We start from the raw sequence: 50,423 nt of genomic DNA on the forward strand, positions 1-50,423 counted from the left end.
TGATCGCGAACGGCCGACCGATCGCCTGGCTGACCTTGTCGCCGATGAACGGCTTCATGCGGTTCCAGTCGAACGTGGCGGCCACGATCAGCAGCACCACGACCAACGCCAGTACGATGCCCGCGATCCAGCTCAATACTTTCCGGCTGCGTTGCATCCGTCACTCCTGCGGCGCGATGGGGCGGCACGTCGTTCCGACGTGCCGGGAGGCACCGTGCAGAGTCATAGCCGGCGACGCGCAAAGACTGTGTGGTGGTGGCCGGATGCTTTCAGATCCCGTTCACTCGCTGCCGGCAGGCGGACTCTGGCCCGACGCAGTTCAACAGTCGGCGCGTGAATCTGGAGTGTGTTGCCGGCAACTGCCGATCGTGGATCAGGCCGCGACCTGCGCGTCCGCCTGCCGGCTGATGCAGTACACCGCGGCCGGTGGCAGGTTGAACAGCGCGCTGCCGATCCGGCGGGCCTGCAGGTTCAGCCGCGCGAGCAGGGCCGGCGGCAGCGGGCAGCGCGGGCCGTAAGTGAACTGGTAGAACATGCCGCCGGTGCGCAGCTGGCGTTCGAACACGCCCTGCACGATCGCGGCGACCTGGGCAGGCGGCATCGACAACAGCGGCAGGCCGCTGACCACGGCACAGGCGCGTTCGTCGCCGAACAGTGGCGCAGTATCGCCGAGCCGGGCGGCATCCATGCGCAGGATGGTTGCCTCCGGATAGCGCCGGCTCAGCGCGTCAGCAAGGTGCGGGTCGGCTTCGACCAGGGCGAGCCGATGCAACGGTACGCCGCGCGCCAGCAGGGCGCGGGTCAGTGCGCCGGTGCCGGGTCCCAGCTCGATCACCGGCCCGCTCGACGCGCTGACGTGGCTGGTCATCAGCCGCGCCAGCGCCGCGCCGGACGGCGTCACCGCGCCGATCCCACGCGGGTCGCGCAGCCAGGCGCGCAGGAGGGCCAGAGTGTCGTTCAACGGCATGTCACGGTTTCCAGCATCGGCAAGAAAGGCAAGGTAACCGACGCGGGTGAACAAAATGTTCGCGGTGGCATGGCGGCGTCAATGCGCCGGCTTCGCCTCGCGCACCGGCACGTCGATGCTGCACAGGTCGACCTTGCCGGCCGGCTTAGCGTAGAACGCGTTGCGGCCGTTGCGTTTCGCCTCGACCAGCGCGGCGAAGCTGGCGCTGTCGGTGCGCAGCACCTCGATCGCCGGGCGATCCTTGGCCGGGATATCGGCGGCCAGGCGTACCGATTCGATGGCGACGCGTTGCTCGGGTTTCGCGTAGAAGCCCATCGGCTCCGGGCCGCGCGGCAGGCCGGACAGCAGCGGCATGCCTTCCAGCACGCGGCCGGCGACGGCGAGGTTGCGATCCAGCCGCCGTGGCGCCTGGCCGATCACCGCGTACAGCGAGCTGCCGCTGCCGGTTTCCGGGGCCACGTCGCGCGCCACACCGACCATGCCGTAGCAATGGGCCAGCCACTGCTGTCCGCTGGCCGGGTCGCGCGCCACTGGGAAGCCTTCGCTGAAACCGACCTCAGGTGCGTACACATCGCCATCCGGCAGCGCCGTCCACGGCAGCTTCGGGTCGATCGCGCGGGTGAACTCCGGCGGCAGTGTCTTGCTGGCCTTGCCCAGCGAATGGAGCTTGCTCTTGTCGCCGTTCTCGTCGTCGTTGGGGTCGCCCCACTGGGTGACGAAATTGTCCTGCACGCGGATGATCGCCAGCCCGTCGAAGTAGTGCTCGCGCACCAGGGTGCGGATATTCGCCGTGTGCAGCGGAGTGAAGTCAGGCGCCAACTCGATCACCACGCGCCCGGTCGGCAACTGCATGAACAGCAGGTTCTGCGGGTCCGGCGTGCGCCACTCGGCCGGCGTGGACTGGGCGAGGATTTCCTTCGCTGTGGGCGTGGCCTTGGCCTGTTCGGCGGCCAGGGCGGGAAACGCCAGCAGGGTGCTGGCCAGCGTGAGCACGGCAACGAGAGGGCGACGAAGCATGGTGTTTCCCCTGGGCAAGACATGGCGAGACAGGCAACTTAGCAGGAGCGGCCCGGGCATGGCACTCCACTGCAGGCATGCGTGGATATGGCAATGGCGCGTCCGTGCACGTGGGGCTGGACACCCGGTGCGGCGCAGGTGCAGGTTTCCGGTAGCCAACGTGGGCTGGCTGCAGTTGTCCAACCACGTACAGTCGATCATGGTGTGCGGGTCGGTCGCGACCGCGGCGCCATCGCGGCCATCAGGAGAATCGGGTATGGAAATGGACCGCAGAACGAAAGGTGACGTGCCGTGACCCCCAACGATCGAAAAATCGAAAAGCTGCGCCAGCGCATTCCTTCCTTCACCTGCGTCGTCGGCTGCCATGACTGCTGCGGCCCGGTGACCGCGTCCGCGGAGGAGGTGGCAAGGCTGCCCGTCAAAATCGAAAGCGAACACGCCGCCGCGCTGGACCATCTGAACTGCGTTTACCTCGGTCCGCATGGTTGCGAGGTCTACCGCCAACGCCCGCTTATCTGCCGATTGTTCGGAACCACCCCGCGCCTGGCATGCCCCAACGGCAAGCGGCCGGTGTACATGATCGATCCGGGAACCGAGCGGGAAATTCACCATTTCCTGGCCAACACGCGGCAGGTATTGCTGTGAGCGCGCGTGGTTGAGACTTCTTCGGCAGGATCGCGTGCGACCGCATTCACCATCGCTACGCGGCTCTGGCCGAGGCACGTCAGGCGTCTTTGACTACGTCGAACGTTCTCCCATTCCCCGCCTGCGTGCGAAGCATGACTTCAGGCCCATGCACTAGTGTCAAGTTCACACTATGGTTCACTCAACTACAGGCGGTAGTGCAGGTGAGCAACGTGGACGACAGCGTCAGCCAGTTGAAGAAGTTCCAGAAGGAGCTTTCCAGTGGCACCGTGTCGCTGGTGCTGCTGGCGGTGTTGGGGCAGTCGCGTCAGCCGATGTACGGCTACCAGATCGCCAAGCGGCTGGAAGAGGTGGGCGAGGGCGTGCTGACCGGCAAGCAGAGCGCGCTGTACCCGGTGCTGCGCAACCTGGAGGGCGCCGGTCTGCTCACCAGTGAGGTCGAGCCTTCCGTCAGCGGGCCGCCGCGCCGCTATTACCGCATTACCAAACCGGGGCGCGAGGTATTGCGCGAATGGGTCGCCGCATGGAACGCCACCCGCGATTCCGTCGATAACGTCTTGCAAGGAGGGGTGTAATGAACGCGCCACGCACCATCGTCGAATACCTTGAGCAACTGCGTGCCGCGCTGCGCGGTGCCGACCCGGCCCTGATCCAGGACGCGCTGTACGACGCCGAGGAACACCTGCGCGCCGAACTGGCCGAGCAACCCGACCGCGGCGAGGCGCAGATGCTGGAACACGTCGTCGGCAGCTACGGCGCGCCGGACGAAGTGGCCGAGATCTACCGCGACCAGGAGATCAAGATCCAGCGCGCGCTGCGTCCGCCGCCGCCGCCGAAACGTCGTTCGCTGGCCGGGCGTTTCTTCGGCGTTGCCGCCGATCCGCGCACTTACGGCGCGCTGTTCTACATGCTGCTGTCGCTGGCCACCGGCATCTTCTACTTCACTTGGGCGGTGACCGGGTTGTCGCTGTCGGTGGGGCTGTCGGTGCTGATCATCGGCCTGCCGTTCATCGTGCTGTTCTTCGGCAGCGTGCGCGTGCTGTCGCTGGTGGAGGGGCGCATCGTGGAGGCGATGCTCGGCATGCGCATGCCACGCCGGCCGGTGTACCCGACCCAGGGCATGAGCCTGATGAAGCGCATCGGCAGCATGTTCACCGACGTGCACACCTGGACGACTCTTTGCTACATGTGGCTGATGCTGCCGCTGGGCATCGTGTACTTCACGCTGGCCGTGACCCTGCTCAGCGTGTCGGTGGCCCTCATCGGCGCGCCGCTGGCGATGCTATTCCAGAGCGACTGGCTGCCCGGACTGTACGTGAACCATCAGGTCGTCGTGGACTGGGGTTTCGGTGCGCATGCGCCGGGCTGGGGCGAGGTGCTCCTGATGTGCGTGGTCGGCATCGCGCTGCTGTTCGCCACCCTGCACCTGGCGCGTGGGCTGGGCCGGCTGCACGGGCATATCGCCAAGCACATGCTGGTGCCGCGCGCGGCGGAGTGAGAGTGGCCCGGTTACCATGCAGCCTTTGCCGGACCGACTGCCGATGCCCAAGACCTACGACCGCGCCTATTTCGACAAGTGGTATCGCAACCCGCGGCATGCGGTGGGCTCGCCGGCGGAGCTCAAGCGCAAGGTGGCGATGGTAGTGGCGCAGGCCGAGTACTACCTCGGCCGTCCGGTGCGCAACGTGCTCGACGTAGGTTGCGGCGAGGCGACCTGGCGAGCACCGCTGCGCGCGTTGCGGCCGGGCATCGTGTATCGCGGGCTGGATGCCAGCGAGTACGTGGTGGCGCGCTACGGGCGCAGCCGCAACATCGGTCTGGCCCGTTTCGGCCAGCTGGAGCAGTTGCGCTTCGACACCCGTTTCGACCTGATCGTGTGCACCGACGTGCTGCATTACCTGAAGCCGGCGGAGATCCGCGCCGGGCTGCAGGGCATCGGCGAGATGCTCGAAGGGGTGGCGTTCCTGGAAGTGTTCACCAGCCGTGACGACGTGGCCGGCGACCACCACGGTTTCGTCTCACGCGCGCCGGCCTGGTACCTGCGCGAGTTCGGCACGGTGGGCTTGCTGCCGTGCGGCTCGCATTGCTACCTGGGGCCGCGGCTGGAACGCCACATCGCGGCGCTGGAGCGCGCGCAGCTGCCGGCCTGAGGCAGCAGGACCAATCAGCGCAATCTCTCGCCGCCGCAGTCACCCGAAACCGTTCGGGTTGAGCCCTTCGACGAGCTCCGGATAGGCGCGGCGCCGAAGGCACGCAGTCGAAGCCCCGCGCCAGGCCCCCTTCGACTCCGCCGCTGCGCGGCTACGTTCAGGGCGAACGGTGAGTGGGGAGAGTTGGGGCAGCCACCGTCGGGTTTCCCTCCGACCCGTTCAGTCGGCGAGTGTCTTGTGCTTGTAGCGGCACAAGTCGCGGATCACGCAGTGCGGACAGTCCGGCTTGCGCGCCTTACACACGTAGCGGCCGTGCAGGATCAGCCAGTGGTGGGCGTCGTGCTTGAACTCGGCCGGAATCGTCTTCTCCAGCTTGTCCTCGACCGCGCGCACGTCCTTGCCCGGCGCGAGTCCAGTGCGGTTGGCGACGCGGAAGATGTGCGTGTCGACCGCGATGGTCGGCTCGCCGAACGCGGTGTTGAGCATCACGTTGGCGGTCTTGCGGCCCACGCCGGGCAGCGCTTCCAGCGCCTCGCGCGTGCGCGGCACTTCGCCGTCGTGTTTCTCGATCAGCAGCCGGCACAGCGCGATGACGTTCTTCGCCTTCGCGTTGAACAGGCCGATCGTGCTGATGTAGCGCTTCAGGCCGTCCTCGCCGAGGTCGAGGATCGCCTGCGGCGTGTTCGCCACCGGATAGAGTTTCTTAGTGGCCTTGTTGACGCCCACGTCGGTGGCCTGCGCCGACAGCACCACCGCGACCAGCAGCTCGAACGGCGTGCTGTAGACGAGTTCGGTAGTGGGATGCGGGTCGAGTTCGCGCAGGCGCGAGAACAGTTCGATCACGTCGGCACGCTTCACGGTTTCGGTTCCTGCTGTTTCGCCTTCGCGCGGGCCAGCGCGGCCAGTACGGGATTGACCGGGCCGGCGGCGGTATCCACCGCGGCCTTGCGCGCAGCCAGCTCGGCCTCGCGTTCGTCGCGTTGATGTTGCAGTCGTGTTTCGCGACGCTGGAAATGCGCGCGTGCCGCGTCGGCGTGCGCCGCGTCGATCTGCGCGGGCGGCATCGGCTCCAGCACGATGCAGTCGACCGGACAGGCCGCCACGCACAACTCGCAGCCGGTGCAGTCGTCGGCGAGCACGGTGTGCATCAGCTTGGAGGCGCCCACGATCGCGTCGACCGGACAGGCCTGGATGCATTTGGTGCAGCCGATGCAGTCGGCCTCGACGATGCGCGCCAGCATGCGTGGCTTTTCCACACCGTGCGCGGGATCCAGCGGAAGCACCGGTCGCTGCAGCAGCGCGGCGAGCTTTTCGATGCCGGCCGCGCCGCCGGGCGGACACTGGTTGATTTCCGCCTCGCCGCGCGCGATCGCTTCCGCATACGGCCGGCAACCGTGGTAGCCGCACTGCTCGCATTGCGTCTGCGGCAGCACGGCGTCGATGCGGTCGGCCAGAACGGTGATGGGATCACTCATGCGTGGATGCCGGGCGGGCGATAATCAGCGCTCATTGTCCTGCAATTGATCATCGCCTGTTGGAGTGTTGCCATGAAATCGTCGTTTCTCGCCTCGCTGTTGCTGGCTGCCGTGCTCGGTGCCGGCGGTTCGATCCTGGTTGCTCACGCGGGCCCGGCGCAGGTCGTGACGGCCAGCGTCTCCGGCGATACGGTAACGGTATTCGTCGACGCTACGCTCGGCTTCCGCAAGAAACACATGGCGAACCAGCTCACGAAGTCGCACGCCGAGTACGCGGCACGCGGCTACCGTTACGTGGACATGGCGCCGTACAACGAGAACGGCGACCTGGTCGGTTTCTTCGTGACGTATACAAAACAGTAGCGACGTAGGGCGGGGAGTGCCCGCCCTACCCGAAGCGCATCAGCGCACGGTGGCGCCGGGCTCGGCGCCCTGATCGGCGTCGAGCAGGAACAGGTTGCTGCCGCCGTCGCCGGCCGAGAGGATCATGCCTTCGGACAGGCCGAAGCGCATCTTGCGCGGGGCCAGGTTGGCGATGAACACCACGTTGCGGCCCACCAGCTTTTCCGGCTCGGCATAGGCGGCGCGGATGCCGGAGAAAATCTGCCGCGTGCCCAGCGCGCCGGCGTCCAGTTCGAAGCGCAGCAGCTTGTCGGAACCATCCACGAATTCGCAGGCAGTGACCTTGCCGATGCGCAGGTCGAGCCGGGCGAAGTCGTCGATGCCGATGGTGGCGGGCGTGGCCGGAGCCGGGGTCGGATCGGCGATTGCGGCGGCGGGTTTGGCGCTGTCGTTCATGGCTTTCTTCTTTTTCGGGGCAGCGGGGGCTTCGGTCGGGCCGCCCAGCGAATCCTTCGAGGCCTCGACCATGGCCTCGATGCGCTTGGGGTCGATGCGGCCGAGCAGCGGTTCGAACGCGTTGATGGCGTGGTTGCGCAGGCCGGCGCGGGCATCGTCGAAGTCGGCGATCGGCGCGGCCAGGAACTGCTCGGCAGCAGCTACGGTAATCGGCAGGATCGGCTTGAGCATGCCGGCCAGCAGGCGGAACGCGGTCAGCGCGAACGAGCACACCTGGTGCAGTTCATCGCGCCGGCTTTCGTCCTTGGCCATGCTCCATGGCGCCTTGGCGGCGATGTGGCCGTTGACCAGGTCGGCCATCAGCACGAAGCGGCGGGTAACCTCGGCGAAGTCGCCGCTGTCGTACAGCGCGGCAATCCCGTCGTAGTGTTCCAGCAGGGTGTTCCACAGCGCGGTCTCCCCCGCGCAGAACTGCGGCGCCAGGCGGTCGCCGAAATATTTGTGCACGAAGCCGGCGGTGCGGCTGGCGATGTTCACCCACTTGCCGACCAGGTGCGAGTTGACGCGCTCCTCGAACGCCTTGAGGTCGAGATCCACGTCGACCGGCGCGTCGCTGAGCATGCTGGCGAAGTAGTAGCGCAGGAATCCCGGGTGCAGGCCGGCGTCCAGGTAGGTGCGCGCCTGGATGAAGGTGCCGCGCGACTTGGACATCTTCGCGCCGTTCACCGTGAGATAGCCGTTGACGTGCAGTGCGGTCGGCGTGCGGAAGCCGGCACCGTGCAGCATCGCCGGCCAGAACAGGCCGTGGAAGTTGATGATGTCCTTGCCGATGAAGTGGTGCATCTCGGCGTTGCTGTCGGGAGCGAGGAACTCGTCGAACTTCAGGCGGGTGCGGTCGCACAATGCCTTGAAGCTGGCCAGGTAGCCGACCGGCGCGTCAAGCCACACGTAGAAGAACTTGCCCGGCGCGTCGGGGATCGGGAAGCCGAAGTAGGGTGCGTCGCGCGAGATGTCCCAGTCCTTCAGGCCGCCATCCAGCCACTCGCGCAGCTTCGCCGCCACGCCGCTGTTCGCCACCGGCTTGCCGTGGGTGAGCTTGCCGGCGAACCAGTCGCGCAACAGTCCCTCGAACTTGCCCAGCTCGAAGAAGTAATGCTCCGAGTCGCGCAGCACCGGGGTGGCGCCGGACATCACCGAGACCGGATTGATCAGGTCGGTGGGCGCGTAGGTGGCGCCGCAGTGCTCGCAGTTGTCGCCGTACTGGTCCGGCGTGCCGCACTTCGGGCAGGTGCCCTTGATGTAGCGGTCCGGCAGGAACATCTGCTTTTCCGGATCGAACAGCTGCTGGATGCTGCGCTTGGCGATGTAGCCGCCGTCGCGCAGGCGCGTGTAGATCAGCGTCGACAGCTCGCGGTTCTCTTCCGAATGGGTGGTGTGGTACTGGTCGAACGCCACGCCGAACGCGGCGAAATCCGCCTCGTGGCTCTCGCGGATGCCGGCGATGAACGCCTCGGGCGTCATGCCGGCCTTTTCCGCAGCCAGCATGATCGGTGTGCCGTGCGCGTCGTCGGCGCAGACGTAGATCACCTTGTTGCCGCTCATCCGTTGCGCACGCACCCAGATGTCGGCCTGGATGTAGCCCAGCAGGTGGCCCATGTGCAGCGGGCCATTGGCATAGGGCAGGGCGTTGGTGACGAGCAGGCGACGACTCATGGGGCGTATTCCGGTAATGACTGCGTATTATGCCATGCCCGTTTGCCGGCCCCGCCCGTGGACGGTGCTGCGGGCCTGCTTCGTGACGCGCAACGGCGCTTTCGTCGACCGCATATTCATGCCGGTCGATATACGTTTCATGCACTTCATTCTGTGGAATCGACGTGCAGACGGGCAGCTCCGCTCTGATGGCCAGTGAGCGGAACGGACTTTCAGTGGCCGTCCGCGCCACCCGCCTGATCTTTCTGGCTTCAGGCATCGGCATGGCCGCCTGGGCACCGATGGTGCCGTACGCAAAGGCGCGGCTTGGCCTCGACGAGGCTTCGCTTGGCTTGCTGCTGCTGGCCTTTGGCGGCGGCTCGATGGTGTCGATGCCGCTGGTCGGCTTTCTCACCCACCGCTTCGGCAGTCGTCGGGTGATCGGCGTCGGCGGGCTGATGCTGTGCCTGGCACTGCCGCTGCTGGCGATCGCGCCCAGCGTGACGACACTGGCACTCGGCCTGGTGTACTTCGGCGTGGCGCTGGGTGCGGTGGACGTGGCGATGAACGCGCATGCGGTAGAGGTGGAGCGCCGGGACGGCCGCTCGTTGATGTCCGGGTTCCACGGCCTGTTCAGCGTCGGCGGATTGGGCGGGGCGGCGGGCATGAGCTTGCTGCTGGCGCTGGGCATGTCGCTGACCACCGCGGCCGTCGCCATCTCCGTGCTGCTGGCCGTCGTGGTAGTGACGCAGTGGCCCCGTCTGATCGACGAGGTCGACGATGCCGGCGAGCGCGCGGCGGCATTCGGCATGCCGCGCGGGATCGTGCTGGTGCTGGGCTTGCTGTGTTTCATCAGCTTCCTGGCCGAAGGTGCGATGCTGGACTGGAGTGCGGTGTTCCTGCGCGATTTCCGCGGCTTTTCGGCGGCCTCCGCCGGTATCGGCTATGCCGGTTTTTCGGTGGCGATGGCCCTGGGCCGACTTACCGGCGACCGCACCATTGCACGCTTCGGCCCGGTGCTGACCGTGCGCATCGGCGCCTGCACCGCGGTGGCGGGTTTCCTGCTCGCGTCGCTGCTGGCATGGCCGCCCGCGGCCTTGATCGGTTTCTTGCTGGTGGGGCTGGGCGCGGCCAATATCGTGCCGGTGATGTTTGGTGCGGCCGGTCGCCTGCCCGGCACGTCACCCGGCGTTTCGATCGCCACGGTGACCACGCTGGGTTATGCCGGCTTGCTCAGCGGCCCCGCGCTGATCGGTTTCCTGGCCCAGGCCAGCAGCTTGCCGGTGGCGCTGGCCGCGGTGGCCGGTCTGTTGCTGCTGACGGCCGCTTCGGCCGAACTGGCAAAGGCATGAGCGCGCCGATGTGTCGCGCGTCGTTTTTTCGCGGCAGGCGGGCGGGGTGCCGCGCCAGGCATGAAAACGCCCCGGACCGGCGGGCGGTGCGGGGCGTTCGGTCAGACGCGGTGAGGGTGGGTCAGTTCTGCCGTTCCCAGATCTGCGAGCGGCCGAGCAGGGCAAAGCCGATGTAGCCGTGCACGTCGAGCTTCTGCCCGCCGTCCTTGAGGGAGAGTTTCACCTTGTAGACCTTGCCGTTCTTCGGGTCGAGGATCTTGCCGCCGCCCCACACGTCATCGTCCTTGCTGACGCCCCACATGATGGTCATGCCCACGATCGGCTGGTTCTTGCGTTCGCCGTCGCACTTGCTGCAGACCGGATGCTCGCCGTCGCGGGCCACGTCTTCCGGCGTGCGGTTCAGCAACTCCACGATCTTGGCCTGGTACTCGCCGTTGTGCTCGGTGATCTCGACGATCGACTTCGGCTTGTGAGTCGCGTCGTCGATGGTCTTCCAGGTGCCGGCCGGGGTGTCGTTGGCGGCCAGCGCGGTACCGGCGGCGAGCAGCAGGCCGGCGGCGAAGGTGAGGCGGAAAGCATGCTTCATGGGTGGTCCTCCCGTACGATTGCGTATGGATGTGAGACTGGCGAGGTTCCGCGGAAGCGTCAAGCTGCATTGCGCCATCGTGTCGGCAGCGCGATCGGGCCCCTGATCCAGGTCAGCGGGCGGGCCGCGGCGGGCTGGCATAATAGGCACTCCCGCACATACCCGAGCCGACATGACACAGGCGAACGAAGCCCTGGTCCGCCAGATCCTTGGCGACCTCATCGACACCCATACCGGCGCGCCGCTGGGCGAGGCCGTGCGTGCGATCGGCGTGGACGGCGCGAAGGTGTCGGTGGATCTGCAATTGGGCTATCCGGCCGCCGGTGCGATCAACGATCTCACGGCACGCGTGCGCCAGGCGCTGGAAGCCGATCCGGCGATCGAGTCGGCCGCCGTGTCGATCACCAGCCGCATCCACGTGCACAAGGTGCAGGGCACGCTGGGGCCGCTGCCGAACGTGAAGAACATCATCGTGGTGGCGTCAGGCAAGGGCGGCGTGGGCAAGTCCACGGTGTCGGCGAACCTGGCGCTGGCGTTGCAGGCCGAAGGCGCGAAGGTCGGCGTGATGGACGCGGACATCTACGGTCCCAGCCAGCCGACCATGCTCGGCGTGCACGGCAAGCCGGCTTCGCCGGACGGCAAGAGCATCATCCCGATGCAGGCGCACGGCATGCCGGTGATGTCGATCGGCTTCCTGGTGGAAGAAGACACGCCGATGATCTGGCGCGGCCCGATGGTGACGCAGGCGATGATGCAACTGCTCACCGACACGCGCTGGGAACAGCTCGACTACCTGATCGTCGACCTGCCGCCGGGCACCGGCGACATCCAGCTCACGCTGTCGCAGAAGGTGCCGGTGGCCGGCGCGGTGATCGTCACCACGCCGCAGGACATCGCCCTGCTGGACGCGCGCAAGGCGCTGAAGATGTTCGAGAAGGTCGAGGTGCCGGTGCTCGGCGTAGTGGAGAACATGGCCACCCACGTCTGCTCCAACTGTGGCCACGAGGAAAACATCTTCGGCGAAGGCGGCGGCCAGCGCATGGCCACGCAATACGGTGCGGCCTACCTCGGCTCGTTGCCGCTGGACATCCGCATCCGCGAACAGGCCGACAGCGGCAATCCCACGGTGGCGGCGATGCCCGATTCCGAACTCGCCGCGCGCTACCGCGAGATCGCCCGCAACGCCGCTGGCCGCTTGTCGCGGCAGCCGCGCAACAAGTCGCTGGGGCTGGGCAAGATCGTGGTGCAGGGCGTGCCGGCCGCGTGAGCCTGCCGCGGCTGGCGCGGTAGCGTCCTGACCATGTACTTTTGCCGCTTTGCGCTCGGCCTGGCCGGGCGACATCGCTACTGACCGGAGCCCACGTGAGCATCAAACCCGACAAATGGATTCGCCGCATGGCCGAAAGCCACGGCATGATCGAGCCGTTCGAACCCGGCCAGGTCAAGCTGCGCGACGACACCAAGCTGATTTCCTACGGCACCTCCAGCTACGGCTACGACGTGCGTTGCGCGCGCGAGTTCAAGATCTTCACCAACATCAACTCCACCATCGTCGACCCGAAGGCGTTCGACCCGAGCAGCTTCGTTGACGTGGAGGCGGACGTGTGCATCATCCCGCCGAACTCGTTCGCGCTGGCGCGCACGGTCGAGTACTTCCGCATCCCGCGCAAGGTGCTCACCATCTGCCTCGGCAAGAGCACCTACGCGCGTTGCGGCATCATCGTCAACGTGACGCCGCTGGAGCCGGAGTGGGAAGGGCACGTGACGCTGGAGTTCTCCAACACGACGCCGCTGCCCGCAAAAATCTACGCCAACGAGGGCGTGGCGCAGATGCTGTTCCTCGAATCCGACGAGGAATGCGAGACCAGCTACAAGGACCGCGGCGGCAAGTACCAGGGCCAGCAGGGCGTGACTTTGCCGCGCACTTGATCGGCCCCTGAACGGGTGGCATCCCGGGCTGCTCACGATCGCGGCCGGGCGTTACACTCTGCCGAGTGCATCGACATGTTTTCCAGGAGACTCAGATGATCCGTTTATCGACCCTGCTGACCCGCACAGCCGCGGCCGCCATGCTGGGCAGCCTTCTGGTGCTGGCCGGCTGCCATCGTGGCAGCACCAAGGACGAAGTCAGCGCCGCCCAGGCGCAAGGCCAGTTCGACACCGTGGTCAAGGCCTACAAGAGTGGCCAGTTCCTGGTGGATGGTGCCGTGCTGTCCGCGCTGGATACCGGCAGCCATTTCGCCTATCTGAAGGATCAGGGCAAGTTGCCGAAGACCGTGTTGCTGGAGCGCAGCGATGACTCGAAGGTGCGCAAGCAGCATCTGCAGTACATGGCGCGCATGCAGCTCGACTATGGCTTCACCGTGTACTACGACGACGACGGCACGCTGAAGAAGATCAACCCGGTAGCCACCAAGGCCCGCACGCTTGAGGATTACCACGCACCGGCGAAGATGAACGACGAGCTGAAAGGCAAGTCCGCATCCGACAGCGGCTACGGCGACCCGATGCAACAGCAGCAGCACTAACAGCAAGGTGGCATGCACCGAAAGGGCTCGCGAAGGAATTCGCGGGCCCTTTCGGTGTCAGGCCCGCTCCGGGTTGGCCAGTTGCCGTTGCAGTGCTGCGATCAGGACCCTTGTTTCGTTGTCGCCACGGGCCGCGGCATGGCCGTGGCCCCACACTGGCCCCGGCCACGCTGCATCGCCTTCGACCCGCGCGACTACGTGCACATGCAGCTGGCGCACGATATTGCCCAGCGCGCCGAGGTTGAGTTTGTCGAAGGGGGCGGCGGCGCGCAGCGCGGCGGCGGCGCGATTCACCTCCTGCCACAGTACGGCCTGCTCGTCGGCGTGCAGGTCGGTGATCTCGACCAGGCCGGCTCGACGCGGCACCAGGATCAGCCATGGGTAGCGCGCGTCGTTCATCAACCGCACGTCGCACAGCGGCAGCGACGCGACCGGGCGGGTATCCGCCGCGAGTCGGGGATCGAGCGCGAAGCCGGCCTCGCTCATGCGCCGGCCAGGTGGCGGTCGAAGAAGGCCAGCGTGCGTTGCAGCGCCAGTTTCGCGCTGGCTTCGTGGTAGCTGGGGCTGCCGTCGCGGTTGAAGGCGTGGTCGGCCGGGTAGGTGAAGACCTCCATCTGTGGCAGCGCCTCGCTATGCTTCGCCACCATCTCCGGCGTGATGCTGTGGTCCTTTTCGCCGAAGTGGAACATCACCGGCGCTTGCGGCGTCTCGTGCAGGAACGGCAGGTTGCGCGCGCCGTAGTAACTCACCGAGGGCAGGCCCAGGCGCAGCGCGGCAAGCAGGGCCACGGTGCCGCCCCAGCAGTAGCCGACGGTGCCGATCTTCCCGGCCGAGGCGATCGAGTCGGCGGCGCTGGCGACGTCCTCCAGCGCGCGCTCCAGCCCCAGTTCCGCGACCAGCTGCTTGCCCTTGTTGGCACCGACCTGGTCGTAACCCAGTTCCACGCCGCTTTCCAGGTGATCGAAGAATGCCGGTGCGATCGCGGTATAGCCGTGTTCGGCGAAGCGGTCGGCCACGCGGCGGATGTGCGCGGTGACGCCGAAGATCTCCTGGATCACCACGATGCCGCCCTTCGGCTTGCCCTGCGCTTGGGCAAGGTAGCCACCGATGCACTGGGTGCGGGTGGTGGGAATGTTGATGTGCTGGCCCATGGTCGGCTCCGGCGAGGGGATCGCGTGAAGTCTAGCCGCGCCGGTGGCTGGGCTGCACTGCCGTATAATCGGCGGTTACTCCGCATGTTTCCGGTAGCGCCCCGCATGTCCCAGACCGCCCACAAGATCGGCTTCGTCAGCCTCGGCTGCCCCAAGGCGCTGGTCGACTCCGAGCGCATCCTCACCCAGCTCAAGGTCGAGGGCTACGAGATCGTGCCCAGCTACGGCGCGGCCGATGCTGTGGTGGTGAACACCTGTGGCTTCATCGACGCGGCGGTGCAGGAGTCGCTGGACGCGATCGGCACCGCCCTGCACGAGAACGGCAGGGTGATCGTCACCGGCTGCCTGGGCAAGCGCGAGGCGCTGATCCGCGAGGCGTACCCGGACGTGCTGTCGATCAGCGGCCCGCAGGACTACGCCAGCGTGATGAGTGCGGTGCACGCCGCGCTGCCGCCGCAGCGCAACCGCTTCCTGGACATCGTGCCGGACACGGGCGTCAAGCTGACCCCGAAGCACTACGCCTACCTGAAGATTTCCGAAGGCTGCAATCACCGCTGCAGTTTCTGTATCATCCCGTCGATGCGCGGCAACCTGGTGTCGCGCCCGGTCGACGAGGTGCTGCTGGAAGCCGAGCGGCTGGTCAAGGGCGGCGTGAAGGAGCTGCTGGTGATCTCGCAGGACACCAGCGCCTACGGCGTGGACCTGAAATATGCCGAACGCGAGTGGCGCGGCAAGTCGTACCGCACGCGCATGACCGAGCTGTGCGAGGGCCTGTCCGAACTCGGCGTGTGGACGCGGCTGCACTACGTCTACCCGTACCCGCACGTGGACGAGGTGATGCCGCTGATGGCGGAAGGGAAAATCCTGCCGTACCTCGACATTCCGTTCCAGCACGCCAGCCCGCGCATCCTCAAGCTGATGAAGCGCCCGGGCAACATCGACAAGACACTGGAGCGCATCCGGAACTGGCGCGCTCAGGTGCCGGACCTGACCATCCGCAGCACCTTCATCGTCGGCTTCCCCGGCGAGACCGAGGCGGAGTTCGAGGAACTGCTCGACTTCCTGCGCGAGGCCGAACTCGATCGCGTGGGCGCATTCGCCTATTCGGCGGTGGACGGCGCGAAAGCGAACGAGCTGCCCGACCCGGTCTCCGAGGAATTGAAGGAAGACCGCCTGGAGCAGTTCATGGCGGTGCAGGCAGAAATCTCCGCCGCGAAACTGCAGCGCAAGATCGGTCGCACGCTCAAGGTGCTGGTCGACGAGGCCGGTGCCGACGGCGCGGTGGCGCGTTCGGCCGCCGATGCGCCGGAGATCGACGGCAGCGTGCTGATCGTCGATGGCCAGTCGCTGAAGCCGGGTCAGTTCGTCGAGGTGGTGGTCGAATCCGCCAGCGAGCATGACCTCATCGCGCGCCTGGCACATCCCGGACTGAAGATCATTTGAGAGTGCGGCCATGGATGGCCGCTTCTGCCGTCGATGCGAAGCGCGGAGTGCATGCCATGATGATCTGCGGGTCGCCGCGCTCATGGACGAGCGCATGAAATACATTGCGCCGGCCCGCGGTACGGTCGACCCGACGGTGTTCGGTCGGCCGCCGCTGGCGGCATGGCGCGAGTACGCCGACCTGCTCGAAGGCACGGCATGGCCGTCGATCGACGAGCTCAATCGGCGCCTGCCCGCAGGCATGACTCAGCGCTTCGTGGCGCAGACGCCGGCCATGCTGGCCGATGGCCGGCACTATGAGCAACGCATCGCCGACTGCGGCCAGATCGCCACTCGCGCAGGCAACTGGCACGACCTGCTGAATGCGCTGGCGTGGCTGCGCCATCCGGCGTTGAAGCAGGCACTGAACCGGCGCCAGATGGCCGAGATCGCCCACATGGGGCCGAAGCTGCGCTCCCGCGCGCAATACGCACTGACCCACTTCGACGAGGCCGGCGTGATCGTTGGCATACACGACCCCGCGCTGCTGGCGTTGTGGGATGCGCACGACTGGTATGAGTTGTTCTGGCGCCGGCGGCAGGCGTGGCTGGACGGTTCGATCCAACTGGAACTGTTTGGCCATGCCCTGCTGGAGCTGGCGCTGAATCCGGACAAGCTGCTGGTGGGCAAGGCGCTGGTGTTCCATGCGGGTGGCGATGCCGGCCTGTCGGCGCGCTGTGCCGCCGCGATCGGTGCGGGCCGCGTGCTGCTCGACCCGCTGGAACTGCGGCCGCTGCCGTTGTCAGGCATCCCGGGCTGGCACCCCGACAATGCCGACGAGGCTTTTCATCGCCGTGCCGTCTGCTACCAGCCGCGCCGTGCGGGGCGAGAGTACCCGCCGCCATTTCCCGCTTCCTGAGCGGACAGGCCGAACCTTGCTCCGACCGGCGATCGCGACTATATACGTGACATGGGCGCGAGTCAGGGAGTACGGACATTGGACATCGCAGGGTCTCGGTGGCGCCATGGACATCGCAATCGTTGCCTGGCGATGATCGCCGCGGGGCTGTCGGCTGCGCTGCTGTGCGCCGGCAGCGCGATGGCGGGAAGCAGGGGGTTTGACCAGGCAGCGCCGGTCCGCTTCGGCATCCTGCCGATCGGCAGTGCGGCCGAATCGCTGGAGCAGTGGCGCCCGCTGCTGGACGACCTGCAGAAGCGACTGGGGCATCCGGTGACCACGGTATCGGTGGGCAGCTACGCCAGCCTTTCCAATGCGATCGGCGCGCAGCGGGTGGATATCGCCTTCCTCTCCGGCAAGCTGGCGGTCGAGGCGGTGACGCATCAGCACATGCAGGTATTCGCCCAGTTCGTGCGCAACGACGGCGCCAGAGGCAACGTCGCCATGCTGCTGGTGCGCAGCGACAGCCCGATCCGCAATCTCGACGACCTGCTGGCCACGCCGGGCAGCGGTTGGCGTTACGCCCGCAGCGAGTATCTGTCGGTCACCGGTTACACCGCGCCGGAGGCCTATGTGTTTGCTCCGCACGGCCTCAACTCCGACACGTTCTTCAACAGCGTGCGGGTGGGCGACCATCAGAGCAACTTGCTGGCGGTGGTCAACCACGAGGCGGACGTGGCCAGCAGCAACAATCCGGACATGGACCTGTTCCGTCGCAATTTCCCCAGTGAGGCGGAGCAGCTGCGGGTGATCTGGCGCTCGCCGCTGATTCCATCCGGGGTGCTGGTGATCCGCGACGGCATGCCCCGGTCGCTGCGCCGGAAGTTGACCGCATTCCTGCTCGGCTACGGCAAGACTCACGGCGAAAACGGTGCGCGCGAGCGGGCGAAGCTGGCCCGCGTCCCCGATCTCGGCGGATTCGTGCCGGAGGACAATCGCGTGTTGGAGCCCTTCGTGGACATGCAGTACACGCTGCTGCGGCAGCAGGCCGAGCACGGTCAGTGGGTCACGCCGCAGGCACGACAGGCCCGGCTGGCGCAAATCGAGCAGGACCGTCGGCATGCCCTGCAACTGCTGTCACCGCATTAGTCCGTCTGGTAATCCACCGCCAGCACGGCAAATTCCGCCGGCCCACTCGGCAGTTCGGCGGTGAACTCGTCATCGATGCGCCGTTTCAGCACCGCGCGGGCCAGTGGCGAGTCGATGCTGATCCAGCCGCGTTTCGCGTCGGTCTCGTCCGGGCCGACGATGCGGTAACGGTGGATCTCGCCGGTGTCCACGTTCTGCAGTTCGATGCGCGCACCGAAGAACACCATGCTGCGGTCACCCGGTGCGCCTTCGGCCACCTTCAGCGATGGAATCCGCTTGCTGAGGTAACGCGCGCGGCGGTCGATTTCGCGGAGCTGCTTCTTGCGGTAGGTGTACTCGGCGTTTTCCGAGCGATCGCCTTCGGCCGCCGCGGCGGCCAGCGCCCTCACCACCTCCGGACGCAGCACGTGCCAGAGGTGGTCGAGTTCGGCCTTCAGCCGCTCGAAACCCTCGCGGGTAATGATCGCGGTGGAACCGGGCGAGGGCGGGCGCCAGCGACTCATGCGGGGCTGGCCAGCTGTCGCCGTTGCGCGTCGATCTCGGCACGCAGCGGGTGGTCGGGCCAGGCCGCCGCGAGCCGATCCAGCAATGCCGTCGCCTCCGCGTGCTGGTCGGCGTGCGCAGCGAGCTGGCGCGCGGCCAGCAGGCCGTAGTGCGGCGCCTGCGGATCGCGCGGCCAGTGCGCAAGATAGCCGCGGCACAGCTGGATCGCGAGCCGGCCCATGCCCAGCCGGGCGGCCAGATCGGCCAACTCGCCACAAGTGCGCGGGTCGTCCGGCACGAAGCCGCTGTCGAGGCCGATGCATTCCTGCAACACGCCGAGGGCTCGGCGCGATTCCTTCTGCGCGATCAGCGCGGCGATCCAGATCTGGCCGTGCACCAGCAGGTCGTCGCGCAAGCCTTGCCGGTGCAGCAGCTCGCGATAGAACTGGTGCACGGGCGTCGGCGCAGTGCGCGCCTGCAGGCGAGCGGCCAGCTGCCGAAGCGCCGCCAGCGGGTCGTCGATGGCAAGTCGGCGCGCCTCGTCGAGCAGGCGGCTGTCGGCATCCTGGTTGGAGGCTGCGACGAGTTTCTCGGCCTCCGGTTCGATGCCGAAGCGCTCGTGACGCTGGTGGATCATCGCGCCCATCAGGTGGAAGGCAAGCACGATCAGGTAGGTATAGGCGAAGGCAAACAGCGGTAACGCCAGCAGCCGCGGCAGCAGTGCGGTGGTGATCGAGGCAAGTACGATCAGCAGGCCGAGCAGCAGGTTGATCGCCACGGGGATCAGGTAGGCCGCGCCGAAGCTGCCGATCACGCGCTTCCAATTGAACGGGTTGAGTGCCAGTGCAAGGTTGCCGTCGAACGCCAGTGACATGTCGATCGCCGGCAGCGCCAGGGCCGACACGATCAGCACCGGCCACAGCAGGTGCGGAAAGAACACGATGGCGATCACGCAGAGCGCGACGAGCAGCAGATGGATCGCGGTCAGCCCCCAACCGCTGGCATCGTTGCCATCGCTGCCGACATCGGGCGGATCGGCGTAGCCATGGGCCGTATGCAGCAGGCAGTCGGCGGCGTAGCGCCAGGTGGCGGCCCACACCAGCGCACTGGCCAGGGCACCGATGTACGAGGGCAACAAGCCGACGTAGTGCAGCAAGGCGATGACCACGCAGGTGGGCAGCGCCGCGCCGCGCAACGGATAACCGAGGCCTGTTCTCAGGCGTTCCCCGAACGGCGTGTCGGCAGCGACGGTTTCAACGCGAGGCATGCCGTCGCGCTCTCAGCGCTTGCCGCCGAAGATGCCGCCCAGCACGCCGCGCAGGATCTGTCGGCCCAGCTGGCTGCCCGCCGTGCGTACCATCTGCTTGCCCATCGTCTCGATCATGCCCTGACGGCGCTTGGTGCCGAACAGCGCGTCGTGCACGGCGCCACCCCAGCCCGCCTCGGCATCCCCGGCGGCGCCTTTGGCGGGAGCGTCGGCGGCCACAGTGGCTGCATCGGCGGCTTTGTCGCTGGCGCGTTTGGCCAGCATCTCGGCGGCCGATTCGCGATTGACGGCGGTGTCGTACTTGCCGCCGACCGGCGAGCGCTGGCGGATGGTGGCGCGTTCGGCGTCGGTGATCGCGCCGATGCGACAGCACGGTGTGGTCACCAGGACCTGTTCAACCGGCGTCGGCACGCCGCCATTGGCCAGGGTGGAAGCCAGCGCCTCGCCGACGGCCAGCCTGGTGATCGCCTCGACGACGTCGAGCTTCGGGTTGGCCACGAAGGTTTCCGCGGCCGCCCTGATCGCTTTCTGGTCGCGCGGAGTGAACGCGCGCAGCGCGTGCTGGATACGGTTGCCGAGCTGGCCTAGGATCACGCCCGGCACGTCGTCCGGATTCTGCGAACAGAAGTACACGCCGACGCCCTTGGAGCGGATCAGCCGCACCACCTGTTCGACCCGCTGCTGCAGCGCCGGCGAGGCGTCGTCGAACAAGAGGTGCGCCTCGTCGAAGAAGAACACCATCTTCGGCTGGTCCAGATCGCCCACCTCGGGCAACTGCTCGAACAGTTCGGACAACAGCCACAGCAGGAAGGTGGAGTACAGCCGCGGCTTCATGATCAGCTGGTCGGCAGCGAGCACGTTGATGATGCCGCGCCCGCTCATGTCCTGGCGCATCAGGTCGCCCAGTTCCAGCGCTGGTTCGCCGAAGAACTGATCGGCGCCGTCGCCTTCGAGTTTCAGGATCGCGCGCTGGATCGCCGCGATGCTGGTGGTGCTGATCAGTCCGTACTGGGTCGAGATGGCTTTGGCATTGTCGGCGGCATAAGTGAGCAGCGCGCGCAGGTCGGCCAGGTCGAGCAGCAGCCAGCCCTGGTCGTCGGCGGCCTTGAAGATCACTTCCAGCACGCCTTCCTGGGTGTCGTTCAATTCCAGCACGCGGCCGAGCAGGGTGGGGCCCATCTCGCTGATGGTGGCGCGCACCGGGTGGCCGAGCTTGCCGTAGATGTCCCAGAACACCACCGGGTTTGCCTGCGCCTTCCAGTCGGTGAGCTTGAGCCTGGCCAGGCGCGCCTTGAGCTTGTCGCCCGGTTCACCGGCGGCCAGCGCGAGGCCGGCCAGGTCGCCCTTGGCGTCGGCCAGGAAGCACGGCACGCCCAGTCGCGAGAAACCTTCGGCCAGCACCATCAACGAAACGGATTTGCCGGTGCCGGTGGCGCCGGCGATCATCCCGTGGCGGTTGCCGTAATGCGGGTCGAGGTTGACGCTGGTGCTGTCGTTGCGGCCGATCAGGATCTCAGTCATGGCGTTTCGTCCGTTGCTGGTCGAGCGATTGTAGCCAGGACGGTGGCGCTGTCATGGCGTGATGTGGCGCGTTGAGTCGAAACCCCGCGCCCGCTATGGTGGACGTTTTCCGCAGGTGAAGTTCGTGATGTCGTTGTGTTCGGTGGTCCGCTCCATGCGCCTGGTGCCGTTTGCCGTGGCGATCAGCCTGCTCGGTGCCTGTGCCAGTACCGGCGGCAGCAAGCCCTCGACCCGGGTGGATGCGCTGTACAGCCAGCTCGACCTGGCCAGCAAGGGCTATGAAACTGCCCTGCAGCAATCGCGCGAAGGCAACCAGCAGGCTTCACAGCTCACCTTGACCCAGTCGCTGGATCGTCTGAAGGATGCCTCGGCGCACTGTGGCACGACGCCTGGCTGCGATCCGCAGCGGTTCTTCTCGGTGTTCGATCGCCTGCTGCGCCTGAAGGATGGCGATTTCGACGACGGGCAGAACCTGGGTAGCGATGTCGACCTGTCGCAGGCGGCGCTTGCCACCGGCAATACCGGTGCGGCCAGCTTGCCGCAGGCGCAGCGCAGCGTGACCCTGCTGCACGGACAGAAACTGTCGCAGCTGATCGCGATGAACGGCCCGGTGAAGGCGGCGCTGGAGATGTGGCTGACCCAATGGCGCCCGCAGTTGATGGACGCCTGGGTCAATTACCAGTACATGCGTTACCAGATGTGGCCGCAATACGAAAAGGCGGACCTGCCCGAGGCACTGCTGTTCGGCATCATGGCGAAGGAATCCGGCGGCAAGGTGCATGCCGTCTCGCGCTCGGGGGCGTCGGGTCCGCTGCAGTTCATGTATGCCACCGGCATGCGCTTCGGCCTGACCAGCGACAGCGGCTTCGACCTGCGCTTCGATCCGGCGGCGTCGGCGCGCGCGAATGCCGAGTACATCAACGAGCAGCTGCGTATCTTCAACAACAACCTCGAACTCACCCTCGGTGCCTACAACGGCGGCGAGGGGCGCATGCGCCGCACGATCGGCGACGATACCTCGGTGAGTTTCTACGATCCGCGCATCTACAACCAGCTGTCGCAGGAGACCCGTGACTACGTGCCGGCGGTACTTGCCGCGGCATGGCTGTTCCAGCATCCGGACAGTTACAACCTGCGTTTCCCGAAGATCGACGGCGCGCCCGGCACGGTCACCCTGCAGCGGCCGGCCTCGCTGTCGGAGCTGACCGTATGCCTGGGTTCGGCCGGTGGCATGGGCGATGGCTGGTTCCGCACCCTGCGCAATCTCAATCCACGGCTCGACCCCCAGGTGACCCAGCCGGTGGGCACGCCGCTGCAATTGCCGAAACTGCTGAAGCAGGCTTACGCCGCGCGTTGCGTCGATGGCCCGTGGCCGATTCTCGCCGGCGACCTGCATCGTGCGGTGGTGCCGGTGGTGCAGGCCCCGGTAGTGCAAGCACCCGCGCCGAAGGGAACCAGCCGTTACAAGGTGCGTCGCGGCGACACGCTGATCAGTATCGTGCGCAAGCTGCATTGCTCCAGCGTGCAGGAAGTTGCCGAAATGAATGGACTCAAGCACCACCACATCAGCATCGGGCAGACGTTGAAGCTGCCGGTCTGCCGCTGAATTGTTGCCGCGGTGGCCGGGGATCAGGCGACCGCGCTTTCCTGCACCCAGCTGTCGGTGGCGTTGCCGGTGCTGTGCATTTCCTTCAGCTCGCGCAGCAACTGCATCAATTGGCGGTGCTGCGGCTGCAGGCTGGCATGCGGGGAGTTCTTGGTTTCGTGGTAGGCCACGGCCAGCCATAGCGCGATGCCGCGCAGCGCCACTTCGGCGTTGTTCGAGCAGGCGCGTTCGTAGCCCGCCTCGGTGCCCTGGCCCCAGGGCAGGTAGCGCGCCTCCGGCGCGGTGCCGTACAGGTGCGGGAAATCGCTGCGCGAGGCTTGCCCGATCTCGCGCAGGGTCAGCGTGCTCAGGCGATCGCGGTTGCGCTTGGGCAACGCCCGCACGCTGCGTTCGATATCACGGAATTGGCGGCCAAGCTGGCGCGCGCGCAGCATCACAAGGAATGGTGTGAGTATTTGCATGAGACCCCCTCGGCGCTGGAATGCGACGGCGCGCAAGACGCGCGGCGAGGTCACGAGCGTAGCGAAGCGAGCATCGGAATAGCGCCTAGGGCGTCACAAAATGACCTGTCGCGTCAGTTTTCAGGGTGCGTGGAAGTACGGATTCTCAACCGCGCCCGAGCCGCTGGCCTACTTGCACGGCCTGCTGTGGCTGCAGGGCGTCCAGTTCGGCCGTCCCCTTGGGCAGCAGCAGGATCACGGTGGAGCCCATGTTGAAGCGCGCCATCTCGGCGAAGCGTTCCAGCGTGATGTTCTGGCCGGCGAACGACTTGCACCGGATCGACGAGGCATACGGCGGGATCACCAGGCCGTCCCACACCGTGGCCACCGACGACACCAGGATCGCGCCCACCATCACCACCACGAACGGGCCGTGCTCGCCCTCGAAGTGGCAGACCAGCCGCTCGTTGCGCGCGAACAACCGCGGAATCGCCGCAACCGCGAACGGCGCCACGCTGAAGATGCGCCCGGGCACGTGCACGGTTTCCTTCAGCGTGCCTTTCAGCGGCATGTGCACGCGGTGGTAGTCGCGCGGCGACAGGTAGACGGTAACGAAGCGGCCGTTGCGGTACGGCGCGGCAGCGGTCTCGTCGCCGCCGAGCAGTTCGGCGGCGGTGTATTCCTGTCCCTTCGCCTGGAAGATGCGCCCGTCGACGATCGTGCCGGCCTGGCTGATGCGGCCGTCAGCCGGCGAGAGCAGGGTGGCCGGATCGGCATCGGCCTGGCGTGCGCCGGCTTTGAGCTTGCGCGTGAAGAACGCATTGAAATGCTGGTAAGCCAGCGGGTTGGGCTGCGTCGCCTCGGCCATGTTGACGTTGTAGTTGCGCACGATGGTGGCGATCAGCCAGTTCTTCCACGGCGCGAAGGTCCAGCGCGTGGCCCAGTAGACCACTCGCGACAGCGCGCGATGCGGCAGGATGTATTGGAGGAATACGTTGAAAGTCATCCGCCCAGTATACGGGGTGGCAGGCCTTATAATGGCCGGCCAATCTGCCGCCTCTCCTGGATCGCCGTGACCGCCGAGCTCGCCACCATCATCGACTTCATCCGTTATGGCGCCAGCCGCTTCTCGGCCGCCGGGCTCACCTTCGGGCACAGCCACGACAACCCGATCGACGAGGCCACCCACTTGGTGCTGGCCAGCCTGCACCTGCCGCCGGACATTCCGCCGGCATACGGCGCCGGCCGGCTCACTGCCGAGGAGCGCGCGAACGTGCTGGCGTTGATCGAGCGCCGCGTGACTGAGCGCCTGCCAGTGGCTTACCTGGTCGGCGAAACCTGGTTCGCCGGGCTGAAGTTCAAGAGCGACCGCCGTGCGCTGGTGCCGCGCTCGCCGATCGCCGAGCTGATCGAGTCGGGCTTCGCGCCGTGGCTGGACGAGCGCCACATCGAGCGCGCGCTGGACCTGTGCACCGGCTCGGGTTGCATCGGCATCGCGATGGCCGAGTACAACCCGGAGTGGCAGGTGGACATCGTCGACATCAGCGACGAGGCGCTGTTGCTGGCGCGCGAGAACATCGCGTTCCAGCATGTCGAGGGCCGCGTCGAGGCGATCCGGTCCGACCTGTTCGCCGGCGTGGCCGGACGCAAGTACGACCTGATCGTCTCCAACCCGCCGTACGTCACCGAGGACGAATACGCCGCGCTGCCGGGCGAGTACGCGCACGAGCCGAAGCTCGGCCTCACCTCCGGCGTGGATGGCCTGGACCTGTGCCTGCGCATGCTGGACGAGGCGGCCGACCATCTCACCGACGACGGCCTGCTGATCGTCGAGGTGGGCGAGAGCGAGCACGCGCTGGCCGCGTTGCTGCCCGAAGTGCCCTTCATCTGGATCGAGTTCAAGGTCGGCCCGATGGGCGTGTTCGCGCTGGAGCGGCGCGACCTGGTCGAGCACGCGGCGGCGATCCGCGCGGCAGCGGCCACGCGTCGTCCGGGCTGAGCAATGGAGCTGGTCACGGCGCGATTGCGGATCGACGCGTTGCGTCCGGCCGACGCCGAGTCCCTGTTCGCCTGTCGCGCCGATCCTGCGGTGGCCCGCTACCAGGGCTGGCGCCCGGCCGACGTTGCCGCCGCGCGCGAATTCATCGCCGCGCAGCCGCTGCAGCCCGCGCATGGCTGGTTCCAGCGCGCGATCCGCCTGCGTGAAGACGGTCGGCTGATCGGCGACCTCGGCCTGAACCTGCCCGAGGATGCCGGGGATTCGGTCGAGTTCGGCATCAGCGTCGTACCAGCCGAGCAGGGCCGTGGTTACGCCGGCGAAACAGTGCGCGCCGTGTTCGGTCAGGTGTTCGGCCCGTGGGGTCGGCATCGCGTCCACGCTTCGGTCGACCCGCGCAACCTGGCCTGCATGGCGCTGCTGCGCGGGCTCGGCATGCGCCAGGAGGCGCATCACCGCGAGAGCCTGTGGCTGCATGACGAGTGGGTCGACGACGTGATCTTCGCCCTGCTGGCGCGCGAATGGCAGGCAACCGAACGCCATCGCGGGTAAGCTGCCCCGATTACCCAATGGACGTCCAAACCCCGTGTCCAGCAATTCCTTCGGCAAACTGTTCACCGTCACCACCTTCGGCGAAAGCCACGGGCCGGCGATCGGCTGCGTGATCGACGGCTGCCCGCCGGGACTGGCGATCAGTGCGGAGGAATTCCGCAGCGATCTCGATCGCCGCGCCACCGGCAAGAGTCGCTACACCTCGCAGCGGCACGAGGCGGACGAGGTGGAAATTCTTTCCGGCGTGTATGAAGGCAAGACCACCGGTACGCCGATCGCGCTGCTGATCCGCAACACCGACCAGCGCAGCAAGGACTACGGCGACATCGCGTCGAGCTTCCGTCCCGGCCACGCCGACTACACCTACTGGCAGAAGTACGGCATCCGCGATCCGCGCGGCGGCGGGCGTTCCTCCGCGCGTGAGACCACCATGCGCGTGGCCGCGGCGGTGGTCGCCAAGAAGTGGCTGGCCGAACATCACGGCGTGCGCGTGCGCGGCTACCTAGCGCAGATCGGCGACGTCGTGCCGGATGCGTTCGACTGGAACGCGGTGGAGCAGAACCCGTTCTTCTGGCCCGATGCGGACCAGGTGCCGGCGCTGGAGAAGTACATCAACGCGCTGCGCAAATCCGGCGATTCGGTCGGCGCGCGCGTCAACGTGGTCGCCGACGGCGTGCCGCCGGGCTGGGGCGAGCCGATCTACGGCAAGCTCGACGGCGACCTGGCCAGTGCGCTGATGTCGATCAACGCGGTCAAGGGCGTGGAGATCGGCGACGGCTTTGCCGCGGTCGCGCAGCGCGGCAGCGAGCATCGCGACGAGATGAGCATGGACGGCTTTGCGTCCAATCATGCCGGCGGCATCCTCGGCGGCATCAGCAGCGGCCAGCCGGTGACCGCCTCGATCGCGCTGAAGCCGACTTCCAGCATCCTGATCCCCGGCCGCAGCGTGAACCTGGCCGGCGAGCCGGTCGAAGTGGTGACCAAGGGCCGCCACGATCCCTGCGTCGGCATCCGCGCCACCCCGATTGCCGAGGCGATGGTGGCGCTGGTGCTGATCGACCACGCGCTGCGCCATCGTGCCCAGTGCGGCGATGTGGGTGCGGTGGCACCGCGCATTCCGTGATGAATCGACTATCGCAACCGGAACCGTGCCGATGACTGACAAGCCCCGCGTCTGGGTCTCGCGTCCCACCTTCCCGGGCATCGTCGCCCGGCTTGAACCGCACTTCGAGGTGACGGTCGAGCCGGAGGAGCGCAAGTTCAGCTCGTCCGAACTGGCAACCCGACTGGCGACGCAGGATGCCGCGATCGTGGGCCTGAAGGACCGCATCGGCGCGGCGGAAATTGCCGCTGCGCATCGGCTGCGCATCGTCGCCAACCTCGGCGTCGGCTATGACAACCTCGACCTGGACGCGCTCAGTGCTGCCGGCATCGCCGCCTCCAATACCGCCGACGTGCTCAACGAAAGCGTGGCCGACTATGCCTGGGCGCTGCTGCTAGGCTCCGCGCGGCGCATGAATGCAGCCGAGCGCTGGCTGCGTGCCGGGCACTGGAAGGCCACCGAGTTCAAGGCGTGGCTGGGCACCGACGTGCGCGGCCGTACCCTGGGCATTCTCGGCATGGGCCGGATCGGCCAGGCGATCGCGCACCGTGCGGTCGGCTTCGGCATGCCGGTGCTGTACCACAACCGTTCGCCGCTGCCCGAGGCAACCGAACGGGCCTGCAACGCGCGCTTTGTCGACAAGGCGCAGCTGCTGCGCGAATCCGATTTTCTGGTGCTGGTGCTGCCGCTGACGCCGCAGACCCGGCACGCCATCGGCGCACCCGAGCTGGCGCTGATGAAACCGACCGCGGTGCTGGTGAACGTGGCCCGCGGCGGCATCGTGGATGACAAGGCCTTGACGGCGGCCCTGCGCGAACGGCGGCTGGCCGCGGCCGGGCTGGACGTGTTCGAAGGCGAGCCGGCGCTGCACCCGGGCCTGCTCGAACTGGACAACGTCGTGCTCAGCCCGCATATCGCCAGCGCCAGCATCGAAACGCGCCGTGCGATGACCGCCCTGGCCGTGGACAATGTGCTGGCGCTGTTCGGCCATGGCCCGCATGCCGGGCGGCCGCCCACGATCCTCAACCCCAACGTGCTGGCCTGACGGCCGGCACGCCATCCTCCACCCTGAGCGAAGAACACCACCCCATGAGTCAGAAGAGCAGTTACAAGGTCGCCTTGGTCGGCGCCACCGGCGCGGTCGGCGAGACCGTGCTGGCTATCCTCGCCGAGCGCGAGTTTCCGGTCAGCGAGCTGGTGCCGCTGGCGAGCGAGCGTTCGGCCGGGGGCGAGATCAAGTTCGGCGGCAAGGTCATCACCGTGCAACTGCTGGACACCTACGATTTCGCTGGCGTGGACATCGCGTTCTTCTCGGCCGGCGGTTCGGTCAGCCGCGAGCACGCGCCGCGCGCGGCGGCGGCCGGCGCGGTGGTGATCGACAACACCTCGGAGTTCCGCTATCAGGACGACATCCCGCTGGTGATCAGCGAGGTCAACCCGCACGCGATCGCCCAGTACACCAGCCGCGGCATCATCGCCAACCCGAATTGCTCGACCATGCAGATGCTGGTGGCGCTGGCGCCGATCCACCGCGCGGTGCAGATCGAGCGGATCAACGTGGCCACCTACCAGTCCGTCTCCGGTGCCGGCCGCAGCGGGATGGAGGAGCTGGGCCGGGAGACCGCGGCCTTGCTGAACTTCCAAAGCGTGGAGCCGGGCAAGAAATTCCCGACCCAGATCGCGTTCAATGTGATCCCGCAGATCGACGATTTCCAGCCGAACGGTTACACCAAGGAAGAGATGAAGCTGGTGTGGGAGACCCGCAAGATCCTGGAGGACGAGTCGATCCAGGTGAATCCGACCGCAGTACGCGTGCCGGTGTTCTATGGCCATTCCGAGGCAGTACATATCGAGACCAGCGACAAGATCACCGCCGAACAGGCCCGCGAACTGTTGCGGCAGGCGCCAGGCGTGGTGCTGATGGACGAGCGCAAGCCGGGCGGTTATCCGACACCGGTGGGCGAGGCGGCCGGCAATGATGCAGTGTTCGTGGGGCGCATCCGCGAGGACATCTCGCATGAGCGCGGGCTGGACCTGTGGATCGTCTCGGACAATATCCGCAAGGGCGCGGCACTGAATGCGGTGCAGATCGCCGAATTGCTGATCGAGGATTATCTCTAAGATGCGTTTTACGCTACTCATTGTAATTGTTGGATTTATGACCGTTTCGATGGCTTGGGCCGGCGGCCAGATGAAGTCGCCGTCGGCGGCGTCGACAGCGGTGAAATCGCCGGCGGCCGCCCAGCGGCAGCTTGTCAGCCGCCAGGTCGAGGTGAAACGGCTGAAGCAAGATCTCAGCCGGGAAGAATCAGACAGCAGGCGGGCCAGCGAACGCCTGCAGCAGCAGGACCAGGCCATTGCCGAGCTGCAAAGACAGCTGCATGAGTTGCAGGCCCGGCCGGCTTCGGACTCGCGTTAGAAAGTGTCGCTACGCTGAGAACACACCGCAGCAATGTACTGCAAGTATTCGTTGCAGCTATTGTTGATTGGCCTGCATATAACTAAAGTGGCACCTCAGTTTGGGGCAGTCGTCGCCATCGCGGCAACACCACAACCATAAAGATTTGCGCCAGGATCGTTCGGGGGAACACGCAATGAATCGTTCGTTGAAGTTGTCGATGCTGATCGCGCTGGCACTGGGCAGCAGCCAGGTCATGGCTGTGGACCTTGGCCAGATTCAGGTCAAATCGGCGCTGGGGCAGCCGCTGCTGGCCGAGATCCCCCTGCATCCCGACAGCCCGGCGGAGTTGCAGAATCTCACCGTCCAGCTGGCTTCCAGCGAGGAATTTGCGCGCGCAGGCATCGTCGGCGGGCGCACCACGGTCCCGTTGCATTTCAGCGTGGCCGGTGCCGGTGCCGGGCATCCGGTCATCCGCATCACCAGCAGCACCCCGGTGGATGATCCTTTCCTCGACCTCCTGATCGAAGTGAACGGCAAGGCCGGCAAGAGCGTGCGCGAGTACGCCATCCTGCTCGATCCACCGAATGCGCCGGCGGCAGCTGCCGTCGCGGCTGCGCCGGCGCCGGCGCCGATCCAGTCCCAACCAGCGCAGCGCCCGAAGGCCCCGGCCGCGGCGCCGGTGGCTGCCCGGCCGAAGCCGGCGGCACCCGCGCCTGCGCCAGTTCCGAAGCCGGCTGCGGCGGTGGTCAGCAACGGCCAGTACGGTCCGGTCGAGCGCGGCCAGACGCTGTCGGGCATCGCGCGCAGCGTGGCGCCGACCGGCGCTGACGTGCAGCAGGTGATGCTGGCGCTGCAGCAGGCCAATCCTGACGCGTTCTACCGCGACAACATCAACGCGCTGAAGAGCGGCGCGGTGTTGCGCGTGCCGACGTCGGCCGAGGCGCAGGCGATGACGATCGCTGCCGCGGTCGCCGAAGTGCGTCGGCAGAACAGCGACTGGCGTGCCGGTGTGCCGGGCAAGCCGACGGTCGTGGCCGATGCCGCAACCCGTGCCTCCAGCTCCAGTGCGCCGGTCAGCGCGCCGGATACCGGTGACCGGCTCGCGCTGGTGCCGGCGAAGGAAGGCACCAGCGCGGGAACCCGGGGCAGCGGCGCGGGCGACAAGGCCAGCGCCAGCCTCCGCCAGGACCTCCTGCGTACCCAGGAGAGCCTGGTCAGCCTGCAGCAGCAGAGCACCGATCTGAAGACCCGCCTGAAGGACCTGGCGGACATCAACAACAAGAACGAACGCCTGCTGTCGCTGAAGGACAACGAGATCGCCGAGCTGCAGGCCAAGCTGGCCGCTGCACGCAAGGCCGCCGGCATGCCACCGGCGGCGGCCAGCACGGTGAAGGCTGTCGCGGCGACGACACCAGTGGAAGCCAAGCTGGAAACCGCCACCGCCACCGCCACCGCCACCGCCAGCACCGCCGCCACCGCCACCGCGAGTGTGGTGCCGGTCGCCGCAGCTTCGACCGCGACGGCGGCAACCGCGCCGGCCGGCGCATCCAGCGCGGCCAGCGCACCGGCCAGCGGTGCGTCCGTGGTAACCACGCCGATCGCGACACCGGTGCCGGCCAAACCGGTGGAGAAGCCGGCTAGGCAACCGGTTGTCACAGAGCAGCCATGGTACATGCAGACCTGGGCCTGGGCAGCCGGCGCCGGCGCGATCGTGCTGCTGATCCTGCTGGCGATGCTGGGTCGTCGTCGCAAGCCGGGTGCTGACGCCTCGAAATCCGCGTCGTCGCTGGCGGACCGTTTCGGCTCGACGTCTGCCGCCGACCAGGACCTTCTTGGCGACGATGTCGACCAGGACGAGTTGCTCGACCAGCTGGCCGAACACCCGGACGACATCGGACTGCACCTGGAGCTGGTCACCCTGTACTACTCGCGCCGCGACGTCGAGCATTTCGAGGCGGCGGCCGAGGCCATGCACGCCCATGTCACCGACCCGGAGCAGGACGAGTGGCAGGACGTGCTGCACATGGGCGAGGACCTGGTGCCCGGCCATCCGCTGTTTGATCATCACGCCGAACCGGTGGCGCATGACGATGCGGAGGCGCGCGGCGAGTTCAACATCGACGATTATGCCGACGAGGGCGATGCGCCCACGGTCGTCTCCTCGATGCCGCCATTGCCGTCGAGCGGGCCGAAGCGGGTCAGCGAGTACAACTTCAATTTCGATCTGACCCACCCCGCTGCCGAACCCGCGCCGAGCCCTGCGGCAGCATCGGACGATGCCACCGTGGTCGCGCCGCTGGCGTCGGACCGGCTGGCGTCTGCCGAGCCGGCCGCTGACTGGCATTTCGACGAAGCGGACAGCGCGCATCAGACGGCCGACGAGGGCCATGACCTCGGCGAATTCAACGACGATCCGGTGGACACCAAGCTCGACCTGGCCCGCGCCTATATCGACATGGGTGACGCCGAAGGCGCCCGCGCCATGCTGGGCGAGGTGGTCAAGGAAGGCAGTCAGATGCAGAAGGACGTCGCCAAGCGCCTGCTCGACAGCCTGCACTGAGTCGTCGGGCACAACCCGCGGGATGAATCGGGCCGGCTCCTGCCGGCCCGATTCCGTTGCAGCCTGCTAATCTTTCTTCTTCTTCCGGCGGATTCCTGCACGACCCCATGCGCATCGCTCTCGGCATCGAATACGACGGCACCGATTTCAACGGCTGGCAGCGCCTGAAGACGGACGTCAGCGTGCAGGGAGCGCTGGAGCAGGCCTTGTCGAAGGTCGCCGATCATCCGGTCGAAGTCAGCTGCGCAGGGCGCACCGATGCCGGTGTGCATGGCCGCTGCCAGGTCGTGCACTTCGATACCGAGGCACGCCGCGACATGCGCGGCTGGGTGCTGGGTACCTGTTCCAACCTGCCGGTCAGCGTGGCGGTGCTATGGGCGCAGCCGGTGCTGGACAGTTTCCACGCGCGTTACGCGGCACGCAGCCGGCGTTACCGCTACCACATCCTCAACCGGCCGGTGCGTGCGGCTCTGGACGCGCGCTACGTCACATGGGAACGCCTGCCGCTGGACGCTGAGCGCATGCATGCGGCGGCGCAGGCGCTGCTGGGCGAGCACGATTTCAGCGCGTTCCGCGCCTTGTCCTGCCAGGCCGCGCACCCGCGCCGCAGCGTGCTGGCGGTGAGCGTACGGCGCGAGGGCGAGCAGTTGTTCGTCGACATCGAGGCGAACGCGTTCCTGCATCACATGGTGCGCAATATCGTCGGCTCCCTGCTGCTGATCGGCCGCGACGAGCGGCCGATGGAATGGCTGGCCGAACTGCTGGCCGGCCGCGACCGCCAGGTGGCCGGGCCGACGGCGTTGGCTTCGGGGCTTACCTTCGTCGGTCCGCGTTACGAGGCGCACTGGGGTCTGCCGCCGGAAGTCTGCCTGATGGGAGCCGGCCAATGACTCGCATCAAGTGCTGCGGCATGACCCGGGTCGGGGATGCGTTGCTCGCTGCGCGCCTCGGTGCCGATGCGATCGGACTGGTGTTCACCGCACGCAGCAAGCGGCAGGTGTCGCTGGCGCAGGCGCGCGAGATCGTCGCGGCGTTGCCGCCGTTCGTCGCCACCGTCGCGCTGTTCATGGACGATGAAGCGAGCCTGGTACGGCAGGTGCTCGATGAAGTGCGCCCCACGCTGCTGCAGTTCCACGGCGACGAGAGTGACGCCTGGTGCTCACAGTTTGGCCGTCCATTTCTGAAGGCCATCGCGATGGGCGAGGGCGCGGCGGCATTGTCGCGCCTGCACGACTATCCGCGGGCCTCAGGTCTGCTGTTGGACGGCCACGCTGCCGGCGAAGCCGGTGGCAGCGGCAAAGTCTTCGACTGGTCATTGCTGCCGGATGGGCTGGCACAGCCGCTGATCTTGGCCGGTGGCCTGCACGCCGGCAACGTGGGCGATGCCGTGCGCACGGCGCGTCCCTGGGCGGTGGACGTAGCCAGCGGTGTGGAATCGGCGCCGGGGGTCAAGGACCCGGCCCGACTGGCAGCCTTCATCCGCGCGGTGCGCACGGCCGACGCGGATTGAGCGGCATGCCCGCGGCGATCGTGGAACATCACGATACCGATCAGCCGAGCGCACTCACCGACCTGGTCGGCCGCGAGCGTCTGCTGGTCATCCGCGGCCTATGCCGCGACTGGCCGATGGTGGCCTGGGCGCGGCAGTCGGACATCGCATTTGCCCGGGGTTGGCCGCGCTGGGCTGCCCGATGTATTGCATCCTCACCTTCCGTTCGCGGCCGCCTGCGGCGCGGGCCGCGTGGAAGACGTTGCTGGAGCATTGCGTGTTCGACGATGAGGATCCCGCTGCGCATATCCCTGCCGACCGGCGCGGGATACTCGGCCCGCTGACGCCCGAACAGCTGGCCGGATTGCGCGAAACCATCCGGTGCTATCTGTGACCCATCAGGCGGGCTTGCCGCTAAGATGGTCGCTTGCCGCAGTGCGGCATGCCAACGAGTGAGGACATGAGCAAGATCGTGGATTACAACGCCTACCCCGACGCACACGGCCGCTTCGGCAACTACGGCGGCAGCTACGTCGCCGAAACCCTGATGGCGCCGCTGGCCGAACTGACCGAGGCCTACCTGCGCCTGCGCGACGATCCGGCGTTCATCGCCGAACTCGACCGCGACCTCAAGCACTACGTCGGCCGGCCCAGCCCGATCTATCACGCCGAGCGGCTGTCGCAGCACGTGGGCGGCGCGCGCATCCTGCTCAAGCGCGAGGATCTGAACCACACCGGCGCGCACAAGATCAACAACACGGTCGGCCAGGCACTGGTCGCGCGCAACATGGGCAAGACCCGCATCATCGCCGAGACCGGCGCCGGCCAGCACGGCGTGGCCAGTGCCACGGTGGCCGCGCGGCTTGGGCTGAAGTGCGTGGTCTACATGGGCGCGGTCGACATCGAGCGGCAGAAGATCAACGTCTACCGCATGAAACTGCTCGGTGCCGAGGTGGTACCGGTGACCTCCGGCTCGAAGACGCTGAAGGACGCGCTGAACGAGGCGATGCGCGACTGGGTCACCAACGTCGCCGACACGTTCTACATCATCGGCACGGTGGCCGGGCCGCATCCGTATCCGTTGATGGTGCGCGACTTCAACGCGATCGTCGGTCGCGAGGCGCGTGCGCAGATGCTGGAGCAATACGGCCGTCTGCCGGATGCGCTTACCGCGTGTGTCGGTGGCGGCTCCAACGCGATCGGCCTGTTCCATGCGTTCCTCAATGATGCCGACGTGCGCATCGTCGGCGCCGAGGCCGCGGGCTTGGGTCTGGCCACGGGTCATCACGCGGCCTCGCTGGCCGCCGGTCGCCCGGGCGTGCTGCACGGCAATCGCACCTACGTGCTGTGCGACGACAACGGCCAGATCACCGAGACGCATTCGATCTCGGCCGGCCTCGACTACCCCGGTGTCGGTCCCGAACATGCGTTCCTCAAGGATGCCGGCCGTGCCGACTACGTCGGCGTGACCGACGATGAGGCGATGGCGGCGTTCCATCTGCTGGCGCGTACCGAGGGCATCCTGGCGGCGCTGGAATCCAGCCATGCGGTGGCGCAGGCGATCAAGCTGGCACGCGAGTATCCGAAGGATGGCATCGTGTTGTGCAATCTCTCCGGCCGCGGTGACAAGGACGTGCACACGATTGCCGCGCGCGAAGGAGTCGAGGTATGAGCCGCATCGACCGCCGCTTCGCCGCATTGAAAGCGGCCGGCCGCACCGGCCTGATTCCGTTCGTCACCGCCGGCGATCCGTCGCCCGAACACATGGTGTCGATGATGCACGCGCTGGTCGACGCCGGCGCCGACCTGATCGAGCTGGGCGTGCCGTTTTCCGACCCGATGGCAGACGGCCCGGTGATCCAGCACGCCAGCGAGCGGGCGATCGCGAAAGGCGTCGGCCTGGCCGAAGTGCTGAACTGGGTCGCCGCGTTCCGTCAGCGCGATGCGGATACGCCGATCGTGCTGATGGGCTACCTCAACCCGGTCGAGATCCACGGCTACGCGCGCTTCGCGCAGGAGGCCGTGCAGGCCGGTGTCGATGGCGTGCTGCTGGTCGATTGCCCGCTGGAGGAATCCGCCGTCCTGCAGCCGTTGCGCGATGCCGGACTGCAGCAGATCCTGCTCGCCGCACCGACCACCGCACCCTCGCGTATGGCGCAGTTGTGCGGTTCGGCCGAGGGTTTCCTGTACTATGTCTCGTTTGCCGGCATCACCGGTGCGGCACACTTGAGCACCGGCGACATCGCGTCACGCGTGGCCGATATCCGGGCTCACGCGAAGACACCGGTGGCGGTGGGTTTCGGCATTCGCGATGCGGCGAGTGCGCAGGCGATCGCCGGGTTTGCCGATGCGGTGGTGATCGGCAGCGCGCTGGTCGAGCGGCTGGCCGGGGCGACGGATGCCGCGGAAATCGCCACGCGCGCGCAAGCGTTCCTGGCGCCGATCCGCACCGCGCTCGATACGCATTGAGGACGCGTGCCGCCTGATCGCGGCGTGCTCACGAACAGTCAGGGTGATGCAATGAATTGGCTGCAGAAAATCATGAACCCGCGCACCCGCCCGCAGAGTCCGAACGGCGGCAAGGGTTCGGTGCCTGAAGGCGTATGGGAGAAGTGCGGCGGTTGCGGCACTGTGCTGTACCGGCCGGAGCTCGAGCGCAACCTGATGGTCTGTCCGAAGTGCGGCCATCACCACTACATCAGTGCGCGTGTGCGACTCGGCGCGCTGCTCGACGAGGGCTCGGCGCAGGAACTGTGGGCCAGCCTGGAGCCGACCGATCCGCTGAAGTTCCGTGATTCCAAGAAGTACCGCGACCGCATCACCGCGACCCAGAAGAAGCTCGGCGAGAAGGACGCGATGGTCGCGATGAGCGGCAAGCTCAAGGGCCGTCCGCTGATGGCGGTGGCGTTCGAGTTCGCCTACATGGGCGGCTCGATGGGTTCGGTGGTCGGCGAGAAGTTCGCGCGTGCCGCCGAACGCGCGCTGGCCGACAAGAGCGCACTGGTGTGCTTCTCTGCCACCGGCGGCGCGCGCATGCAGGAGGCGCTGTTCTCGCTGATGCAGATGGCGAAGACCTCGGCCGCACTGGCGCGCTTGCGCGACGCCGGCGTGCCGTATATCAGCGTGCTGACCAACCCGACCACTGGCGGTGTCTCCGCCAGCCTGGCGATGCTCGGCGACATCAATATCGGCGAGCCGAAGGCGCTGATCGGTTTCGCCGGTCCGCGTGTGATCGAGCAGACCGTGCGCGAGACTTTGCCGGAAGGCTTCCAGCGTTCGGAGTTCCTGCTCGACCACGGCGCGATCGACCTGATCGTCGACCGCCGCGAGATGCGCGACAAGCTGGCCGACCTGCTCGGCATCCTCATGAAGGCGCCGCGCGCGGCCTGATCGGTCGTGTCTGTTGCAGCGATGCGATGCCGCCTTCGGGCGGCATCGTCGTTTGTGCGACCGGGTTTTCCACAGCCGCTGTGGAAGTGTCCCGGTAAAGCCTGTGGACAAGCGACATTCGGCACTTGTCCATCAAGCACTTGCTACGCGTTGCCGAGAAGTTGCGCAGTCAGCCGAAGTTCTCCACAGCGATTGTGGAGCGTACGCGGTAAAGCCTGTGGACAAGTGCGCTATCTGTCTGAGTGCAAAGGCACTGCCGACGGCGTGCACATATTCTGTGCAGCGCGACGCTCAACCGAGCGACGACAGCAACCACAGCGACGCGCCGCCCAGACCGCCGCCGATGCCGATCGCAGCCAGCACGTCGCTGGGGTAGTGCAGACCGAGGATCACCCGCGAGGCGGCGACCAGCGCAGTAAAACCCAGCAGCAGCGGCGCCAGCGTCGGATACCAGGCCAGCGCCACGATACTGAAGCCCATCGCCTGCAAGGTATGCCCGGACGGAAAACTGAACTCGTCCAGTGGCGGTACGTGCGCGATCACGCCGGGGCAGGCGCGGTAGGGGCGCGGGCGGCGCGTCCAGCGTTTCAGCAGGCGGTAGAGCAGCAGGGCGGCGAATCCGGTCACCGCCATATGTGCGGCCGCGGCGATGCCGCGCTGGCCGCCGAGCACGGCCAGCGCGGTCATCAGTGCGTACCAGAACACGCCGTCGCCGAGCCGGCTGATCATGCCGAAGAACAGGCCCACCAGGCGGCGGGCGCCCCAGTGGTTGGCGATCACGCAGACGCGGCGGTCCAGCGCGAAACGCGGCCCGGGCAGAAGCTCAGACGTGGGCGGCGATGGCGGCGTGTTCATGCAGGTTCTCCTCGGCCATATCGCGCAGCAGGGTTTCGAAATCGCGGATCACCGCGTCCGGCGAAAGCCCGGCCATGCCGGTGTGGGCGGCGCGGCCCATGTGCCGGATCAGCGCCGGGTTGCCGGCCAGTTTCGCCGCCGCCCCGATGAATGCCGGTGCGTTGCCCGACGCAATGCAGTAGCCGTTGACGCCGTCGGCGAGATGCTCGCGTGCGGCGCCTTCGGCGTACGCCACCACCGGCAGGCCGGCGGCCAACGCCTCGATGATCACGTTGCCGAAGGTCTCGCTGAGGCTGGGGAACGGGAACAGGTCCGCGCTGGCGTAGTGCCGTGCCAGTGCCTCGCCGCGTTGCACGCCGGCGAAGATGAAATCCGGATGTGCGGCCTGCAGTGCGGCGCGGGCCGGGCCGTCGCCGACCCATACATAGCGTGCTCGCGGCGACTGCTGGCGAATCGCGCGAAAGGCCTGCACCGCCAGCTCGAGATTCTTCTCCGGCGCGATGCGTCCGACGTACAGCACCACCGGCGTGGCAGCGTCCACGCCCCAGCTGGCGCGCAGGGCTTCGTCGCGTCGGTTCGGATGGAACAGTTGCGTGTCTACCGCGCGGCGCAGCAGGCGTGCGTTGGCGATACCCATGGCGTGCAGCTCCTGTGCGAGCGCGTCGGTCGGTACCAGTGTGGCGGCGGCACGCTGGTGGAAGCGGCGCAGGTAGCCGCGCACCAGTGGTGTGAGCAGGCCCAGGCCGTAGTGGCTGGCGTAGTTGTCGAAGCGGGTATGAAAGCCACTGCTGAGCGGGATGCCCAGTCGCCCGGCGGCACGCATGGCCGACCAGCCGAGCGGCCCCTCGGTGGCGACGTAGACCGCATCGGGGCGCTGCTGCGACCAGTGCCGGCGCAGCGTGCGGCCGGCCGGCAGGCCGAAGCGCAGGCCCGGGTAACGGGGCAGGGCACCGCCGCGCAGTTCGAGCACGTCGATGCCGGCTTCATCGAGGAAGGGCTGCGGCTGGCGTGGACGGATCAGGTCGATGCTGTGGCCGCGCGCGGCGAGTCCGGCGGCGAGGCTGTGCACGGTCAGCGCGACGCCGTTGATTTCCGGTGGATAGGTTTCGCTGACGATGCCGATGCGCATGACGGTACCCGTGCTGGCTGGGCGCAGCTTCGCCGGCCAGCGTTGCGGCGACGTGGCGGGCGCATGACGTCGCGGTGACGTGCGGGTGCCTTGAGGGCGCCGCAGCGCTTACACTGGGTCGTCCTTTACCGCTGGAGACCGACGATGAAACGCATCCTGCTCGCACTTGCCCTGACCGGACTGACCGGCGCCGCGCTGGCCGTCGACGCGCCCGGCCTGCCGACCACCCAGGCGCCCAGCGGTGCCGCGGTCTACATCATCTCGCCCGCCAACGGTGCCACCGTGGGCCAGGAAGTCACCGTGCGCTTCGGCCTCAAGGGCATGGGCGTGGCGCCCGCCGGCGTGACCAAGGAGCACACCGGCCATCATCACCTGCTGGTCGATGTGAAGGAACTGCCCGTTGCCGGCCAGCCGATTCCGAACGACGCCAACCACATCCACTTCGGTGGCGGCCAGACCGAGACCACGCTGAAGCTGAAGCCCGGCACGCACACCCTGCAACTGGAACTGGGTGACCAGAACCACGTGCCGTTCGATCCGGCGGTGGTGTCGAAGAAGATCACCATCCACGTGAAGTAATCCCGTGTGAAGCGGGCGATTCGCGGGTTGCCGGTGGCAGATCGGTTAAAATCGGCAGCTTCGCTCCCACGCTGCCGATATCCCGATGACCGTCCGCACCCGCTTCGCCCCCAGCCCCACCGGTTTCCTGCATATCGGCGGCGCGCGCACCGCGCTGTATTGCTGGCTGGAGTCGCGCCGTCGCGGCGGTGAATTCATCCTGCGCATCGAGGACACCGATCGCGAGCGTTCCACCGACGAGGCGGTGCGGGCGATTCTCGACGCGATGCACTGGCTCGGCCTCGACGCCGACGAAGGCCCGTTCTACCAGACCCAGCGGCTTGCGCGATACAAGCAGGTTGCCGACGAACTGGTCGCTGCCGGCAAGGCGTACTACGCCTACGAGAGCAAGGAAGAGATCGAGGCGATGCGCGAGGCCGCGATGGCGAAGGGCGAGAAGCCGCGCTACAACGGCTATTACCGCGACCGCAACGAGCCGTACCGGGAAGACCCCAACCGGGTGATTCGTTTCAGGAACCCGCTCGAAGGCTCAGTGGTGTTCGACGACAAGGTGAAGGGCCGCATCGAGTGGGCCAACAGCGAGCTGGACGACCTGGTGATCTTCCGCTCCGACGGCTGGCCCACCTACAACTTCGCCGTGGTGGTCGACGACATCGACATGGGCATCACCGAGGTGATCCGCGGCGACGACCACGTCAACAACACGCCGCGGCAGATCAACATCTACCACGCGCTGGGCGCCAAGGTGCCGGAGTTCGCGCACCTGCCGATGATCCTGGACAAGGAAGGCAAGAAGCTGTCCAAGCGCACCAGCGCGGTCAGCGTGATGGAATACCGCGACGATGGCTTCCTGCCGCACGCATTGCTGAACTACCTGGTGCGGCTGGGCTGGTCGCACGGCGACCAGGAGATCTTCTCGCGCGAGGAGATGATCGCGCTGTTCGACATCGCCGACGTCAACAAGGCCGCTTCGCGCTTCGACACCGAGAAACTGGCCTGGCTCAACCAGCACTACCTGAAGACGGATGCCCCGCAGTCGCTGGCCGCCGAATTCGGGTGGCACCTGCAGCGCGCCGGCATCGACACGTCGCACGGTCCGGCGCCGGTCGACGTGATCGTGGCATTGCGCGACCGCGTGCACACGCTGAAGGAAATGGCCGAGCGCGCGAAGATCTGGTACGCGCCGATCGCCGAATGGGACGACAAGGCGGTCGCCAAGCATCTGAAGAACGACAGTGCGGTTGCCGTGCTCGAGGCGGCCAAGTCGCTGCTGGCCGGGTGCGAATGGCAGCCGGAACCGATCCACCAGGTGATCGAACAGGTTGCCGCGAAGCTTGAGCTGGGCATGGGCAAGATCGCGCAGCCGTTGCGGGTGGCGATGACCGGCACCCAGGTCTCGCCGTCGATCGAGCACACGATCTACCTGGTGGGTCGCGAGGAAGCGCTCCAGCGCATCGACGCCGCGATCGTCATCGCGCGGGGATGAGCTTCCCGCCATGACGATGACGCGCTGAACTCGCCGTGGACGAACTGCTGGCCAGGGCCACCCAAGGCGTCGACCCCGACGCGCCGGGTGCGTTCTGGCACATCTTCTTCAACCTGTTGAATATGCTGCCGTGGGCAGCCATGTTCTGGTGGAGTCTGCTGTTCGTCGCGGTGGGCGCACTGCTCGGCTGGTGGCGCGGCCGCCTGTTCGAAGGCATCGTGTGGGCGTGGGTGCTGGGGCCGCTCGGCTGGATCGTGATTCTGGCCAGGCGCCGCCCCGCGCCGCGCCCGCAGCCGCCGCCACTGCGGCGCTGAGCCTGGTCTGGAGCGATGCGGTTGCCAGTGTATGATCCATCTTGAGGTGAAACGCGTGAGCCACGAAGTCGCCCACAACCCGCACGCGCACCATCCGCATCATCATCATGAGGATGCGAAGGGGTTCGTGCGCGCGGTGGAGCATGCCAGCGAGGAGCGCGGCTTGCGCCTGACCCCGCTGCGCAAGGAAGTGCTCGAACTGGTTGCGACTGCGCACAAGCCGGTCAAGGCCTACGACCTGCTCGACCAGCTGCGCGAGAAGCATGGCAATGCCGCACCGCCGACGGTCTATCGCGCGCTCGACTTTCTGCTCGAGAACGGCTTCATCCACAAACTGGAATCGATCAACGCATTCGTCTCTTGCCACCACCCGGCCGAGGCGCACCAGGTACCGTTCCTGATCTGCGATATCTGCTCCAGTGCCCAGGAAGTCTGCGACGAACGGGTCGCCGAGCTGATCGAGGCCCAAGCCAAGGCACTGGGCTTCCGTCCGCAGGCGCAAACCCTGGAAGTGCACGGCACCTGCAGGAACTGCCGCAAGGCCTGAACCCGGTTTCCGGGGTATGGCGGTCGATAATGTTATAAAGTAACATACCGCCGACCGGGTATAGAGTCGTCACGTCTGGCGATGCCGGGGCAGGTCGATGGATTCCGAGCAGGCGAACAAATCCCGTTGGTGGCATGCCGCCGATCGCGTTGGCGCGACGGCTTCTTTCCTGTGCGCGATCCACTGCGCGCTGTTGCCCTTCGTGCTCGCGTTGCTGCCGCTTCTGGGTCTGGAATTCCTGGCCGACCATCGCTTCGAGCGTGTTTTCGTGCTGTGTGCCTGCGTGCTGGCTTCGTTCGTGCTGGTCCGCGGTTATCGCCGGCACCGGCAATCGTTGCCATTGCGGCTGGCCGCGCCGGCGCTGGCCCTGCTGCTGCTCGGCGTCATCTACATCGATGGTTCCGTGCTGATCCTGCACAGCGTGCTGGTGACCAGCGGCGGCCTGTTGCTGGCCGGCGCACATTTCGTCAACCTGCGACTGGACAGCCGCAACGGCAACGCCCACGTGCACGGCCCGCAGTGCGCACACTGAACGTGGTGATTGTGTAACGGCGGCGGCCGTTCCTAGCATGCACGCATGAGCACGCCCCACACTCACCCGCACGACCACGCGCACGGACATGCGAACGGCCACGCCCTTGCGTCCGGCGGACGCAGTCGCAAGCTGCTGTTTGCGTTCGTCTTGACCACCGTGATGATGGTGGTCGAGGTGATCGGCGGCGCATGGTCCGGTTCGCTGGCCTTGCTGGCCGACGCCGGGCACATGATGGTCGATGCGCTGGCCTTGCTGCTGGCGGTGGTCAGCGCATGGATGGCAACCCGGCCGGCCGATGCGCGGCGCAGTTATGGCTATGGCCGGACGGAAGTACTGGCGGGTTTCGTCAATGCACTGGGCCAGTTCGTGCTGGTCGGCTGGATCGTCTACGAAGCCATCGCGCGGTTGCTGCATCCCGGGGAGATCCTGTCCGGGGTGATGCTGGCCGTGGCGGTCGCGGGGCTGCTGGTGAATGCGCTGGTGCTGCGCACCCTGCACGGGCATGCGCACGACGACGTCAACTTGGCCGGCGCCAGCCTGCATGTGCTGGGCGACCTGCTCGGTTCGCTGGCGGCGGTGCTGGCGGCGCTGGCGATCCGCTGGTTCGGCTGGCTGTGGGCTGATCCGGTGCTGTCGCTGCTGGTCTCGCTGCTGATCCTGAACAGCGCATGGCGGTTGCTGCGGACGTCCGCGCACATCCTGCTGGAAGGCGTGCCCGACGGCATGGACAGCGCGCTGGTGGAAGCGTCGCTGCGTACAGCCGATCCCGGCATCCGCGACATTCACCACCTGCACGTGTGGCAACTGGCCTCGGGTTCGCGCATGGCTACCGTGCATGCCGAGCTGGATGAACACGCCGACGGCGCGCAGGCCTTGCAGGCGATCAAGCGGATGTTGCTGGAGCGCTTCGGGATCCAGCATGTGACCGTGCAGATCGACCCCGGCAAGTGTCTCGATGCCAGCGGAGACTGCGCCGGGCACGGTCACTGCTGACTATCCCGGACGGCTCCGACACTGCTATGATGGCAGGCCGTTCATCCAATAAATCAAGGAGTTCCCCATGGGTAAGGGCGATCGCAAGACCCGTCGCGGCAAGACCTATCGCGGCAGCTACGGCAATACCCGTGCACACAGCGTGCTGCCGGCCGTGGTGGGCGCCAAGCCGACCGTGACCAAGCCGGCCGCCGCCAAGAAGGCCGCGCCGAAGAAAAAGTCGGCCTGAGCCGACTCCGGCCTGCACCAGGTTCACAAGGCCCCCGCCTCGGCGGGGGCCTTTGTTTTTGGGGAGGGGAAGCTGTCAAAGCCGCGCCAGGCGCTTCGGATAACCTCCACCGAACCCGGATCGGCGCCGGCGAAAGGCAGGTTTGCCGCGGTGCCGCATGCCGTGTATGATGCGCACCACTGTGTTAATGCGTTAGTACATTATGAAACGTCGATCACTCGATCCGGAAACCCCCGTCGAATCCGCCGAGCAGAGCCTTTACGAGGCGCTGCTCTCGTTGAAGAACAGCGGGGAGATGGGTGCCTTCCTGAGCGATCTGTGCACGCCGGCCGAGCTCGAGGTGCTGGTGGATCGCTGGCGGGTGGTGCCGTTCCTGCTGGAAGGTGTGCCGTACCGCGAGATCCACGAGCGCACCGCAGTCAGCATCACCACGATCGGACGGGTGGCGCGTTACCTCAACCAGGGCAGCGGTGGCTATCTGGCGGCTGCGGCTCGTGCAGCGAGGCGACAGTCGCAGGCAGCGAAAAAGGCGAAGGCATGAAAACGCGCGACCGCTTGCGCATCGCGATGCAGAAGTCCGGCCGGCTGACCGAGCCGGCGCTGGAGTTGCTCACTCGTTGCGGGCTCACCTTCCGGCAAAGCCGCGACAAGCTGTTCTGCTTCGGCGAGGGCGAGCCAGTCGACCTGCTGCTGGTGCGCGACGACGACATTCCAAGCCTGATCGCGCAAGGCGTCTGCGACCTCGGCATCGTCGGGCGAAACGTACTGAGCGAGTTCCAGCTCACCACGGGGCGCGACGCCGAACCGCTCAGCGAGCTGCGTCCGCTCGGCTTCGGACGCTGCCGGCTGTCGATCGCGGTACCGCAGGAACTGGACTACCGCGAGCCGGCGCAACTGCAAGGCCGGCGCATCGCCACGTCGTATCCGGGCCTGTTGGGCGAATGGCTGCGCACGCAGGGCATCGATGCCGGCGTGGTGACCCTGACCGGTTCGGTCGAGATTGCGCCGAAGCTGGGTACCGCCGACGCGATCTGCGATCTGGTGCAGAGCGGCGGCACCCTGGTGGCGAACCAGTTGCGCGAAGCCGATGTGCTGCTTGAAAGCGAGGCGGTGCTGGCTGGCCCGCTGACCCTGCCGGTGGACGAGCGCGGCGACATGCTGGAGCTGCTGCTGAAGCGGCTGGACGGGGTGATCCAGGTGCGCGAATCGCGCCTGCTGCTGTTGCAGACCTCGCGCCACACGCTGGAAGCGGTCACCCGCCTGCTGCCGGGTGGTCCGCAGCCGACCCTGCTGGCGGTGGCCGGCCAGCCGGATCAGCTGATGCTGCAGGCGTTGTGCGCCGGCGAGGTGAGCTGGCGGCAACTGGAAGAAATCAAGAAGGCCGGTGCGCGCGAGATGTTCGTGCTGCCGGTGGAGAAGATGCTGGCATGAAGCAGGTTGGCATGAATCGGGCTCGCATGAAGAACTGGCTGACATGAAACGTCTGGACTGGAACGCACTGGATGAAGCGGCACGCCGCGATGCGCTGGCGCGGCCCGCGCAGTCGCGCGCGGATGAACTGCGCCGCGGTGTCGAGCGGATCATCGCCGCCGTGCGCGAGCACGGCGACACGGCACTGCGTGAATTCAGCGCGAAATACGACCGCTGCACACTGGACGCGATCGCGGTGGACGAGGCCGAGTTCGCTGCGGCCGAGGCCTTTCTCGATCCGACCCTGAAGGCGGCGATTCGCGAAGCGGCCGCACGTATCGAATTGTTTCATCGCGTCGCCGCGGTGCAGCCGGTGAGTGTGGAGACTGCTCCCGGCGTGCGGGTGGAGCGCATGCTGCGTCCGATCAGCCGAGTCGGCCTGTACGTACCGGCCGGCAGCGCGCCGCTGCCGTCGACCGCCTTGATGCTGGGTGTGCCGGCGCATATCGCCGGTTGCCGCGAGGTGGTGCTGTGCTCGCCGGCGCGCGCCGATGGGCGCTGCGACGAGGCGGTGCTGTATGCCGCGCGCCTGACCGGCGTGCACAAGGTGTTCAAGCTGGGCGGCGCGCAGGCGATCGCCGCGATGGCCTACGGCAGCGCCAGCGTGCCGAAGTGCGACAAGCTGTTCGGCCCCGGCAATGCCTGGGTCACCGAGGCGAAGTTGCAGGTGTCGTCCGACCCGGACGGCGCCGCGATCGACATGCCGGCGGGGCCGTCGGAAGTGCTGGTGATCGCCGATGCCGGCGCGAACCCGGTATTCGTCGCCGCCGACCTGCTGTCGCAGGCCGAGCATGGGCCGGATTCGCAGGTGATCCTGCTGAGCCCGTCCACCGAATTGCTGGATCAGGCGGCGGCCGAGGTCGAACGTCAGTGCGCCGAATTGCCGCGCGGTGCGATCGCCCGCCAGGCGCTGGTGCAGAGCCGACTGATCGCCGTCGATTCGCTGGCGCAGGCGATCGAGGTGAGCAATCGCTACGCGCCCGAGCACCTGATTCTGCAGGTGGCCGCGCCACGCGCGTTGCTCGACGGCATCGAGAGCGCCGGCTCGATCTTCCTCGGCCAGTGGACGCCCGAATCGGTGGGCGACTACTGCAGCGGCAGCAACCATGTGCTGCCGACCTACGGCTATGCGCGCAGCTACAGCGGAGTGTCGGTGGCCAGTTACCAGAAGCAGATCAGCGTGCAGGAAGTCAGCGAAGAAGGCTTGCGCAATATCGGCCCGTGCACGGCGACGCTGGCGGCGGCCGAACAACTGGAGGCGCACCGCCGCGCGGTGACCTTGCGATTGGCCACATTGGAGGCGCGGTCATGAGCGTGCTCGATCTGGCGCGGGCGGAGATCCGCGCGATGCAGCCATATTCCTCGGCGCGGATGGAGGCCAGCGGCGGCGAGGTCTTTCTCAACGCGAACGAGTCGGCGTGGGCGCCGGTGGGCGACGACGGCCTCGGTTGCAACCGCTATCCCGAGCCGCAGCCTGCGGCCCTGGTCGATGCGCTGGCCGCACTCTATGGCGTGCGGCGCGAGCAGCTGCTGGTCGGCCGCGGTAGCGACGAGGCGATCGACCTGCTGGTGCGCGCGTTCTGCCGCGCCGGCCGCGACGCGATCCTGATCCAGCCGCCGACGTTCGGCATGTACGCGGTGTGCGCACGAGTGCAGGATGCGGGCATCGTCGAGGTGCCGCTGGCGGCGGATTTCACCCTGGACGTGGACGCCATGCTGGCAGCGCTGACCCCGGCGGTGAAGCTGGTCTTCATCTGCACACCGAACAATCCCACCGGGCAGCCGGTGCCGCGCGTCGTGGTCGAGCGGCTGGCGCAGGCGCTGAGCGGTCGCGCCTTGCTGGTAGTGGATGAGGCCTACGTGGAGTTCAGCGACGTGGACAGCGTGGCCGACCTGATCGACCGCCACGACAACCTTGCCGTGTTGCGCACCCTGTCCAAGGCCTGGGCGCTGGCCGGTGCACGCGTCGGCAGTTTGCTGGCGAACGCCGAGGTGATCGCGCTGCTGCGCCGGATCATGGCGCCGTACCCGTTGCCGCTGCCGTGCGTGGATGCCGCGTTGTTGGCATTGTCTGGCTGGGGCCAGGTGAATGCACGAGGGTATGTCGCCATCGTGCGCGAACAGCGCGCGCGGATGCAGACCGAGCTGCGCCGGTTGTCCGGGGTGCGCGCGGTGTTGCCGTCGCAGGCGAATTTCCTGGCCGTGCGTTTCGACGATGCCGGTGCCGTCTACCAGCGCCTGCTCGCGGCCGGCATCGTGGTGCGCGACGTGCGTCGCTATCCGAATCTTGGCGATGCGCTGCGCATCACCATCGGCACGCCGGCGGAGAATGATCGGGTACTGGCCGTGCTGACCTCCGATCGAGGCATTGCCAGTGGAGCGGCTTTTCTGAAGAGTCCGGCCATGGATGGCCGGGCTTCTGTCGAGGGATCGACATGAACACGAGGCGCAAAATCCTCTTCGTCGATCGCGACGGCTGCCTGATCGAGGAGCCGGCCGACCAGCAGATCGACAGCTACGAAAAGCTGGCCCTGCTGCCGGGTGTGATCGCCGCGCTGCAGCGCTTCGTCGCGGTCGGCTACGAGCTGGTGATGGTGACCAACCAGGATGGCCTGGGCACCGACAGTTTCCCCGAACCGCATTTCACCGGGCCGCACGAACTGCTGCTGCGCATCCTCGCCTCTCAGGGTATCCGCTTCCGCGAGGTGTTGATCGATCGCAGCTTCCCGCACGAAGGCCTCGACACGCGCAAGCCCGGCATCGGCCTGCTGCGGCACTACCTCGCCGACGACGGCTGGAGCCGCGCAGCGTCGGCCATGGTGGGCGATCGCGAGACCGACCTGCAGTTTGCCGCGAATCTTGGCGTGCGTGGCTTTCGCGTAGGCCCGCGCGGACTCGACTGGAAGACGCTGGCGCACCAGCTGCTGGATGCGCCGCGCACCGCCACAGTGGCGCGCAACACCAAGGAAACCCGCATCACGGTCAGCGTCGACCTGGATCGGGTGGCCGAGCCGAAGGTGCACACCGGGCTGGGCTTCTTCGACCACATGCTGGAGCAGATCGGCAAGCACGGCGGCTTCGCGCTGGAGCTGCGATGCGATGGCGACACCCACATCGATGAGCACCACACCATCGAGGACTGCGCGCTGGCGCTGGGTGGGGCCTTGAAGCAGGCACTCGGCGACAAGCGCGGCATCGGCCGCTACGGCTTCACCCTGCCGATGGATGAAGCGCAAGCCAGCGCGGCGCTGGATCTGTCCGGCCGGCCGTACTTCGTGTTCGAGGGCAGTTTCCCGCGCGAGCGCGTGGGCGAGGTACCGACCGAACTGGTGCCGCACTTCTTCCGCTCGCTGTGCGAGACGCTGGGCGCCAACCTGCACTTGAGTGTGCGCGGCGACAACGCGCACCACATGGTCGAGGCCTGCTTCAAGGTGGTGGCGCGCACGCTGCGCCAGGCGATCCGCCGCGAGGGCAGCGAGCTGCCCAGCACCAAGGGCGCGCTGTGATGAGCGTGGTCCTGGTCGACGCCGGCGGCACCAACATCGGCTCGGTGCGCTACGCGCTGCAGCGGCTGGGCGTGGATGCCGCATTGACCGCCGACGCGGCGACGATCCGCGCCGCCGACAAGGTGATCCTGCCCGGCGTCGGCGCGGCCGGCCCCGGCATGGCACGGCTGCGTGAGCTGGATCTGGTCGAGCTGCTGCGCTCGCTGAAGCAGCCTGTGCTCGGCGTCTGCCTGGGCATGCAGCTGTTGTGCGCGCATTCGGAAGAGGGCGATATCGAGTGCCTCGGTCTGATCCCGGCGTCGGTGCGCCGTTTCTCCGAGGCCCCCGATTTGCGCGTGCCGCACATGGGCTGGAACCTGTTGAGCGCGAAGCAGGCGCATCCCTTGCTGGCCGGGCTGGGCGACGATGAGCAGGCGTACTTCGTGCACAGCTATGCGGTGCCGGTGAGCGACTGGACCCTCGCCACCAGCGACTACGGCGAGGCATTTTCCGCCGTGATCGCGCGCGACAACTACTACGGCATGCAATTCCATCCCGAGCGCTCCGCTGCCGTCGGCGCGAAGCTCCTCAAGAACTTCCTCGAACTATGAACTTCGACGTGATCCCCGCGATCGACCTGCGCGGCGGCCAGGTGGTGCGCCTGAAACAAGGCGACTATGCGCAGCAGACCACGTATGCGGCCGATCCGCGTGAACTGGCGCGGCGTTACGCCGACGCCGGCGCACGCTGGTTGCACCTGGTCGATCTGGATGGTGCGCGCTCGGGTCGGCTCGACAATCTCGCGGTGATCCGCTCGATCGCGGCAGATGGCATGCAGGTCCAGGCCGGCGGTGGGGTGCGTGACGAAGTGGACCTGCAACGTTTGTTCGACGCCGGCGTGCAGCGTGTGGTGCTGGGCAGCGTGGCGATCCGCGATCCCGAACTTGTGGCCGGCTGGCTGGACAAACACGGCGCTGAACGGCTAACTCTTGCCCTCGACACGCGCCGCATCGACGGCCGCTGGACCCTGCCCAGCGCCGGCTGGACCGAAACCGAGGCGCGCACGCTGGACGAGCTGGCGCCGTGGTACGCCGCGCGCGGCGCGCGCCACCTGCTGTGTACCGACATTGACCGTGACGGCATGCTGGCCGGCTTCAATCTCGATCTCTATCGCCATCTCGCCGGCACGGTGCCGTCACTGGCCGTGCAGGCGTCCGGCGGTGTGCGCTCGCTGGACGACATCCGCGCCGCGCGCGAGGCAGGTGCGCAGGGCGTGATCCTCGGCCGCGCGCTGCTGGAAGGGCGCTTCACCGTCGAGGAGGCATTGGCATGCTGAGCCGACGCATCATTCCCTGCCTGGACGTGCGCGACGGCAAGGTGGTCAAGGGCGTGCGCTTTCGCGATCACGTGGTGATGGGCGAGATCGTCGATCTCGCGCTGCGTTATCGCGACGAGGGTGCCGACGAGCTGGTGTTCTACGACATCACTGCCAGCCCCGAGGGGCGCAGCGTGGACCGTGGCTGGGTCGAGAAGGTTGCCCGGGTGATCGACATCCCGTTCTGCGTGGCCGGCGGCATCCGCTCGGTCGACGACGCGCGTGCGGTGCTGCATGCCGGTGCGGACAAGATCTCGGTGAACTCGCCGGCGCTGGAGCGGCCCGGGTTGATCGACGAGCTCGCTGCCGCGTTCGGCGTGCAATGCGTGGTGGTCGGCATCGACTCGCTACGCGATGCCGACGACGAATGGCGGGTACACCAGTACACCGGCGATCCCGCGAAGACGCAGGCTCTGCCGCGCCGCACGCTGGACTGGATGGTCGAGGCGCAGCAGCGGGGTGCCGGCGAGATCGTGCTGAACTGCATGGGCAGCGACGGCGTGCGCCGTGGCTATGACCTGGAGCAATTGTCGGTGGCACGCGCGGTCTGCCATGTGCCGTTGGTTGCTTCCGGCGGCGCCGGTACGCCGCAGCATTTCCGCGACGCGTTCGTCGAGGCCGACGTAGACGGCGCGCTGGCCGCCAGCGTGTTCCACTCGGGCGCGATCGCGATTCCCGAACTCAAGCAGTATCTGCACGGGCAAGGTGTAGCGGTGCGCCTGTGAACGATTAGGAAAACAGCGGCCTGTCTGCCGTCGAAGTTTGGTTGGCCGGAAACCCACCGTTACC

General features: G+C 67.2%; 57 protein-coding genes. 41 read left to right on the plus strand and 16 right to left on the minus strand.

Annotated elements, in window-relative coordinates:
* From ABD024_RS06270 to ABD024_RS06280, 3 genes are all read right to left on the minus strand, one after another.
* Window positions 1-157, minus strand: a 157-nt coding sequence (locus ABD024_RS06270; protein ID WP_343854527.1) for an AsmA family protein, incomplete at its 3' end; no start/stop codon positions are given.
* A 216-nt stretch (window positions 158-373) separates the two neighbouring features.
* Window positions 374-967, minus strand: a complete 594-nt coding sequence (locus ABD024_RS06275; protein ID WP_343850758.1) for a class I SAM-dependent methyltransferase — start codon at window positions 965-967, stop codon at window positions 374-376.
* A gap of 78 nt (window positions 968-1,045) precedes the next feature.
* Entirely contained in the window at window positions 1,046-1,984 is a 939-nt protein-coding gene (locus tag ABD024_RS06280; protein ID WP_343850760.1) for a peptidylprolyl isomerase, read from the minus strand.
* A gap of 291 nt (window positions 1,985-2,275) precedes the next feature.
* Between ABD024_RS06280 and ABD024_RS06285 the strand changes: the two genes are divergently transcribed.
* From ABD024_RS06285 to ABD024_RS06300, 4 genes are all read left to right on the plus strand, one after another.
* Window positions 2,276-2,629, plus strand: coding sequence for a YkgJ family cysteine cluster protein (locus ABD024_RS06285; RefSeq protein ID WP_343850762.1), 354 nt, complete (start codon window positions 2,276-2,278; stop codon window positions 2,627-2,629).
* Window positions 2,630-2,841: 212 nt separating this feature from the next.
* Entirely contained in the window at window positions 2,842-3,204 is a 363-nt protein-coding gene (locus tag ABD024_RS06290; RefSeq protein ID WP_343854529.1) for a PadR family transcriptional regulator, read from the plus strand.
* A complete protein-coding gene (locus ABD024_RS06295; RefSeq protein WP_343850764.1) occupies window positions 3,204-4,127 on the plus strand; it encodes a sensor domain-containing protein in 924 nt (307 codons plus the stop codon). The genes ABD024_RS06290 and ABD024_RS06295 overlap by 1 nt, the downstream gene beginning before the upstream one ends.
* Before the next feature lie 43 nt (window positions 4,128-4,170).
* Window positions 4,171-4,779 (plus strand): class I SAM-dependent DNA methyltransferase, encoded by a 609-nt coding sequence (locus tag ABD024_RS06300; protein WP_343850766.1) that lies wholly within the window; start codon window positions 4,171-4,173, stop codon window positions 4,777-4,779.
* 219 nt (window positions 4,780-4,998) lie between these two features.
* On the opposite strand, the gene nth is transcribed toward ABD024_RS06300, so the two are convergent.
* Both nth and ABD024_RS06310 read right to left on the minus strand, forming a co-directional pair.
* Complete coding sequence (gene nth, locus ABD024_RS06305; RefSeq protein WP_343850768.1) at window positions 4,999-5,637, minus strand: endonuclease III; 639 nt, start codon at window positions 5,635-5,637, stop codon at window positions 4,999-5,001.
* Window positions 5,634-6,254 (minus strand): RnfABCDGE type electron transport complex subunit B, encoded by a 621-nt coding sequence (locus tag ABD024_RS06310; protein ID WP_343850770.1) that lies wholly within the window; start codon window positions 6,252-6,254, stop codon window positions 5,634-5,636. The genes nth and ABD024_RS06310 overlap by 4 nt, the downstream gene beginning before the upstream one ends.
* Before the next feature lie 72 nt (window positions 6,255-6,326).
* Here ABD024_RS06310 and ABD024_RS06315 point away from each other — a divergent pair, with 72 nt between their 5' ends.
* Complete coding sequence (locus tag ABD024_RS06315; RefSeq protein WP_343850772.1) at window positions 6,327-6,617, plus strand: hypothetical protein; 291 nt, start codon at window positions 6,327-6,329, stop codon at window positions 6,615-6,617.
* A 39-nt stretch (window positions 6,618-6,656) separates the two neighbouring features.
* Here the strand turns inward: ABD024_RS06315 and metG are convergent, their stop codons facing one another.
* On the minus strand, window positions 6,657-8,765 hold the full coding sequence (metG, locus tag ABD024_RS06320; protein WP_343850774.1) for a methionine--tRNA ligase: 2,109 nt from the start codon (window positions 8,763-8,765) through the stop codon (window positions 6,657-6,659).
* Between the two features lie 188 nt (window positions 8,766-8,953).
* Here metG and ABD024_RS06325 point away from each other — a divergent pair, with 188 nt between their 5' ends.
* Complete coding sequence (locus ABD024_RS06325; protein ID WP_425543126.1) at window positions 8,954-10,096, plus strand: MFS transporter; 1,143 nt, start codon at window positions 8,954-8,956, stop codon at window positions 10,094-10,096.
* A 121-nt stretch (window positions 10,097-10,217) separates the two neighbouring features.
* On the opposite strand, the gene ABD024_RS06330 is transcribed toward ABD024_RS06325, so the two are convergent.
* Window positions 10,218-10,682, minus strand: coding sequence for a DUF2147 domain-containing protein (locus ABD024_RS06330; RefSeq protein WP_343850778.1), 465 nt, complete (start codon window positions 10,680-10,682; stop codon window positions 10,218-10,220).
* Between the two features lie 172 nt (window positions 10,683-10,854).
* Here ABD024_RS06330 and apbC point away from each other — a divergent pair, with 172 nt between their 5' ends.
* The 3 genes from apbC (at window position 10,855) to ABD024_RS06345 (ending at window position 13,210) form a co-directional block, all read left to right on the plus strand.
* Complete coding sequence (gene apbC, locus ABD024_RS06335) at window positions 10,855-11,949, plus strand: iron-sulfur cluster carrier protein ApbC (protein ID WP_343850780.1); 1,095 nt, start codon at window positions 10,855-10,857, stop codon at window positions 11,947-11,949.
* A 95-nt stretch (window positions 11,950-12,044) separates the two neighbouring features.
* Window positions 12,045-12,611, plus strand: coding sequence for a dCTP deaminase (gene dcd / locus ABD024_RS06340; protein WP_343850782.1), 567 nt, complete (start codon window positions 12,045-12,047; stop codon window positions 12,609-12,611).
* A 95-nt stretch (window positions 12,612-12,706) separates the two neighbouring features.
* Window positions 12,707-13,210 carry a hypothetical protein gene (locus ABD024_RS06345; RefSeq protein WP_343850784.1) on the plus strand — a complete coding sequence of 168 codons (504 nt, stop codon included), beginning with the start codon at window positions 12,707-12,709 and terminating at the stop codon, window positions 13,208-13,210.
* 57 nt (window positions 13,211-13,267) lie between these two features.
* On the opposite strand, the gene ABD024_RS06350 is transcribed toward ABD024_RS06345, so the two are convergent.
* Window positions 13,268-13,696 carry an HIT domain-containing protein gene (locus ABD024_RS06350; RefSeq protein WP_343850786.1) on the minus strand — a complete coding sequence of 143 codons (429 nt, stop codon included), beginning with the start codon at window positions 13,694-13,696 and terminating at the stop codon, window positions 13,268-13,270.
* A complete protein-coding gene (locus ABD024_RS06355; protein WP_343850788.1) occupies window positions 13,693-14,361 on the minus strand; it encodes a dienelactone hydrolase family protein in 669 nt (222 codons plus the stop codon). The genes ABD024_RS06350 and ABD024_RS06355 overlap by 4 nt, the downstream gene beginning before the upstream one ends.
* Before the next feature lie 105 nt (window positions 14,362-14,466).
* On the opposite strand from ABD024_RS06355, the gene rimO reads away from it, so the two are divergent.
* The 3 genes from rimO (at window position 14,467) to phnD (ending at window position 17,830) form a co-directional block, all read left to right on the plus strand.
* Entirely contained in the window at window positions 14,467-15,804 is a 1,338-nt protein-coding gene (gene rimO, locus ABD024_RS06360) for a 30S ribosomal protein S12 methylthiotransferase RimO (protein WP_343850790.1), read from the plus strand.
* 94 nt (window positions 15,805-15,898) lie between these two features.
* Entirely contained in the window at window positions 15,899-16,702 is an 804-nt protein-coding gene (locus tag ABD024_RS06365) for a DUF3025 domain-containing protein (protein WP_343850792.1), read from the plus strand.
* 132 nt (window positions 16,703-16,834) lie between these two features.
* Window positions 16,835-17,830, plus strand: a complete 996-nt coding sequence (phnD, locus tag ABD024_RS06370) for a phosphate/phosphite/phosphonate ABC transporter substrate-binding protein (RefSeq protein ID WP_343850794.1) — start codon at window positions 16,835-16,837, stop codon at window positions 17,828-17,830.
* On the opposite strand, the gene greB is transcribed toward phnD, so the two are convergent.
* The 3 genes from greB to ABD024_RS06385 are packed head-to-tail and all read right to left on the minus strand — an operon-like array spanning window position 17,827 to window position 21,101.
* The gene (greB, locus tag ABD024_RS06375) at window positions 17,827-18,333 is read right to left on the minus strand and encodes a transcription elongation factor GreB (protein ID WP_343850796.1); all 507 of its coding nucleotides are present in this window, start codon (window positions 18,331-18,333) and stop codon (window positions 17,827-17,829) included. The genes phnD and greB overlap by 4 nt on opposite strands.
* On the minus strand, window positions 18,330-19,580 hold the full coding sequence (locus ABD024_RS06380) for a tetratricopeptide repeat protein (protein WP_343850798.1): 1,251 nt from the start codon (window positions 19,578-19,580) through the stop codon (window positions 18,330-18,332). The genes greB and ABD024_RS06380 overlap by 4 nt, the downstream gene beginning before the upstream one ends.
* Before the next feature lie 12 nt (window positions 19,581-19,592).
* Complete coding sequence (locus ABD024_RS06385; RefSeq protein ID WP_343850800.1) at window positions 19,593-21,101, minus strand: helicase HerA-like domain-containing protein; 1,509 nt, start codon at window positions 21,099-21,101, stop codon at window positions 19,593-19,595.
* 127 nt (window positions 21,102-21,228) lie between these two features.
* Between ABD024_RS06385 and ABD024_RS06390 the strand changes: the two genes are divergently transcribed.
* Entirely contained in the window at window positions 21,229-22,707 is a 1,479-nt protein-coding gene (locus ABD024_RS06390; RefSeq protein ID WP_343850802.1) for a transglycosylase SLT domain-containing protein, read from the plus strand.
* A gap of 23 nt (window positions 22,708-22,730) precedes the next feature.
* On the opposite strand, the gene ABD024_RS06395 is transcribed toward ABD024_RS06390, so the two are convergent.
* Window positions 22,731-23,168 (minus strand): hypothetical protein, encoded by a 438-nt coding sequence (locus ABD024_RS06395; RefSeq protein ID WP_343850804.1) that lies wholly within the window; start codon window positions 23,166-23,168, stop codon window positions 22,731-22,733.
* Between the two features lie 145 nt (window positions 23,169-23,313).
* Window positions 23,314-24,153, minus strand: coding sequence for an archaetidylserine decarboxylase (gene asd / locus ABD024_RS06400; protein WP_343850806.1), 840 nt, complete (start codon window positions 24,151-24,153; stop codon window positions 23,314-23,316).
* A 66-nt stretch (window positions 24,154-24,219) separates the two neighbouring features.
* Here asd and prmB point away from each other — a divergent pair, with 66 nt between their 5' ends.
* The 13 genes from prmB to accD all read left to right on the plus strand — a co-directional run bounded on the left by prmB (window position 24,220) and on the right by accD (window position 36,637).
* The gene (gene prmB, locus ABD024_RS06405) at window positions 24,220-25,146 is read left to right on the plus strand and encodes a 50S ribosomal protein L3 N(5)-glutamine methyltransferase (protein ID WP_343850808.1); all 927 of its coding nucleotides are present in this window, start codon (window positions 24,220-24,222) and stop codon (window positions 25,144-25,146) included.
* Window positions 25,147-25,149: 3 nt separating this feature from the next.
* Window positions 25,150-25,695, plus strand: a complete 546-nt coding sequence (locus ABD024_RS06410) for a GNAT family N-acetyltransferase (protein ID WP_343850810.1) — start codon at window positions 25,150-25,152, stop codon at window positions 25,693-25,695.
* A 34-nt stretch (window positions 25,696-25,729) separates the two neighbouring features.
* The gene (gene aroC, locus ABD024_RS06415) at window positions 25,730-26,818 is read left to right on the plus strand and encodes a chorismate synthase (RefSeq protein ID WP_343850812.1); all 1,089 of its coding nucleotides are present in this window, start codon (window positions 25,730-25,732) and stop codon (window positions 26,816-26,818) included.
* 31 nt (window positions 26,819-26,849) lie between these two features.
* Window positions 26,850-27,842 carry a 2-hydroxyacid dehydrogenase gene (locus ABD024_RS06420; protein ID WP_343850814.1) on the plus strand — a complete coding sequence of 331 codons (993 nt, stop codon included), beginning with the start codon at window positions 26,850-26,852 and terminating at the stop codon, window positions 27,840-27,842.
* Between the two features lie 44 nt (window positions 27,843-27,886).
* The gene (locus ABD024_RS06425) at window positions 27,887-28,918 is read left to right on the plus strand and encodes an aspartate-semialdehyde dehydrogenase (protein ID WP_343850816.1); all 1,032 of its coding nucleotides are present in this window, start codon (window positions 27,887-27,889) and stop codon (window positions 28,916-28,918) included.
* A 1-nt stretch (window position 28,919) separates the two neighbouring features.
* Window positions 28,920-29,216: a hypothetical protein gene (locus ABD024_RS06430; protein WP_343850818.1), complete on the plus strand. Its 297-nt coding sequence runs from the start codon at window positions 28,920-28,922 to the stop codon at window positions 29,214-29,216.
* Between the two features lie 175 nt (window positions 29,217-29,391).
* A complete protein-coding gene (locus ABD024_RS06435) occupies window positions 29,392-31,758 on the plus strand; it encodes a motility hub landmark protein FimV (protein WP_343850820.1) in 2,367 nt (788 codons plus the stop codon).
* A gap of 107 nt (window positions 31,759-31,865) precedes the next feature.
* On the plus strand, window positions 31,866-32,648 hold the full coding sequence (gene truA / locus ABD024_RS06440; RefSeq protein ID WP_343850822.1) for a tRNA pseudouridine(38-40) synthase TruA: 783 nt from the start codon (window positions 31,866-31,868) through the stop codon (window positions 32,646-32,648).
* Window positions 32,645-33,268, plus strand: a complete 624-nt coding sequence (locus tag ABD024_RS06445) for a phosphoribosylanthranilate isomerase (protein WP_343850824.1) — start codon at window positions 32,645-32,647, stop codon at window positions 33,266-33,268. Before truA ends, ABD024_RS06445 begins: the two co-directional genes overlap by 4 nt.
* A 100-nt stretch (window positions 33,269-33,368) precedes the next feature.
* On the plus strand, window positions 33,369-33,641 hold the full coding sequence (locus ABD024_RS06450; protein WP_343850827.1) for a hypothetical protein: 273 nt from the start codon (window positions 33,369-33,371) through the stop codon (window positions 33,639-33,641).
* A 66-nt stretch (window positions 33,642-33,707) separates the two neighbouring features.
* Complete coding sequence (trpB, locus tag ABD024_RS06455) at window positions 33,708-34,919, plus strand: tryptophan synthase subunit beta (protein ID WP_343850828.1); 1,212 nt, start codon at window positions 33,708-33,710, stop codon at window positions 34,917-34,919.
* Window positions 34,916-35,716 carry a tryptophan synthase subunit alpha gene (gene trpA / locus ABD024_RS06460; protein WP_343850829.1) on the plus strand — a complete coding sequence of 267 codons (801 nt, stop codon included), beginning with the start codon at window positions 34,916-34,918 and terminating at the stop codon, window positions 35,714-35,716. The genes trpB and trpA overlap by 4 nt, the downstream gene beginning before the upstream one ends.
* 51 nt (window positions 35,717-35,767) lie before the next feature.
* Window positions 35,768-36,637 (plus strand): acetyl-CoA carboxylase, carboxyltransferase subunit beta, encoded by an 870-nt coding sequence (accD, locus tag ABD024_RS06465; RefSeq protein ID WP_343850830.1) that lies wholly within the window; start codon window positions 35,768-35,770, stop codon window positions 36,635-36,637.
* A 291-nt stretch (window positions 36,638-36,928) separates the two neighbouring features.
* Here accD and ABD024_RS06470 read toward each other — a convergent pair whose 3' ends face one another.
* Window positions 36,929-37,492, minus strand: a complete 564-nt coding sequence (locus ABD024_RS06470) for a phosphatase PAP2 family protein (protein ID WP_343850831.1) — start codon at window positions 37,490-37,492, stop codon at window positions 36,929-36,931.
* Window positions 37,461-38,621 carry a glycosyltransferase family 4 protein gene (locus ABD024_RS06475; RefSeq protein ID WP_343850832.1) on the minus strand — a complete coding sequence of 387 codons (1,161 nt, stop codon included), beginning with the start codon at window positions 38,619-38,621 and terminating at the stop codon, window positions 37,461-37,463. Before ABD024_RS06475 ends, ABD024_RS06470 begins: the two co-directional genes overlap by 32 nt.
* Before the next feature lie 144 nt (window positions 38,622-38,765).
* On the opposite strand from ABD024_RS06475, the gene ABD024_RS06480 reads away from it, so the two are divergent.
* From ABD024_RS06480 to hisF, 15 genes are all read left to right on the plus strand, one after another.
* Window positions 38,766-39,200, plus strand: coding sequence for a DUF4399 domain-containing protein (locus tag ABD024_RS06480; RefSeq protein WP_343850833.1), 435 nt, complete (start codon window positions 38,766-38,768; stop codon window positions 39,198-39,200).
* 85 nt (window positions 39,201-39,285) lie between these two features.
* Window positions 39,286-40,686, plus strand: coding sequence for a glutamate--tRNA ligase (gene gltX, locus ABD024_RS06485; RefSeq protein WP_343850834.1), 1,401 nt, complete (start codon window positions 39,286-39,288; stop codon window positions 40,684-40,686).
* Between the two features lie 35 nt (window positions 40,687-40,721).
* Window positions 40,722-41,000: a hypothetical protein gene (locus tag ABD024_RS06490; RefSeq protein WP_343850835.1), complete on the plus strand. Its 279-nt coding sequence runs from the start codon at window positions 40,722-40,724 to the stop codon at window positions 40,998-41,000.
* Window positions 41,001-41,031: 31 nt separating this feature from the next.
* A complete protein-coding gene (locus ABD024_RS06495) occupies window positions 41,032-41,547 on the plus strand; it encodes a transcriptional repressor (RefSeq protein WP_343850836.1) in 516 nt (171 codons plus the stop codon).
* Window positions 41,548-41,644: 97 nt separating this feature from the next.
* Window positions 41,645-42,079 carry a MerC domain-containing protein gene (locus ABD024_RS06500; protein WP_343850837.1) on the plus strand — a complete coding sequence of 145 codons (435 nt, stop codon included), beginning with the start codon at window positions 41,645-41,647 and terminating at the stop codon, window positions 42,077-42,079.
* Window positions 42,080-42,124: 45 nt separating this feature from the next.
* Window positions 42,125-43,075: a cation diffusion facilitator family transporter gene (locus ABD024_RS06505; RefSeq protein ID WP_343850838.1), complete on the plus strand. Its 951-nt coding sequence runs from the start codon at window positions 42,125-42,127 to the stop codon at window positions 43,073-43,075.
* Between the two features lie 67 nt (window positions 43,076-43,142).
* On the plus strand, window positions 43,143-43,304 hold the full coding sequence (locus tag ABD024_RS06510) for a 30S ribosomal protein THX (protein WP_343850839.1): 162 nt from the start codon (window positions 43,143-43,145) through the stop codon (window positions 43,302-43,304).
* Window positions 43,305-43,506: 202 nt separating this feature from the next.
* Complete coding sequence (locus ABD024_RS06515) at window positions 43,507-43,845, plus strand: YerC/YecD family TrpR-related protein (protein ID WP_343850841.1); 339 nt, start codon at window positions 43,507-43,509, stop codon at window positions 43,843-43,845.
* A complete protein-coding gene (hisG, locus tag ABD024_RS06520; RefSeq protein ID WP_343850843.1) occupies window positions 43,842-44,735 on the plus strand; it encodes an ATP phosphoribosyltransferase in 894 nt (297 codons plus the stop codon). Before ABD024_RS06515 ends, hisG begins: the two co-directional genes overlap by 4 nt.
* 43 nt (window positions 44,736-44,778) lie before the next feature.
* Window positions 44,779-46,086, plus strand: a complete 1,308-nt coding sequence (gene hisD, locus ABD024_RS06525; protein WP_343850845.1) for a histidinol dehydrogenase — start codon at window positions 44,779-44,781, stop codon at window positions 46,084-46,086.
* A complete protein-coding gene (gene hisC, locus ABD024_RS06530; RefSeq protein WP_343850847.1) occupies window positions 46,083-47,213 on the plus strand; it encodes a histidinol-phosphate transaminase in 1,131 nt (376 codons plus the stop codon). The genes hisD and hisC overlap by 4 nt, the downstream gene beginning before the upstream one ends.
* On the plus strand, window positions 47,210-48,280 hold the full coding sequence (gene hisB / locus ABD024_RS06535) for a bifunctional histidinol-phosphatase/imidazoleglycerol-phosphate dehydratase HisB (RefSeq protein WP_343850849.1): 1,071 nt from the start codon (window positions 47,210-47,212) through the stop codon (window positions 48,278-48,280). The genes hisC and hisB overlap by 4 nt, the downstream gene beginning before the upstream one ends.
* Window positions 48,280-48,870 (plus strand): imidazole glycerol phosphate synthase subunit HisH, encoded by a 591-nt coding sequence (hisH, locus tag ABD024_RS06540; RefSeq protein WP_343850851.1) that lies wholly within the window; start codon window positions 48,280-48,282, stop codon window positions 48,868-48,870. Before hisB ends, hisH begins: the two co-directional genes overlap by 1 nt.
* Window positions 48,867-49,595, plus strand: coding sequence for a 1-(5-phosphoribosyl)-5-[(5-phosphoribosylamino)methylideneamino]imidazole-4-carboxamide isomerase (gene hisA, locus ABD024_RS06545; RefSeq protein WP_343850853.1), 729 nt, complete (start codon window positions 48,867-48,869; stop codon window positions 49,593-49,595). The genes hisH and hisA overlap by 4 nt, the downstream gene beginning before the upstream one ends.
* Window positions 49,589-50,359 carry an imidazole glycerol phosphate synthase subunit HisF gene (gene hisF / locus ABD024_RS06550; protein ID WP_343850855.1) on the plus strand — a complete coding sequence of 257 codons (771 nt, stop codon included), beginning with the start codon at window positions 49,589-49,591 and terminating at the stop codon, window positions 50,357-50,359. The genes hisA and hisF overlap by 7 nt, the downstream gene beginning before the upstream one ends.
* Window positions 50,360-50,423 lie beyond the last annotated feature (64 nt).

The sequence above is a fragment of the Rhodanobacter soli genome, assembly GCF_039523495.1.
In the GTDB taxonomy this organism is placed as follows: Bacteria; Pseudomonadota; Gammaproteobacteria; order Xanthomonadales; family Rhodanobacteraceae; genus Rhodanobacter; species Rhodanobacter soli.

Excerpts from the sequence above, each read along its gene's own strand:
- ABD024_RS06325 (WP_425543126.1), top strand. The coding sequence starts at position 8,954 with ATGGCCAGTGAGCGGAACGGACTTTCAGTGGCCGTCCGCGCCACCCGC.
- truA (WP_343850822.1), top strand. The coding sequence starts at position 31,866 with ATGCGCATCGCTCTCGGCATCGAATACGACGGCACCGATTTCAACGGC.
- ABD024_RS06355 (WP_343850788.1), bottom strand. The coding sequence starts at position 14,361 with ATGGGCCAGCACATCAACATTCCCACCACCCGCACCCAGTGCATCGGT.
- apbC (WP_343850780.1), top strand. The coding sequence starts at position 10,855 with ATGACACAGGCGAACGAAGCCCTGGTCCGCCAGATCCTTGGCGACCTC.
- ABD024_RS06365 (WP_343850792.1), top strand. The coding sequence starts at position 15,899 with ATGAAATACATTGCGCCGGCCCGCGGTACGGTCGACCCGACGGTGTTC.
- hisC (WP_343850847.1), top strand. The coding sequence starts at position 46,083 with ATGAGCGTGCTCGATCTGGCGCGGGCGGAGATCCGCGCGATGCAGCCA.
- hisG (WP_343850843.1), top strand. The coding sequence starts at position 43,842 with ATGAAAACGCGCGACCGCTTGCGCATCGCGATGCAGAAGTCCGGCCGG.
- ABD024_RS06510 (WP_343850839.1), top strand. The coding sequence starts at position 43,143 with ATGGGTAAGGGCGATCGCAAGACCCGTCGCGGCAAGACCTATCGCGGC.
- ABD024_RS06350 (WP_343850786.1), bottom strand. The coding sequence starts at position 13,696 with ATGAGCGAGGCCGGCTTCGCGCTCGATCCCCGACTCGCGGCGGATACC.
- hisF (WP_343850855.1), top strand. The coding sequence starts at position 49,589 with ATGCTGAGCCGACGCATCATTCCCTGCCTGGACGTGCGCGACGGCAAG.
- gltX (WP_343850834.1), top strand. The coding sequence starts at position 39,286 with ATGACCGTCCGCACCCGCTTCGCCCCCAGCCCCACCGGTTTCCTGCAT.
- ABD024_RS06505 (WP_343850838.1), top strand. The coding sequence starts at position 42,125 with ATGAGCACGCCCCACACTCACCCGCACGACCACGCGCACGGACATGCG.
- ABD024_RS06470 (WP_343850831.1), bottom strand. The coding sequence starts at position 37,492 with ATGAACACGCCGCCATCGCCGCCCACGTCTGAGCTTCTGCCCGGGCCG.
- ABD024_RS06435 (WP_343850820.1), top strand. The coding sequence starts at position 29,392 with ATGAATCGTTCGTTGAAGTTGTCGATGCTGATCGCGCTGGCACTGGGC.
- trpA (WP_343850829.1), top strand. The coding sequence starts at position 34,916 with ATGAGCCGCATCGACCGCCGCTTCGCCGCATTGAAAGCGGCCGGCCGC.
- ABD024_RS06495 (WP_343850836.1), top strand. The coding sequence starts at position 41,032 with ATGATCCATCTTGAGGTGAAACGCGTGAGCCACGAAGTCGCCCACAAC.
- ABD024_RS06410 (WP_343850810.1), top strand. The coding sequence starts at position 25,150 with ATGGAGCTGGTCACGGCGCGATTGCGGATCGACGCGTTGCGTCCGGCC.
- hisA (WP_343850853.1), top strand. The coding sequence starts at position 48,867 with ATGAACTTCGACGTGATCCCCGCGATCGACCTGCGCGGCGGCCAGGTG.
- hisD (WP_343850845.1), top strand. The coding sequence starts at position 44,779 with ATGAAACGTCTGGACTGGAACGCACTGGATGAAGCGGCACGCCGCGAT.
- accD (WP_343850830.1), top strand. The coding sequence starts at position 35,768 with ATGAATTGGCTGCAGAAAATCATGAACCCGCGCACCCGCCCGCAGAGT.
- ABD024_RS06480 (WP_343850833.1), top strand. The coding sequence starts at position 38,766 with ATGAAACGCATCCTGCTCGCACTTGCCCTGACCGGACTGACCGGCGCC.
- ABD024_RS06420 (WP_343850814.1), top strand. The coding sequence starts at position 26,850 with ATGACTGACAAGCCCCGCGTCTGGGTCTCGCGTCCCACCTTCCCGGGC.
- ABD024_RS06445 (WP_343850824.1), top strand. The coding sequence starts at position 32,645 with ATGACTCGCATCAAGTGCTGCGGCATGACCCGGGTCGGGGATGCGTTG.
- ABD024_RS06430 (WP_343850818.1), top strand. The coding sequence starts at position 28,920 with ATGCGTTTTACGCTACTCATTGTAATTGTTGGATTTATGACCGTTTCG.
- ABD024_RS06515 (WP_343850841.1), top strand. The coding sequence starts at position 43,507 with ATGAAACGTCGATCACTCGATCCGGAAACCCCCGTCGAATCCGCCGAG.
- ABD024_RS06395 (WP_343850804.1), bottom strand. The coding sequence starts at position 23,168 with ATGCAAATACTCACACCATTCCTTGTGATGCTGCGCGCGCGCCAGCTT.
- ABD024_RS06275 (WP_343850758.1), bottom strand. The coding sequence starts at position 967 with ATGCCGTTGAACGACACTCTGGCCCTCCTGCGCGCCTGGCTGCGCGAC.
- asd (WP_343850806.1), bottom strand. The coding sequence starts at position 24,153 with ATGACTTTCAACGTATTCCTCCAATACATCCTGCCGCATCGCGCGCTG.
- hisB (WP_343850849.1), top strand. The coding sequence starts at position 47,210 with ATGAACACGAGGCGCAAAATCCTCTTCGTCGATCGCGACGGCTGCCTG.
- ABD024_RS06475 (WP_343850832.1), bottom strand. The coding sequence starts at position 38,621 with ATGCGCATCGGCATCGTCAGCGAAACCTATCCACCGGAAATCAACGGC.
- ABD024_RS06425 (WP_343850816.1), top strand. The coding sequence starts at position 27,887 with ATGAGTCAGAAGAGCAGTTACAAGGTCGCCTTGGTCGGCGCCACCGGC.
- phnD (WP_343850794.1), top strand. The coding sequence starts at position 16,835 with ATGATCGCCGCGGGGCTGTCGGCTGCGCTGCTGTGCGCCGGCAGCGCG.
- ABD024_RS06345 (WP_343850784.1), top strand. The coding sequence starts at position 12,707 with ATGATCCGTTTATCGACCCTGCTGACCCGCACAGCCGCGGCCGCCATG.
- ABD024_RS06500 (WP_343850837.1), top strand. The coding sequence starts at position 41,645 with ATGGATTCCGAGCAGGCGAACAAATCCCGTTGGTGGCATGCCGCCGAT.
- ABD024_RS06295 (WP_343850764.1), top strand. The coding sequence starts at position 3,204 with ATGAACGCGCCACGCACCATCGTCGAATACCTTGAGCAACTGCGTGCC.
- ABD024_RS06310 (WP_343850770.1), bottom strand. The coding sequence starts at position 6,254 with ATGAGTGATCCCATCACCGTTCTGGCCGACCGCATCGACGCCGTGCTG.
- ABD024_RS06390 (WP_343850802.1), top strand. The coding sequence starts at position 21,229 with ATGTCGTTGTGTTCGGTGGTCCGCTCCATGCGCCTGGTGCCGTTTGCC.
- ABD024_RS06300 (WP_343850766.1), top strand. The coding sequence starts at position 4,171 with ATGCCCAAGACCTACGACCGCGCCTATTTCGACAAGTGGTATCGCAAC.
- ABD024_RS06385 (WP_343850800.1), bottom strand. The coding sequence starts at position 21,101 with ATGACTGAGATCCTGATCGGCCGCAACGACAGCACCAGCGTCAACCTC.
- ABD024_RS06315 (WP_343850772.1), top strand. The coding sequence starts at position 6,327 with ATGAAATCGTCGTTTCTCGCCTCGCTGTTGCTGGCTGCCGTGCTCGGT.
- rimO (WP_343850790.1), top strand. The coding sequence starts at position 14,467 with ATGTCCCAGACCGCCCACAAGATCGGCTTCGTCAGCCTCGGCTGCCCC.
- ABD024_RS06450 (WP_343850827.1), top strand. The coding sequence starts at position 33,369 with ATGCCGCGACTGGCCGATGGTGGCCTGGGCGCGGCAGTCGGACATCGC.
- greB (WP_343850796.1), bottom strand. The coding sequence starts at position 18,333 with ATGAGTCGCTGGCGCCCGCCCTCGCCCGGTTCCACCGCGATCATTACC.
- metG (WP_343850774.1), bottom strand. The coding sequence starts at position 8,765 with ATGAGTCGTCGCCTGCTCGTCACCAACGCCCTGCCCTATGCCAATGGC.
- ABD024_RS06280 (WP_343850760.1), bottom strand. The coding sequence starts at position 1,984 with ATGCTTCGTCGCCCTCTCGTTGCCGTGCTCACGCTGGCCAGCACCCTG.
- trpB (WP_343850828.1), top strand. The coding sequence starts at position 33,708 with ATGAGCAAGATCGTGGATTACAACGCCTACCCCGACGCACACGGCCGC.
- ABD024_RS06330 (WP_343850778.1), bottom strand. The coding sequence starts at position 10,682 with ATGAAGCATGCTTTCCGCCTCACCTTCGCCGCCGGCCTGCTGCTCGCC.
- hisH (WP_343850851.1), top strand. The coding sequence starts at position 48,280 with ATGAGCGTGGTCCTGGTCGACGCCGGCGGCACCAACATCGGCTCGGTG.
- ABD024_RS06380 (WP_343850798.1), bottom strand. The coding sequence starts at position 19,580 with ATGCCTCGCGTTGAAACCGTCGCTGCCGACACGCCGTTCGGGGAACGC.